The organism is Corynebacterium tuscaniense DNF00037, from assembly GCF_000759055.1.
GTDB lineage: Bacteria > Actinomycetota > Actinomycetes > Mycobacteriales > Mycobacteriaceae > Corynebacterium > Corynebacterium tuscaniense.
The window spans coordinates 1-45,888 of record NZ_JRNG01000010.1; the positions used below are offsets into that span (position 1 = coordinate 1).

A 45,888-nucleotide genomic window follows, 5' to 3' on the forward strand; every position below is an offset into this window, starting at 1 on the left:
GCACCCCACTACTAGGGGTGCCGCGTCCTTCTGTGGAATTAGACGAGTGAATCAATCATCTATGGGCGGAAAACCCACGGGAACCGAGGCCACGGGTTCAAGCCCTTCCAAGGATCCCAGTTATCCCAGTCATCCCAATCGTCCCAATTGTCCCAGTCGTCCCAGTCATCCCTAGGCGGCTTCGGCTTAGTCGGCGGGGGCGTCGGCGTTGGTGTCGGTGCCGGTTGCCACGGCCACGGAGACGGCGGTTGTGGTGTTGGTGGCTGCGGTGCCGGCGGTTGTGGTGTTGGTGGCTGCGGTGCCGGCGGGTTGTTGCCACCGCCTCGCTTCACCGCCGCAGCTGGGTCAACGATACCGGTGCCACAGCCATTGCAGCTACCGCGCAACGGACGCGTCGTCGAACGCAGTCTCTGTGCGACCTGGTCCGGAGACATCTGGCTCTCCGCCCGCATGAGTGCCACAACACCAGCGACGTACGGTGCCGCCATAGAGGTACCTTGAAGGTCACCGTAGGACGGCCTGCCTGGGCGCTGCCTTCCGGAGTTGTAGGTGGCCAGAATTCCACCGCCCTGGTTGGAATCGCCGCCAGGAGCGGTGACATCCACTGGTGCGCCGTAGTTAGAGTAGCTGGACTTCTGGTCGCGCGGACCAGATGCAGCAACAGTGATGACACCCCGGCAGCTGGCCGGCGTGACGTTAGCAGCGTTCTGGCTCTCATTACCTGCTGCGACCACCACGACGGTGCCCCGGCTGCGCGCGTTATCGATCGCCTGCTGATAAGCCCGAGAGCACTTGCCCTGGCCACCGAGCGACATATTGATCACGGTCGCCGGGTTCGGGTTGCGGGGCACACCGCGCACAGTGCCACCCGATGCCCACTCGATTGCATCAACAATATCGGAGCTGTAACCACCGCACGGCCCCATGACGCGAACCGGCTGAATAGTCGCGCGCGGAGCAACACTGGCTACGCCCTCACCGTTATCGGCCACCGCGGCAGAAATACCGGCCACGTGCGTTCCATGCCACGAGGAGTTATTAGCTCGTCCACATTGACCGGGCTCCGTCCAGTCTCCCTCATCTCGTGGATTCGGATCCCATCCGTCACCGTCTCGACCGGTTTGCGGTGAAGAGATGAAGTCATATCCACCCCGCACATTCTGGTTAAGGTCCGGATGGTTTGTAATGCCGGTGTCAAGAACTGCAATGGTTTGCCCAGCGCCACGCTTGGGGGCATTTGCCCACGCGGTCTCAATGCTGGGGCCTACCGAGCCATTCAGCGACCACTGTTGGCGGAAATGTGGATCATTCACCGCCATCGGGTACATGCGCACATCCTCTTCGATGTGATCAACCTTGCCGCTGGCAAGAGCTTCTCGCATGAACTTATCCACTTCGTCGTCGCTCATCTTCCTATCGGATGTGACAACAGTGGTGCCATCTTCGCGCTCACGGACTTCCGTCACATCTGGCAACGACTCTTCCGTAGCCGTGTTGAGAGTTCTTATGCGCTCCTCAGACTTGTCCACATCATCGGAAAAGTCCACGATGAATCGCGTCGGCGCTTTGTCCTCTTGACTCTGTATGCCAACATTTGGTGCGCTAGCAATCTTCCCATCTTGCGCAGACGTCACCGGCGCTTGCGCCGAAACCATGAGCATGAGGCTCATTGGTACGGCCACATAAGCAAAGGATTTTCTAGGTTGCAATGACCTACCCCTTCAGTCAATGTTTCGGTGTTCCCAGCGACCGATACCCCTGCCTCAAAAGACATGAGCACGCTCGCCGGCTTCCTACCGTCCCGTCAAGTAACGGCACGATAACGGAACAATAACAAAGATGACGCATAAACGTAAGAATTGACTAAGTTTGCGGGCATGCTTATGTACAGGTTCTTAGTTGTTTCTAAGGTTGATGTAGTGCGCATCCTGCAGAAACCTCTCCGAAGATGCTTGACGCGCTCCCACCCCTTTTGTTCACCCCCGACCGTACAAACTGTCACGCCAGCAGCACGAAGCCCCGTGGTCTGGATGGAAACCAGCGCCCACGGGGCATTCGACGATGGTGCACGGTGGCACCTAAAATCTAGGCGACTTTCGGAGCATTGACATCTTCCGGAAGAGCATTCTTAGCCACCTCGCACAGCGCGGAGAACGCCGCGAAGTCGTTGACGGCCAGCTCGGCCAGGATCTTGCGGTCCACATCAACCTCAGCGAGCTTCAGTCCGTGGATGAGGCGATTGTAGGTGATGTCGTTCATACGGGCAGCCGCGTTGATGCGCTGGATCCAGAGCTTACGAAACTCGGACTTGCGGGCGCGACGGTCGCGGTATGCGTAGGTATGGGAGTGCAGCCACTGCTCCTTGGCCTTGCGGTAGAGACGGGAACGCTGGCCGCGGTAACCCTTGGCAGACTTGAGAATGGCGCGACGCTTCTTCTTGGCGTTAACTGAGCGCTTAACACGTGCCACAGTGATACTTCCTTAACTTCTCGTAACGGATGGATTTTCTGGGGAAAGGCAGGCGCTCGATTAAGCCATGCCGAGGAGGCGCTTAGCGCGCTTGACGTCGCCTTTAGCAACGTCGGTGGTGCCGGAGAGCTTACGGCGACGCTTGGACGAAAGCTTCTCGTTCAGGTGGCGCTTACCAGCCTGCTCGCGGCGCAGCTTGCCAGAGCCGGTGACCTTGATGCGCTTTGCGGTGCCCTTGTGGGTCTTCTGCTTCATAGTGGTAAATCCTTAAAGGCGGTGAAACGATCTAATTCTTACCCTTGCGAACCGGTCCAAAGACCATGGTCATGTTGCGGCCGTCCTGCTTTGGACGGGACTCGACCTGGCCGACCTCCTGGATATCCTCAGCGAGGCGCTCCAGCAGGCGGTACCCCAGCTCCGGACGCGACTGCTCGCGACCACGGAACATGATGGTCACCTTGACCTTGTTGCCTTTTCCCAAGAAGCGTTCAACGTTGGACTTCTTGGTCTGGTAGTCGTGCTCATCAATCTTGGGACGGAACTTCTGTTCCTTGACCACGGTTTGCTGCTGGTTCTTACGGGCCTCACGGGCCTTCTGATCCTGCTCGTACTTGAACTTGCCGTAGTCCATGATCTTGCACACGGGTGGCTTAGCGTTCGGGGCTACCTCGACGAGGTCAAGGTCAGCTTCGTACGCAAGCTTGCGTGCATCATCGGTACGGACAATGCCAACCTGCTCGCCAGACGGGCCGACGAGACGAACTTCCGGAACGCGGATGCGTTCGTTGATGCGAGCTTCAGCGCTGATGAGAACTCCTAGTGTCTAGGGCGGTTATGTGGTTCGCTACCGATTCGCCCGTGAGAATTCCCCCTCAAACAAAATCCCACGCTGCCGGTGGCACGCGTGGGAGTTCATCCGAAAACGGCGCCAGCTGCTATGGCTGCCACCGTTGTTTTGACCCTTAGCCTTCCGGTGGCCGGCGGCATCAGGTGGGAGTAACTCCACTTGCAACCTATGTACCTGTGAAGGTTCGTAGGCGGTAGTGGGTAAAGGTTAGCACTCCCCTGCTGGAGCACCAAATCTAAGCACGCAAACCGCTCTTTAGGTTATCAATGTAACGACACAATAACTTTTCGCACGCGTTTGGAACCGTTCGGGCCTTTGCGTCGTCTAAGTAGTAACCAACCATTGTTAGGAGGACCAACATGAATCAACCGCCTGATCGGATTCTTGCGGATGTTCACCGTCAACTCGGCGAACTCCGAGAGAGCACTGCGCGTTCGCAGATGCTTGTCGCCGACATCCAGGCATCCCTAAATCGCCTCACTCCTGGCCCAGCTGTAGGAAGCCCGACACCCCAAAAACAGCAGGAAGCACAACCCGTGATGGCACAACCAGCGATACAGACGGCATCGCCAGGGACAATGCCCCACCATCCGGCGCAACCGGCACCGCTGCAACCGCAGCCAAAGGAACCGGTGGTTCCTCCCAAGTCGCCGAAGCCGAAACTGTCCACCGAGCAGTTGGTGCTGCGTTGGGCGGCGGTCATCGGCTCAATCATCACGTTTGCGGGCGCATGTTTCGGCATTGCGTTGGCTATTCAAACTGGCCTCCTAGGCCCCGTTGGCCGCGTGGTGGGTGCTGCGCTTCTCGCATTCATCTTGCTGGGAGTGGGCATTAGAGTGGACCGACGCAAGGGAAGCAACGCGGGCGTCATGGCACTTTATGTGACTTCATTCCTCATCCTCATCGCGGATCTGTGGTATGCCGCGTCGGTCCAAGGTTGGCTAGGTCCCATAGCGAAAGTCGCGGTATTCCTTGCCGTGTGGTTCAGCTACCTCGCACTTGCGAAATGGCGCAATAGCCTTCAGTTGGTTTTGGCCATGTGCATCATCCTCGTGTTCCACACTTTCTTCCTTTTCACCAACAACAATCTGATCAATGGCCTCGTAATGGTCGCACCTATCGCGGTGATCCTTTTGACCTGGTGGATGGCACGGGAAGCCTCCCCACGCCTCATTGCAATTGTTCGTGGTACAGCGGGCGCACTGCTAGCTTGGCAGACCTATTTACTTGCTTTCTCCACCCCTCTCTTTTTCGACGTTTCATCGTCGGACGAACCGATCAATTTCGCGGTCACTTTCCCCCTGATCGGCCTTGTGCTTCTCGTTATTGGGGAGATCTTCTTTGCTGCACCCGGCGCTCAGCGAGCCCATAACATCGTCTCGGCCGTCGTCGTTCCGGCGATCATTTTGGTGGCCTCCTACTCACTGCTCCGTGATACTGGCACGTGGCTACCTTTCCTCATCGCCGCTGCAATAACTGTCCTTGTCACCGTTATTCGCCCGAGGAACAAAGCGGAATTCTCATCGGATCTTCTTACCGGCTGGCTTATCGTTTTGCCGTTCACATTCTTCCAGCCATTCATTGAGTCTCAGGACTTCACTGGGAATACTCCTCAGGCAGAGGCTATTCCGGTGCTGATCTTCATTGCCGTTGCTATCACCGTGTTGATGTTTTTGCACCGCCTGCAAGTCAACACGCTGGCCGTTGTAGCTAGCTGGGCATTTATGCTCTTGGTCGGCGTTCTTCCCATGCTTGCGTACACCTTGAATCCTTCTACCCCCACCCGCTGGTCCTGGTTCACGCTGATCCAAGGCCTTCTGCTGGCAGCCTTGCTCGTTATCGCTGTGACACGAAAAGCCCTGTGGCACGGAGTAGCCACCCAGGCGCGCGCCGTTTTTGCTGGTTATGGCCTCATTCTGGAGATGTTAGCGGTAGTGACTATCGTCGACTTGCTTTGGCGGATCTCTACCGAAGTGGCTGGCGCCCCGAGCGAGGCGGTCGTGGAAAGCTCTCGAATGGGCTTCTACAACGGCCACATGATTGTATCCATCTCCTGGATGGCTGCTGCTTCCTGGCTTTTGCTCAAACGCCCCGGAGCTATGGACACCAAGACCCTGCGCACCACTGGTTTGGTCATGGCCATAGTGGCTACGGGCAAGCTGGTCTTCTTCGACATGGCGGCGCTTGGCGGAATCCCACGCGTGCTCACATTCATCGTCTGTGGTCTGCTCCTCATCGCCGTTGCGATCAAGGGCGCACAACGCAAGACCACAGCTGCCAACACCAGTCCCGCCGATGTAGATGTTGATGTGCTCGAGCGACGAAACTAAACCATTTTGCTCAGGAACTGGCCGGTGAAGGATCCCTTCACCTTGGCCACATCCTCGGGTGTGCCTTCGGCAACGACGGTTCCACCGCCGGAGCCACCTTCAGGGCCCATATCGATGATCCAGTCAGCACACTTGATCACATCGAGGTTGTGCTCAATAACTAGGACAGAGTTGCCCTTATCTACCAAACCATTGAGCACGAGCATGAGTTTGCGGATGTCCTCAAAGTGAAGGCCCGTCGTCGGCTCGTCGAGAATGTAGATTGTGCGCCCGTTAGAGCGCTTCTGCAGCTCGGCAGCCAGCTTCACGCGCTGGGCCTCACCACCAGACAACGTCGTGGCGGATTGGCCGAGGCGGACGTAGCCCAAGCCGACGTCGCAAAGCGTCTGCAGATACCGGTGAATTGACGTGATGGGTTCAAAGAACTCGGTGGCCTCACTGATGGGCATATCCAGCACTTCGGCGATGTTCTTGCCCTTGTAGCGGACCTCAAGCGTTTCGCGGTTGTAGCGCGCGCCGCCACACACCTCACACGGCACATACACGTCAGGCAGGAAGTTCATCTCAATCTTGATAGTGCCGTCGCCGCGGCACGCTTCGCAGCGACCACCCTTGACGTTGAAGGAGAAGCGACCCGCCTTGTAGCCACGAACCTTTGCTTCTTGAGTCTCAGCAAAGAGGTTGCGGATCTTGTCAAAGACTCCCGTGTACGTTGCCGGGTTTGAGCGAGGCGTACGTCCAATCGGCGACTGATCCACCTGTACCAGTTTGTCTAGGTGCTCTAGGCCCTCAACTTTTTTGACACGTCCTGGAACCTGGCGGGCACCGTTGAGTCGGTTCTGCAGAGTCTTGGCCAGAATCTGGTTGACCAGGGTGGACTTGCCGGAACCGGAAACGCCCGTGACAGCGACGAGAACACCGAGTGGAATGTCCACCGAAACGTTGTCCAGGTTGTTTTCCCGAGCACCAACTACTTTCAACTGGCGCTTCTTGTCGCGCGGGCGACGTGTTTCTGGAACGGCAATTTGCTTCTTGCCTGAAAGGTAATCACCAGTCAGCGAGTTCTTGGCTGTCAGGATTCCCTTCGGGGGTCCCTGGTAGACCACTTCCCCACCGTATTCACCGGCGAAGGGGCCGATGTCAATGAGCCAGTCCGCTTCCCGGATTGTGTCTTCATCGTGCTCGACCACAACGAGGGTGTTGCCAATATCGCGGAGCTTCTTCAAGGTGGAAATAAGTCGCTGGTTATCGCGCTGGTGCAGGCCAATGGAGGGCTCATCCAGAACGTACAAAACACCGGCGAGACCGGAACCGATCTGGGTGGCCAGTCGGATGCGCTGTGCTTCACCGCCGGACAGGGTCCCGGCAGAGCGGGACAGGGTGAGGTAGTTCAAGCCGACATCCAGTAGGAAGTGCAGGCGCGCCTGGATTTCCCGCAGCACTGCGCCTGCAATCATTTCTTCGCGATATCCCAGGACCAGGTTGTCCAGGTACTCAGAAGCATCTTCAACGGAAAGTTCGGTGAGTCCAGCGATGGACTTCTCACCATGCGTGGTGGAATCCAAACGCACGGCCAAGATTTCCGGCTTCAGACGCGCACCATGACACGTCGGGCAAGCCACATCACGTGTGTAGGCCATGAAGCGCTCTTTGGTGTGCTCTGAATCAGACTGCTCTATCTTTCGGTGCAGGTATCCCCGCACGCCCTCGAAGGCGGCGGTGAAGGAGCGCTGGCGCCCATAGCGGTTCTTGTATCGGACGGACACCTTCGTATCAGTGCCGTTGATCAGGGCATCTCGGTGGCTCTTCTTTAAGCTGGACAAGGGCGCTTCTGGGTCGAAGCCTTCCTCCTTCGCCAGGGCAATGATGAGTTTGGCAAAGTACCCCTTATTAGGGCTGGAGTTCCACGGCTGGAATGCGTCTACTGCTGGTGCATCTGGGTCTGGGATGACCAAGTCCGTGTCGATCTCAGCGCGGGTTCCCAAGCCATCACACGCTGGGCAGGCACCAAAGGGAGAGTTAAAGGAAAACGCGCGTGGCTCGTACTCCTCCACGCCGAGGGTGTGGCCATTCGGGCACGCCATCTTCTCGGAGAAGATCACCACTCGATCCGGATCATCAGCATCTTTTTCAACCCAGTCGAAGGCCACGAGCCCGTCGGCAAGCTTGAGCGCAGTTTCCACGGAATCAGTGAGACGCTGCTTCTGACTCTCTTTGACTGTGAGACGATCCACCACAACGTCAATATTGTGCTTGATTTGCTTCTGTAGCTTCGGCGGATCGCTTAACGTATACGTCTCACCATCCACGTTGACGCGGGCATAGCCTTGTGTGGCAAGGTCAGCGAAGAGGTCTACAAACTCACCCTTGCGTTTACGCACAATTGGCGCAAGCACCTGGAATTTGGTGCGCTCCGGGTTCTCCATCACCTGATCCACAATTTGCTGTGGTGTTTGTCTTTCAATCACCGCATCACACACTGGACAATGCGCCGTGCCCGCGCGGGAGTAAAGGAGGCGCAGGTAGTCGTAGATCTCCGTAATCGTGCCCACCGTGGAACGAGGGTTACGGTTAGTTGATTTCTGGTCTATAGACACAGCTGGGCTCAGCCCATCAATGTAATCAACCTCGGGTTTGTCCATCTGCCCCAGGAACATGCGCGCATAGGAGCTCAGTGATTCGACGTAACGGCGCTGGCCTTCAGCAAAGATCGTGTCAAAGGCAAGAGAGGACTTCCCAGAACCTGACAGCCCGGTAAACACCACCATTTTGTCGCGGGGTAGTTCAATGTCTATTCCCTTGAGGTTGTGTTCGCGTGCTCCGCGGACAATCAGCTTCTCAGCCACAGGCAGTGCATCCCCTTGTTTCAGTTGATGGTTGGATCCTCGAACAAAGATACCAACGCTAGCCGCTGACTAATCATTCCCGCAGCATCAACCCACGCAAGCGGCTGGCTTCTCATAGAGTAGGCGCCATGAACACTCTGACCCTTCACTCCGTTTCCGTATCCCCAATGGATAACAATTGTTACCTGTTGGCGTGTGGTGAGCAGGGTTTGCTTATCGACGCTGCCGCGGAACCACACACTCTCCTTTCCATGGCTGAATCCGCCGGAGTGCGCATCACCGATGTCCTGACAACGCATCGGCACGCAGACCACGTCGGAGCTTTGAAGGAGATCCTCGAAGCAACTGGAGCGAACCACTGGGGTTCCTTCCTTGACGCGCCGGCGCTGCCCGTTGCGCCGGATCATGAGCTGCATGAGGGGGACACACTCGACTTCGCTGGGCACGAATTCCCTGTCCATATCCTCCGCGGGCACACGCCCGGCGGTGCATCCATTGCCGCTGAGATTGATGGCACAGTAAATCTCTTCGTCGGCGATTCCCTCTTCCCCGGCGGAGTGGGCGGGACGAACGGCGAAGGCGATTTTGTCCGCTTGTTCACGGATGTGAAAGAAAAACTTTTTGATCAATATCAGGATGATGCGATCGTGCGCCCAGGACACGGAAAACCGACAACATTGGGTGCAGAGCGACCACATCTGGACGAATGGTGGAAGCGTCGCTGGTAGTTTTCCCTGCCAGCCTGCCGGGATCCGTCTACAGTAGGAAGAACGGACTATCCCCGAAGTAGAGAAGGATTGAGTATGATCCGCAAACTAGCTCGACCGATGCTCGCCTCTGTGTACATCGCAGATGGTGTCAACTCGGTCACCAAAGCTTCCGAGCATGCAAAAAGCGCTGAGAAGGTAGCTGGCGCTGTGAAGTCGGTGCTCCCGGCTCAGTACGCCAGCTTTATCCCTTCTGACCCGGAGACTCTGGCCAAGATTGGTGGCGGTGTAAAAATCGGCGCTGGTTCCACTTTCGCACTGGGCAAGGCTCCGCGCCTGTCCGCTGCTCTGCTGGCTGGCTCTTCCGTAGCCACCCTGCTTGGTCGCAATGCGTTCTGGGAGGCATCCAATGAGTCCGAGAAAACACGCCAGCGCAATGGTGCGTTGACCAACGTTGCTCTCCTCGGCGGTGTGCTGATCGCTGCTGCTGACACCCAGGGCAAGCCTGGTCTGGCGTGGCGTGCTCAGGACGCAGCAAAGCGTTCTAAGAAAAATATTCAGCAGGCTCTGCCGACCCAGTCTGAGTCTGAAAAGGCTCTAAAGAAGGCTGGCGAGTGGTTCCAGGACACCCGTGAGACGGTGACCGAGTCCGCTCAGCAAGCAGCTCACCAGGTGTCAGACTACGTGGATGACAACAAAGGTGACTGGAAGAAAGTCGCTGAGAAGTGGGCTGGCAAGGCTACTGATGTTGCTCATGATGCCGCTGACTGGGCTGAGGACACATACAAGGACCTCAAGCCGAGCAAGGTTCAGCAGTACAAGGCTAAGCGCCAGGTGAAGGGCCTGATCGGTGACGTGCAGGGCCGTATTGAGGACTTGCAGCCGTCCGCACTGGACAAGTTCAAGACAAAGCGCAAGGTGAACTCTGTCGTGGGCGACCTTCAGGACGCACTGGATGACTTTGGCCCGTCTGCTTTGGACAAGTTCAAGGCAAAGCGCCAGGTGAAGAAGGGCGCTGCGAAGGCTCAGAAAACCGCACAAAACGCGATTGACACCCTGCAAGATGCCTTTGACAATCTTGATGCTGCTCCGAGCCGCCGTCAGAAGCGCAAGCTCAAGAAAAAGGTGAACAAAGCAGAGAAGACGGCCAAGAAAGCCGTGAAGAAGGCAGAGAAGAAGTTCAAGTAATTTCTCTCGCTGCTGCCTTTTAGTGTGACAGCCTTATTGCCGGTTTTCCAGCAATAAGGCTGTTTCTCTTTTCGCGCTAGACTAGACCGTCACTGTTTACACGCGAACCGTTCAACAATTCTGAGTAAAGGAGAGTGTGCGTAGTGGCTGATCAGTCCGGCGCCTCTTCCCTGGGATCCCAGGAGGCAGTGAAGCATGAGCAGGCCTACGTGGATCTGCTCTTTGCCCACTTGGACCGAGAAGTGTCTGGCGCGCAAGAACGCTTGGAGGAAGTTCAGAGGGATGTGGACCCGGATAACCCGGATGCGGATGCATTAGTACGACGTGAAACGGAGTATCACGGGCTGAATGCGAAGCTGGATGCGTTGAGTATCGCCGAGACCGGTCTCGTCTTTGGACGTATCGATGTTGAGGATGACTCCCCAGAAAGCCCCGTCCCCGGATTGCCCAACCTGGATCGACGCTATATCGGCCGCATGGGCATGGTTGACCGAGAAGATAACTACCGCACGCTCTTGCTGGACTGGCGTGCCCCGATGGCCCGGCCGTACTACCTGGCTACCACTGCGCACCCGGAAGGAGTTGTCTCACGCCGCAATATCCGCATGCGCGGGCGGACAGTCACTGGCGTTGATGACGATGTATTGAGTGGGCCTGGTGCAGATGAACCCGGTAGGGATTCTGGTGTGGGCAGTGAGGCAGCACTGCTGCGCGCCTTGAACGCACCCCGCACCGGCCACATGCAGTCCATCGTTGAAACAATCCAGCGCGAACAGGACCAGATTATCCGCGATAGAACCCGCGGTGTGCTGGTTGTCACGGGTGGTCCTGGCACCGGAAAAACTGCTGTTGCTCTCCACCGTATTGCCTATTTGTTGTACACCTGGCGTGACCAGTTGGCCCGCACCGGTGTTCTTATCGTTGGGCCCAATCGGACCTTTTTGGACTACATCTCGCGCGTACTCCCAGAACTTGGTGAGACCGGCGTGGTACTGAGCACCGTTGAGGATCTGGTCCCCGGTTTCACTCCGACCCTGCTGGATGATCTGCTCACCCGCGAGGTCAAGGGTTCGGGGGAAATGGTCACGATTCTTTCCCGCGCGGTGCGGAATTATCAGCTGGTGCCCGGCGCGTCGATTCCGCTCAAGATCGATGGTATTGAGATCGCGGTGACACCTGAGATGATCGCCGCAGCGCGCACTCGTGCTCGTCGCAGCCGCAAACCGCACAATGATGCGCAAGCGGTCTTCGCCGAAATTCTCACGCAGCTCCTCGCGGAGGCGATGGCTGAGCGCATCGGTGCGGACCCACTGGGTGGGGCTAACTTGCTCTCGCACGCCGATGTGGACCAGCTGCATGATGATCTTGCGGAGGAGCCCCAGGTCACGGCGCTCATTTCGGAGCACTTCCCTATTCTCGATCCCGTTGATGTGCTCACCGAATTTCTGAGCAGCCGTGATGCGATCAGTGCGGCCGCGCATGATTATGATGAGGAAACGCAGGACGCGCTCTACCGCGACGACGGTGACGCATTCACTGCGTCAGACACCGCGCTTATCGACGAGTTGTACACCCTCATCGGCATCCCCACCCCCACCGACGAAGTGGAGAAAGCCGAACGCCAATGGCGTGAACTCGTGGCAGATGCGGAAGATGCGCTGGACATCTTGGCGTCTTCGGCGAACACGGATACGGACGATGAGTTCGAGGCAGAGGTTTTGTCTGCCCACGACATCATCGATGCTGAGACCCTGGCTAGTCGCCAGCGTGAAACAGACGTACGGTCCACCGCCGAACGAGCCAGCGCTGATATGACCTGGGCCTACGGCCACGTCATCGTGGATGAGGCACAAGAGCTCACGCCTATGGAATGGCGGATGGTGTTCCGTCGCTGCCCGTCGAAGTGGATGACCCTTGTTGGGGATACGGCTCAGACTTCCTCCCCTGCCGGGGTAGACGATTGGTCCAGTGCCCTTGAGCCCTTCGTGGGGCAGCGTTTCGTCTCCCATAAACTCACGGTCAACTACCGCACACCAGAAGAAGTGATGGAGGTAGCCAACGATGTGTTGAAGGCTATCGATCCGGATGCGGAACCCGCCGTGACTGTCCGTTCATCGGGCCACCCCGTGCGTTTCCTCCCCGAAGACACAGACGCCACCACGGTTCATACTGAATTGGACAAGCTCGGAGGACTCGTCGCCGTGATCAACAAAGACAATGTGGGGACGGTGAAAGGGTTGGAGTTCGACCACGTCATCGTGGATAAACCCCATGAGATCATCGCAGGTTCCCCTCAGGGGCGACAAGACCTGTACGTGGCACTGACACGTGCCACTCAAACTCTTACCGTGATCGGCGAGTTCTAAGCCACGGTGTGAACGATCATCACATCACAATCGGACTGACGCGCAACGTCGGCCGGAACGGAACCGAGCAAGCGGCCCGTCAAAGAATTAATGCCGCGGTTACCCACGACGAGAAGATCCGCATCATACTCAGTCACGATGGCCATGAGCGCCTCAACCGGGGTGCCTGAACGCACAGTGGTGACCACATCTGTTGCACCATGCTGTTGAGCGTGCTCAGCGGCGGCGACAAGATTCGACTTCGCCGTCTCATCCCCAAGAATCGTATTGGAGTCCTGGCGCAGCGTCCCCGCAACATCCTCCTCAGACTCATAGTACGCACACCCGATAACAAGCTTCGAATTAAAAGCTGAGGCAATCTCAGCGGCGCGCTCAACTGCCAGCAGCGAAGAGTGTGAACCGTCCGTGCCAACAACAACAGTGTTGTACTTGCTCATGTTGCGCCTTTCGCTTCTACTTTCCACGAGGCCCTTTCACGGGCCGTGTCTTCTTTGGCCACTATATACACTCGCAGAACACCTGCGTTCGGCAGGCCAGATTACCTGCTCAGATATGAATTAGATCCCAGCCTCTTTCACACCGCGAAGTTCTTTCTTCAGATCCGCAATCTCATCACGCAAGCGTCCTGCCAACTCAAACTTGAGTTCACGGGCGGCGGCGGTCATCTGAACCGTAAGATCGTCGATAAGCTTTTGTATCTCGTCCGAAGCCATCGTTGAGGTATCGCGCCCTTCGACCATCGCTGTGTCCCCAGCGAGACTCTCCTCCGGCGCACCGCGTTCCTCGCCGTTACGCTCATAGACCTCGTCGAGAATATCCGCAATCTTCTTCCGCAACGGCTGCGGATCAATCCCATGCTCCTTGTTGTACGCGATCTGCTTCTCGCGGCGCCGCTCTGTCTCATCAATCGCCTCACGCATGGAATCTGTGATGTTGTCTGCATACATGATGACCTCACCCGACACGTTTCGAGCGGCACGACCGATCGTCTGAATGAGGGACTTGGTGGAACGCAGGAAGCCTTCCTTATCCGCATCGAGGATGGCCACGAGGGAGACCTCTGGGAGGTCCAGACCCTCGCGCAGCAGGTTGATGCCCACCAGGACGTCATACTCACCCAAACGCAGTTGGCGGAGTAGCTCGACGCGCTGCAACGTATCAATATCCGAGTGCAAATACCGCACGTTGATACCATTGTCCAGCAAAAAATCCGTGAGATCTTCCGCCATCCGCTTGGTCAAAGTGGTGACCAGGACGCGCTCATCCTTCTTCGTGCGCTCACGGATTTCATGAATGAGATCATCAATCTGCCCCTTCGTTGGGCGCACGTGTACCTTCGGGTCCACCAGGCCCGTGGGGCGAATAACCTGCTCAACAAACTCTCCGCCAGAGGCCTCCAGTTCATAGTCCCCCGGCGTAGCGGACATGTACACGGTCTGGCCCACGCGCTCCTCAAACTCATCAAAAGTGAGTGGGCGGTTATCCACGGCTGAAGGAAGACGGAAACCGAACTCGACGAGGTTGCGCTTGCGCGACATATCACCCTCGTACATGCCACCGATCTGCGGAACGGTGACGTGGGACTCATCGATGATGGTGAGGAAGTCTTCCGGGAAGTAGTCAATGAGGGTGGCTGGCGCAGAGCCTGCCTCACGTCCGTCAATATGCCGCGAATAGTTCTCAATGCCGGAACAAAAACCCACTTGTTGGATCATTTCCAGGTCATACTCCGTACGCATACGCAGGCGCTGCGCCTCAAGGAGCTTGCCCCGGTTTTCCAAAACCTCCAAGCGGTCAGCGAGCTCCTCCTTGATGGCTTCAATGGCTTTTTCCATGCGATCTTCCGTGGCCACATAGTGCGTAGCCGGGAAGATACGCAGTTCATCGCGCTGCTGGAGAACATCACCAGTGAGTGGGTGGATGTAGTAAAGCGCATCTACTTCATCCCCGAAGAACTCCACGCGCACAGCCACTTCCTCATAGGCCGGAATAATGTCAACGGTGTCGCCCTTCACGCGGAAGGTCCCACGCTTGAAGTCCACGTCATTGCGCTCATACTGCACATCCACCAGCAGGCGCAGGAAGCGGTCACGCTCAATCTCTTCACCAACGCGCAGCAGAAGCGAACGATCCAGATAGGACTGCGGTGTGCCCAGACCGTAGATGCAGGACACGGATGACACGACGACGACATCTCGTCGACTAAGTAGCGCAGATGTAGCCGAGTGGCGCAAACGCTCCACATCATCATTGATCGACGAATCCTTCTCAATGTAGGTATCCGTCTGCGCGATATAGGCCTCTGGTTGGTAGTAGTCGTAGTACGATACGAAATACTCAACCGCGTTGTTAGGCAATAGCTCACGCAACTCCGTGGCCAACTGTGCAGCCAATGTCTTGTTGGGCGCCATCACGAGCGTGGGGCGCTGTTGCTGTTCAATCAGCCACGCTGCGGTTGCTGACTTACCAGTACCGGTAGCACCCATGAGAACCACGTCCGGCTCCCCTGCTCGCAGCCTTCTATCCAGCTCCTTAATCGCTGCAGGCTGATCGCCGGAGGGCTCGAATTCAGAGACAACTTCAAACTGTTTCTCCGAGCGTTCCACCTCACCTACTGGGCGAAACTCTGAATGAGACAAAACGGGGTGTTCAGCAGCAAAAGCCATGGAGGCCAGTCTATAGAGATGCACGGGTGAAGGTGGGGCCGGTGGTCTCCTTCCGCGAGCCCAACACCTCTTTCCCAATTCTTCAGCAACTACTTCACGCTTTTGTCTGCATCGCTTACCGGAGTTCACAAAATTGCGAAACACTCCCTGAGTGGCATTCAAACAGTTGCGATGGTTTCACGGCATTACCTAAGCTTGCATGCATGGTCTCGCATTCACCCCTGTCAGTCGCGCGCGACGCAATCGCTGCGTCGGGCTATCGGCATAACGAGGTGGCTGCATATCTAGGCATCGATGCATCGAAGCTCTCCAAGTCCCTCTCCGGTGTCCGGCGTTTTAGCCAGACAGAACTGGAACGCTTGGCAGAACTGACTGGCGTTGATGTGGAAGCCTTAAGACCATCGCCGAAAGAAGGCCACGCGACACCGAATCCCCGCCATTCCGGTGAGGAGTTCGCGCGCCGTCAGCAAAAGATTGTGGACGGCGCCTGGCCGCTGTTCACTTCCCGCGGATACCAGGCGGTCACCATCGCCGAGATCGCCCGCAACGCTGGGATTTCCACCTCAGCAGTCCACTATTACTTCCACTCAAAGAATGACATCTTCATTGCCACGTTGGACCGGTGTTCAGAACAAGCAGCCGCTCGCCGGGCATTCGTTGCAGAAATCGCGGATCCCGCCGAGCGTCTACTCGCCTTTGCAGAAGTAACGCTTGACGGCTCACCGGAGTCATTCTGCGAATGGACCACATGGGCACAGTTTTGGGCATCTTCCGCCGCTTTTGAAGACGCGAAGCGCGCCACAGCCGTGGCCTACGCACGGTGGCAGAAGCAGATGCGCAGCATTGTTGAGGATGGAATTGCCACTGGCTGTTTCATTGCTCACGACCCGGAATCCATGATCAACGCCGTTACAGCGATGATCGATGGGCTCGGCGTGCGCATGCTCGCAGGGGTGCTCTCCCCTGCTGCCGCGAAGGAAGCTGTGACTGCCTACCTGAATACGTGGATTGTGCAGCCCGATGCGACAGAACTCGTATCGGCTACACCCACACTTAAGGAGAATTACGCACCATGATTGACCTCACACGCCGGCAACTGTTCGGCGCCACGGCAGTCGCTGGAACAGCAGGCGCACTAGCCTCATGCTCCACGCAGATGCCGGCCGAACAGATTGATACGTCCGGCCCGCCACGCAAGGGTGGCAAACTCCGCGTCGGACTCGTTGGTGGTTCTACGGCCGACACGGTGGACGCCCATATCCCAGCTAGTGCCAGCGATGCGGCGCGCGTCATAAACCTCTACGAGCTTCTTGTTCGACGAGGGTACGACTACGAGTTGGAATACCGCTTGGCTGAATCGATTGAATCGAATGAGGCAGCTACCGAATGGACTGTGGTTTTACGTGAGGGTGTGAAGTTCTCTGATGGTCGCCCAGTTCGGCCCCAGGATGTTGTGGCAACGCTTGAACGCGTGGCCGATCCAGAGGACCCCAAAAATGGCGCTGGTTCCATCGCTCACGTAGAAGCGATGGAGGTTATTGATAATCGCTCCCTGGTGATCAAGCTCTCCCAGCCGGATGCGGCGTTCGTAGACACTTTGGCCGAGTACCAGATGGGCATCGTGCCGGAGGATTATGACCCGAAGAATCCCATCGGTGCTGGCCCGTTCAAACTGATGAACTTCAGCCCAGGGCGCTCCACATCGCTGGCACGGAATGAGCACTACTTCGAAGGTCCTGCGAACTTAGATGAAGTGCACATCATTGACTTCTACCAAGAAGACGCGATGCTCAATGCTCTATTGTCATCCCAGGTCGATGGCATTGGTGCGTTAAACCACGCGCTCGTTCGTGTCATCGAAGCAGATCCGCGTTTGAATGTGGTCAGCTCTGAAACAGGTATGTGGTTGCCGTTCACAATGCGTGTCGACGTTGAGCCTTTTGACGACGAGCGCGTGCGCCAAGCAATGCGCCTAGCGGCAGACCGCCCTGGTATGGTCAATCAAGTTTTCTCTGGTGAGGGCCAGGTGGGCAACGATATGTTCGCCCTGTACGACTCGGCCTACCCGCATGAGTTCCTGCAGCGCGAGCAGAATATTGAAGAAGCCAAGCGTCTCCTCGCCGAAGCTGGTTACTCCGATGGCATCGACGTTGAGCTAAATACCTCTGAGATTGCTTCCGGCGCTATCCGTGCGGCACAGGTTTACGCGGAGCAGGTGCGCGAGGCCGGCATTCGGGTGAAGATCAACCAAGTGGATTCCACCACCTTCTGGGCAGAAGGCAATTACTTGTCCTACCCGTTCTCCCAGAGCTTTTACTACACTCGTAACTTCCTGGAGCAGGTGAACCGCTGCGCCACTGCTGATGCGCCATTCAATGAGACTCATTGGGTAGATGATGAGTTCACCGCGAAGACCATCAAGGCGCGTTCCTTGTCCGATGATCGTGAGCGCACCAAGCTGATCAAGGAACTGCAGCAAGACCTGTATGACCGCGGTGGCTATATCATTTGGGGCTTCCCCAACAACATTGATGCGTATCACAACTATGTGGCTGGTGCCCGCCCTCATCCGAGTGGTGTGGCGTTGTCCCAGGCACTCTTCTACGACATGTGGATTGCGGAGGCATAAACCATGGGCAAAATGATTCTTCGCAGACTCGGTCTGAGTCTCTTCATCCTTCTCGCCGTGTCCATCATCGTTTTCTGCGCGACGCTGCTTCTGCCAGGTGATCCGGCACGTGCAATCCTCGGCCAGCAGGCAACCCCGGAGCGTATCGCTGCACTGGAAGCTCAAATGAACTTGGACAAGAGTCCTTTTGAGCGGTACTTCCTGTGGCTCGGCGGTGTGGTCACCGGGGACTTTGGTATGTCCACCACAACAGGTGGTCCCGTATCAGAGCTGCTGGGTGAACCCCTGGTCAACTCCCTGATCCTCATGGTGTTGGCCGCGCTCGTTGCCATTCCGGTGGGCATCCTGCTGGGTGTCTACGCCGCATGGTGGCGTGGCTACAAGCGTGATAGCGCTATCACCTGGGTGACGTTGATCCTCGCAGCCATGCCGGAGTTCGTCATCGGTATTCTCCTCATCACGCTTTTTGCTACATCGGTATTCCAAGTCCTTCCGGCAGTGACCATGTCGCCACCAGGCACAGCTGTGTGGGAGTACCCATCCCAGCTGATCTTGCCCACGTTGACACTGGCTCTCGTGGTCAGTCCTTACATAGCCCGAATGACGCGCGCAACGATGATTGAGACCTTGGACTCTGGCTACGTGGAAATGGCACGCCTCAAGGGTGTTCCTGAGCGCCGTGTGATCTTCCGCCACGCACTCCCCCACGCTGTCGGTCCGATTGCTCAGGTTGTAGCAATTCAGCTGGCCTGGCTGGCGGGTGGCATCGTCGTGGTCGAGTACCTGTTCCGTTACCCCGGTCTCGGTGTCGCCATGATCGACGCCGTGAATTACCGCGACGTCCAAGTGGTGCAAGCAGTCACATTGCTGATCGCCGCCGTATACGTCGTAGTCAACCTGCTCGCTGACGTGGTGAGCATCATGGCCAACCCGAAGCTAAGGAGCAACTAATGTCTCAGCCACAGCTGAATCCACACTCCCCCACCCCGGTGCCTGTCTCAGCCGAGACGCAGGATGAGCACGCCACTGAGCTGAAGACTTCCCTGTCCAAACCAGCACCAATTTACAAGCGCATTTGGGCCCAGCCGGAGGGCAAGGTTGGTGCGATCCTAACTGGACTTGTGCTCCTTGTCGCACTGATCGGCTACTTCTTCGCCGAGCAAATCACCGGTTACTCGACCACTGAGTTCCTCGGCCTACCGTTCACCAGCGATGGCACGTTTGGTACGGACAACCTCGGTCGCTCTGTTGCCTCCCGCTTCATTGCCGGTGGGTTGCTGCTGTTGGTCACCGCTTTCCTCGCCACCGTGCTTGGCATGCTCGTGGGCACCCTCCTGGGCATGATTGCTGGATACGCGGGCGGGAAGACTGATGCAGTAATCATGCGCATCAATGACATTTTCCTGGCCTTCCCGCAGCTCATCTTTGCCATGTTGGCGATTGTGATCTTCGGACCTTCCGCAACGGTCCTGGTGTTGGTCATCGGTCTCACCCACGCCCCGCGTATCGCGCGTGTGGCGCGCGCCTCCACGCTATCTGTGACCAATGAGGACTACATCCGTGCCGCACAGATGTACTCCGTCCCGCATTGGAAGATTCTCACCCAGGAAATCCTTCCCAATATCACTGGGCCGCTGTCCGTGGAAGCCGGTTTGCGTCTCACCTATTCCATCGGTTCAATCGCTTCCCTGTCCTTCTTGGGCTTGGGTATCCAGCCACCCGCTGCGGACTGGGGTTTGATGATCAATGAAAACCGCATCGCTTTGTCCATCCAGCCATGGGGTGTTGTGCTTCCGGTGTTTGCCATCGCACTGCTCACCATTGGCACTAACATGCTCGCGGATGCGACAGCCCGGGCAACTGCAACGACCGCTATGCCGATTAAGCGCACCGGCCCGAAGGCTGAAAGTGTGCGTCAGGAAAAGGTAGAGCCGATCCACAACGAGGAGGTATAACCGTGACCACCGCAACTAACTCAGGTGGCCCGGACCCGGCCAATCAGCCTGAACAGGACGCATCGAGTGGCATCAACCTATGGGAGGCCGCCGGCCTCCAGGGTGAGTACACGCCACCACCGCGCACCGAAGAAACACTGGTGATGCGTTGCCGCGATCTTCGCCTGGCAACGTTTGAGGGCACCGAAATCCTTCATGGTGTCGACTTTGATCTCTACCGCGGTGAGATCGTCGGTCTCGTCGGCGAGTCCGGCTCTGGTAAAACCACCGCTGGTCTTGCCACGATGGGACACTTCCGTACCGGTCTGATCAAGACTGATGGCACTATCACACTGCACACGCGTGATGGTGAATCGATCGACATCTTCAGTCTGAATGAGGACCAACTACGTGATCTGCGTGGTGGCCGTGTTGCCTACATCCCGCAGGATCCAGCACTGAGCCTGAATCCTGCGATGCGCGTCGGCGACCAGATCCGTGAAGTCCTGGACATCCACGGCTACGGTTCTGATGCTCAGGAGCGCGAAGACCGCGTGCGCGAAGTTATGCGTGGCGTGGACTTGCCAGACACCGATGAATACTTGAGTCGCTGGCCCCACCAACTTTCCGGTGGCCAACAGCAGCGCGTCGGTATCGCTATGGCTTTTGCCATGTACCCTGACGTGCTCATCTGTGATGAGCCGACAACCGGCCTTGACGTGACCACCCAGAACCACGTTTTGAAGACGATTCGCACGATGACGGTGAAGAACGATGTTGCATCGCTCTACATCACCCACGATCTTGCTGTTGTTGCGGAACTAGTGGACCGCGTCGTGGTGATGCTGCGCGGTGACATCGTCGAAGAAGGGCCGTACAACACCGTTTTGTACACTCCGAAGCACCCGTACACCAATAAGCTGCTCGCAGCCATTCCGGACCTGGCGGGCCGCAAAGATATCGCTGGCTTTGCCCGCTGGAGTGTTGCGGAAGGTGCTCAGGGCACCTCTGTTACTGCAGAAACGCCCACAGATAAACAGGAGCAACAACGCAAGCACAATGCGCTGCTAGAGATCCGTGACCTCAAGATGGCGTATGGCTCCAACCAGGTGCTCCACGGAATCAACCTGACGGTGGAGCCCGGCGAATCCATCTTGATTCTGGGTGAGTCCGGTTCCGGTAAAACGACATTGTCGCGTTCTGTAGTGGGCTTGAACGATGGCTACACCGGCGATGTTCTCCTCCGTGGCGAGAAACTTGCTCCGAGTAGTCGTGCCCGCACCCTCCCACAGCGCAAGGATGTCCAGTACATCTTCCAGTCCCCCTTCTCGTCTTTGAACCCACGTCGCACAATCGGTGAATCAATGAGTGTCCCATTGGTCATTGCGGATGAGCTTTCTAAGGACGAGCAGCGTGCCATCGTTGAGGAAACTCTAGAAGCTGTACAGCTGGACCGGAGCTTCTACGATCGCCGTCCGGGTGACCTCTCCGGTGGTGAGCGCCAGCGCGCCGCTATCGGTCGCGCATTGGTGAGCACGCCCTCCGTGCTTGTGTGTGATGAGGTGACATCGGCCCTGGACGTGTCCGTTCAGGCCAGCATCCTCAAACTGCTCGCCGAACTGCGCCATGAGCGCGATTTGGCCATGTTGTTTGTCACCCACAACATCGCACTCGCCCGCCACATTGCCACTCGCGTGGCCGTGTTGAACAAGGGCGTCATTGTCGACGAAGGTCCTGTGGACGAGGTTCTGGAAAACCCGCAGCATGAGTACACGAAGGAGCTTCTGGCCAACATTCCTTCGCTCTAATGGTTCCTCGAGCGGTGGGTAAAACACCGTTCGACGCCTTCGCCGTCTCCACCGCCACCGACAGGAGGTTGTGGGAGACGGCGCTCAAATTTCTGCAGGTCTTAAGGGAAGCATTTCGTCGGTACAGTGGGTTGTGTATGCACTTTATTGAAGACCTACCTACAAGGAGGCCTGCACACGTGGCTGAGAAAACCACTATTACCCCGCACCCCTCAACATTGGATCTGAAGGTTCTTGAGGTCCCGCCGCTGTTTGGCACGCTCGATGCGTATAAGCACGCACTCTCAGCAGTGCTTGATGAGGGTACGTTGAGCCACGCCAACGAAATCGTCGAAAAGTTCCGCACAGGCGCTGGGCCCAAGCTTGATGCTGCGCTGCGTGAGCGCGCCGAAGCACGCGCGGCCGTGGGCACGAACTGGCTTAACGACGAGTGGTATTCCAGCTATCTCACCGTCCGTGATCCACTGCCGTTGAGCACAAATGTGGGCTTCCAGCTTGCTCTCCCGGTGGAGCAAACACCCGTCGGCCTGGACCGCGCTGTCGAATTTATCCGACGCGCCGCAGTCGTGCACCTGCAAGTGGCCTCCAAGGATCTGCCTGAGGATGTGGATGCCCGCGGTAACCGCATCACCCTGAACCAATGGTTCGTTTACGGAGGGGGCCTGCGTCATCCGCTGCCGAATGAAGACGCCATTTGGCAAAGCGACCTCGATGAAACGAACCGTGAGATCGGCGTTTTTGTTAACGGTCGCCTCTTTGCCATCCGCATCACTGACAGTTCCGGCAAACTCGTCTCTGCCGAGACCTTGCGGTCTGCTTTGGAGAGCATTCAAGCAGCGGCAACTGAACCATCTGACATTGACTTCAACGCTCCTTCCCTCCTGGGATCCGGCGTGCTTGGGGAGCTTCTTCCGGAGATACTGAACCAGAGCGACAACGAATCGACGTACAAGCGCTTGAGTGACATGCTCTTCACGGTCGAGCTGCTTAACGACGAAGACAAGACGAATAACCAGCGCATCCGTGAAGCAACATTCACCCCACGCGGTGCGTGGACGTACAAAGCGTTGAGCTACCAGGTGAGCCTCAAGGACGAATGGATTGCCGTTCACGTTGAACACTCCTGTATCGACGGTGCCACCTTGGTCACCGCCATGAACCACCTGCAAGCGGTTGAGCTGCCGAGTGAATCATCCGAGGAACTGACGGAACTCACCCCCGAAGAACTAGTGTGGACGCTGGATGAGGCAACCACGGCAAAGCTCCGCCAGCAGGCCACATCCTATGCGGAGCTGGCATCGAAATATGCGGTGGAAATCATCGATGCACCGCTGCGGCAGCCAGCTGATCTGCCCTTCAAGTTCAGCCGCGATGCTTCCGCCCAGTTGATCATGCACATCGCACAGCAGTTGACCTACGGCCGAGTCCGCGCCGTCTACGAAGCAGTGGATATGCGCGAATTCCGTGCCGGCCGAACCGAGTGCTTGCGCGCTGCTACCCCCGAAGCCGTCGCGTTTGCCCAAAAGCTGGTTGCTGGCACCGCAACTCAGGACGATCTCCTCGCCGCAGTTAACGCCCACCGCGGCTGGGTTAAACGCTGCAAGTCCGGCAATGGTTTTGACCGCCACATTCAAATGATGGCCACCATCGATGACAGTGATCCTTTCTTCAACGATGAGGCTGTTCTTGCCGCGCGTCAGGACTTCCTGTCCACCACCTCCATTGGTGGCGCGAAGCAAATCGTTCGTTACAGCTTTGCGCCAACCCTGCAGGAAGGCTACGGCATTTCCTACACTCCCCTCCCGGACGCCACGGAGTACTGCGTCTCCTGGAACGTGGACACAGCGGAGAAGCCGGAGGAGTTCAAGGTGAACCTGCTCAAGGCCTCCGATTTACTCTGGGATTTCCTGCAGTAAGTCAGCGTGGGTTTAGCTCACAAACTTCCCAGAGTATTTGCGCGTTTCGGCGAGCCAGTTTTCCAGCTCGCCGGCATCCTGCCACAGGTCGTACAACTCGGAGATCGCCGGGTTGACGGCCTGTTCCGCGCGGCGCCGAATCCACTGACGGTCATCGCGGGTAAACGGGAAAGACAGTGCAGCTGTGTATTCCTCCGATGGCACGAAGCCATTGAGCACCGCTGCCAAAGCCAAAACAGTTTCAGCCTCGTCGGTGCCGAGCGCCCCGCGCCCGCAATCAAAACGAAATTGCGCCATACGGAAAGACCCGTCGGCCAATGCGGCGACGGTATCCAATGCCTGATCATTATCAAAAGGCCCGATGTCCCACGTTCCCATAGGTGGGGACAGTAGGGATAGCAGGTTAATCAAACGTGTCTACGCATTAGCCAGACACTTAACATTGCCGGTCGAGTGAGCAACCTCTTGTGTTTTTGTCATCATTCCATTACTGGAAAGCTTCGCCTGTTTTCACTGCGTCAATGAGTCGTTTCACCTGTGGCGCGAGTTCTTCCAACGGGCCGTTATTATCAATAGTCCAATCGGCTGCCGCTTTGCGCGCGTCATCGCCAATCTGCTGTTTAATCCGTGCGCGGGCATCAGCCTCATCTAAGCCGCGCGAAGACACAAGGCGCTTCACACGTTCTTCAGCAGCAACATCCACGACGACGGTGAGATCCATGTCTTTGTTCAACCCGAGCTCGATAAGCAAAGGCATGTCATAGACTGACACAGCAACACCATCGGCTTCTGCTTGGATGAACTGCCGGTGGGATTCCGAGCGAATCGCCGGATGCGTGATCGCGTTCAGTTGTTGAGTGGCCCCCTTGTCCGCGAATGCTCGACGCGCAAGCTCTGCCCGGTCCAGTGAACCATCCACTTTGAGTACATCGTGGCCAAACTCCTCCGCTACTTTGGCGAGGACTGGTGAGCCAGGTTCCATGATCTCCCGACCGATCTTATCTGCATCTACAACGCGAAAACCCGCTTCGGCCAGCATCGCTGCCACCGTGGTTTTACCGCTGCCAATGCCACCTGTCAGTCCAATCTTTTTCATGCCCGCCACCGTAGTCGAGTTCAGAGTAGAGAAAAAGGCCCGCACCTTTCGGTACGGACCTGGCTCGCTGGAGGCCTTTCGGCTGCTCCCTAGTGATGAGTCGCTTCCGTCAACCCCCTAGTGATGAGTCGCTTCCGTCAACTCCGTAGTGATGAGTCGCTTCCGTCAACCCCCTAGTGATGAGTCGCTTCAGCGACTCATCACTAGTTGCCAGCGAGCTTCTCGCGTAGAGCAGCGAGCTGCTCATCGGAAGCGAGGGAACCACCCTGCTCAGCCTCGCCAGCGGACGGAGCTGCCGGAGCTGCAGCATCGCCGGAGGTGGAGCTGTAGTTGGTCGGGGTAGCGCCCTCACCGTTGGCCTCAGCCTCTGCTGCGGCAGCACGGTTGCGTTCGATCTGAGCGGTGTGAGCCTCGTGCAGGCGTGCAGCCTCGGCGTAGCGAGCCTCCCACTCCTGACGTGCCTCGTCGTAGCCTTCCATCCACTCGTTGGTCTCCGGGTCGAAGCCCTCCGGGAAGATGTAGTTGCCCTGCTCGTCGTAGGAGTCGGCCATGCCGTAGCGGGACGGATCGAACTCCTCCGAGTAGTCCTCGTCTGCCTGCTTGAGAGACAGGGAGATGCGGCGACGGTCCAGGTCGATGTCGATGACCTTGACCATGACTTCCTGGCCAACACCAACAACTTGGTCCGGCACATCCACGTGGCGCTGAGCCAACTCGGAGATGTGGACGAGGCCCTCGATGCCCTCCTCGACGCGAACGAATGCGCCGAACGGGACGAGTTTGGTGACCTTGCCTGGGACGATCTGGCCCACAGCGTGGGTGCGGGCGAAGACGCGCCACGGATCTTCCTGGGTTGCCTTCAGGGACAGGGACACGCGCTCGCGGTCGAGATCGACGTCGAGGACCTCGACGGTGACCTCGTCGCCAACAGTGACAACCTCGGATGGGTGGTCGATGTGCTTCCAGGACAGCTCGGACACGTGGACCAGGCCGTCAACGCCACCGAGGTCGACGAATGCACCGAAGTTGACGATGGAGGAGACAACACCCTTGCGGACCTGCCCCTTCTCCAGCTGGTGCAGGAAGTCGGAGCGGACTGCAGACTGGGTCTCCTCAAGGTATGCACGACGGGACAGAACAACGTTGTTGCGGTGCTTGTCCAGCTCGATGATCTTGGCTTCGAGCTCCTGGCCGATGTACGGATCCAGGTCACGCACGCGACGCATCTCAACGAGTGAGGCCGGCAGGAAGCCACGAAGGCCAATGTCGAGAATGAGACCACCCTTGACAACCTCGATGACGGTACCGGTAACCGGCTGGTCGTTGGCCTGGAGCTCCTCGATGGTGCCCCATGCGCGCTCGTACTGTGCTCGCTTCTTGGACAGAAGCAGACGACCTTCCTTGTCCTCCTTGGTCAGGACAAGCGCGTCAATCTCATCGCCGATCTGAACGACCTCATCCGGGTCGACGTCATGTTTGATGGAGAGTTCGCGGGTCGGGATGACGCCTTCGGTCTTGTATCCAATGTCGAGAAGAACCTCATCATGATCGACCTTGACGACGGTGCCGGTGACAATATCGCCATCATTGAAGTACTTGATGGTCGCGTCAACTGCGGCAAGAAAATCCTCAGCGCTGCCGATGTCGTTGATGGCAACCTGCGGGGTAGTAGAAGTGGGCATAAGTTATGTTGCTCCGAAACGGATAGGAGATAGCAAATGGACATGAGCGCATCTCTCGATACTCCGACTCGTGGATATCAAATCCGTGTATGAGCTGGTGTTTCGATCTCGCCCCCAGCGCGGACGGCCCTCCTATAATGACCGGCTCCTCGACAAAAGCGTAGATACGCTCGTTCGAGATTAGTCCATTTTCCCAGCTTGAGCAAACTTTAGGCGCATGCGTCGCCAAGCCATTACCGACGGCGATTTGAGCATTCCGCAACGAACCCCACTAGGCTTGTACAGCCAAACAAATTTTTGATAGCGCCCGAAGCTTTAGCCCGGCGCATAGGTGGTGTTTTTATGTTAAAACGCGGTATCGGTATCGGTTTCGCGTTCATTGGCGTCGTTGTTGGCGCCGGTTTCGCTTCCGGCATGGAGGCTTTCCAATACTTCGTGTCCTATGGCCACATGGGTCTGTGGGGCATCGCTCTAGCAGGAATTGTCATGGCTCTGGCTGCCGTGGCTTTCCTCGCCTTCGGGTCCTACTTCCGCGCGACGGAGCACACACGCGTCTTCGGCGCAGTATCCGATGGATTGTCCTCGAAGATCATGGACTGGTCCGCTATCGCCTGCATGTTCAGCGTTGGCTTTGTCATGTTCGCGGGCGCCGGTTCCAACCTGGAACAGGCCTACGGCTGGCCGATCTATGTCGGCGGTGTGTCCATGCTCATCATCATGCTGCTGGTGGGCCGCTTAGATGTGGACAAGATCTCGGTTATCTTGGGTCTCGTTACTCCCCTGTTGATCATCTTCGTGCTCATTGCCTCAATCTGGACGTTTACCCACGCGAGCGTGGATATCGCCGCACAAAGCGCATGGACCAAAGAACATGTCGCCGGCGCGACAGGCGCACCAACTTGGTGGCTCGGGGCACTCAACCACACCGGACTGAACGCGCTATGCACGGTGTCCATGGCCATTGTCATCGGTGGCGATAATTTTGATAACAAGTCCGTACGCATTGGCGGCCTCATCGCGGGCGCATTGTATGCACTGATGCTTGCACTGCTCGTGGTCACCTTGTTCATCGAAGCGCAAGCCGTCAACGGCGATGACATGCCGCTGCTCACCGTACTGTTCAACATCAACCCGGTCCTGGGCCAGGTAATGACATGGGTGATTTTCCTCATGGTCTTCAACACCTGCTTGGGCATGATCTACGCCATGGCAAAGCGGCTTACCCGCGATAAACCGGAGAACTTCTACAAGGTGTACGTGGTCGCCTGCATCATCGGCTTCATCCTGTCCTTCATTGGGTTCAAGACATTGGTGGCTAACCTCTACCCGATCTTGGGTTACCTGGGGCTCTTCGTCATCGCGATCATGGTGTACCAGTACTTCCACTACCGCGATCATCTAGCCAAGGAGAGCGAGGTGCGCACGGCCGCAGTGGACATCGTTACCGATGAGGAAAATTTGGACCCGGACAGCGAGTTCGCGGATATGACCCTGGCGGAGCTCGCCGAGGAGTCCAGCCTTGACCTTGAGGAGTTCAAAGAAGGCCTCGAATCAGAGATGGAAGCCTTTGACTCCGACACGGAGTCAAAGAAGGACTAAGCTCGCCTACTGGCGTCGCCTAGTGCGCCGCCTCATCCCAGTTCTTGCCGGTTCCGGCGGAGACTTCCAGCGGCACACGCAAGGTGATTGCGCGGTCCATCTCCTCTTCGACGATCGCGCGCACCTCCTCCAGCTCGTCCGGGGCCACCTCCACCACGAGTTCGTCGTGCACTTGGAGCAGAACACGCGACGCCAGCGGTTTACCTGCACGCTTCGTCGTTGACAGTGCATGGTCAACGCGGATCATGGCTACCTTGATGATATCCGCTGCAGTACCCTGTATCGGCGCATTCAGCGCTGCACGCTCCGCGTTTTCACGCGCCACGCGGTTATCGGAGTTCAGCTCCGGAAGGTAGCGGCGGCGACCAAAGATCGTGGAGGTGTACCCGTCACGGCGGGCCTGCTCCACTACCTGGTCCAGGTAGCGCTTGACGCCGCCGAAACGCTGGAAGTAGCTCTCCATGATCTGTTTCGCTTCACCGGCGGGAATGCCCAGCTGGTTGGACAGGCCATAGGCGGACAAACCGTAGACCAACCCGTAGCTCATGGCTTTGACCCGGCGGCGCAATTCCGGTGTGACCTCGCTGATAGGCACGTCGAAAACCCGCGAGCCGACGAAGTTGTGCAGGTCCTCCCCTTCCTTGTAGGCCTCAATGAGGCCCGGGTCTTCGGAGAGGTGCGCCATCACGCGCATTTCAATCTGCGAGTAGTCAGCCGTGAGTAGGCACTCGCACCCCTCGCCTACAGTGAATGCGGATCGAATGCGACGGCCCGCTTCTGTGCGCACAGGAATGTTCTGCAGGTTCGGGTCAGTGGAGCTCAAACGCCCCGTGGACGTGACGGTCTGGTTGAACGTAGTGTGAATCCGGCCATCCTCACCCACAGACTTGATCAAGCCCTCTAGCGTGGACTTCATCTTCTGGTACTCACGGTGCGCGAGCAGCTGATCGAGGAACGGGTGCGGGTTCTTCGCCGCAAGCGCCTCAATCTCCTTTGCCGCCGTGGAGTAGCCCGTCTTCGTCTTCTTCGTCTTGGGCAGCTCCAGCTTGTCAAAGAGCACAACGGACAGCTGCTTAGGCGACGACAGGTTCAGCGAAGGTTCATCCACGAGCTGGCGCGCTGTTTCTTCAGCAGCAGCAACCTTTTGCGCGAATTCTTTCTGCTGGTTCTGCAGCACATCCACATCAACAGCGATGCCGTTTTCTTCCATCTCCGCAAGAATGGTCACCAGCGGCAATTCCAAGTCCGCGTAGAGCTCATAGGAATCAATCTCGCGCAGTTCACCCGTCAACTTCTCAGCCAACTCAAGAATCGCCGCGGCGGAATCCACCACCGAAGTGTCCTCATCCAGCAGACTCATCTGCTCACTCGCAGGCGCGAGTTGTCGCTGTAAGTGGCGCTGATACACATCCGCCAGGTCATACGTGCGCTGGCCCGGACGCAACAAGTACGCCGCAATCGCCGTGTCATGCGCAATGCCGCGCAGAGTCATCCCGCGCCCACGCAACATGTGCCATGTGGCCTTCGCCGAATGCACGTACTTCGGCGCATCCGATTCAATCCATGCCTTCAGTGCAGCGTCCTCAGCAGGGCTCAGATCCCCCAGTTCGCGCGTCACAGCATGCCGTTGCTTATCGACGACCCCCACTGCCTGCACATCCCCACTCGCCGGCACCCCAGTGCCCACGACGTACAGGGCCATGCCTTGGCCTTCGCGCTTATTGAGCCACTCATCCAATGGTGCCTCATCGATTGTGAGTTCAACAGCCTCATCGGCAACGTCACCGTCGTCAAGCAGTACACCATCATGCGGCACAGCGGCGAGCACTCGTTCGCGCAGATTGACTCCAAATTCCAGGTCATCAAACGCAGTAGCTACCGCATTGACATCAGCGGGTTTGAGTTCCAGCTCATCGGGACCGACGGGCAATTCCAGGTCACGCACCATCTGGGTGAGCTCGCGGTTGAGCTGAACCTGCTCGATGCGCTCGCGGAAGGAGTCGCCCACCTTGCCCTTGATCTCATCTGCATGATCAATGAGGCCTTGGAGGTCTCCGTACTGCACGATCCACTTCGTCGCCGTCTTCTCCCCCACACCCGGGATATTCGGCAGGTTATCCGACGGGTCGCCGCGCAGCGCCGCGAAATCCGGGTACTGCGCCGGGGTGAGACCGTACTTCTTCTCCACTTCCTCCGGTGTAAACCGCGTCAAGGTGGACACACCACGGGTGGGATAGAGCACCGTCACCGAGTCATTGACCAACTGCAAGTAATCGCGGTCACCGGTGACAATGACAACCTCGTAATCATCCTGGGCTTGGGTGGTCAGTGTGGCCAGAATGTCATCAGCCTCATAGTTCTCCTTGGTCAAAGTGACAATAGCCAAGTCCCCCAGCACATCCTGGATGATGGGCACCTGGCCCTTGAACTCCTCGGGTGCTGATTCTCGCTGTGCTTTGTACTCCGGGAAACGCTCCGTACGGAACGTCTTGCGCCCGATATCGAAGGCCACTGCCACGTGCGTCGGCTTTTCATCCGCGAGGATGTTCGCAAACATTGACAAAAAGCCGTACACCGCATTCGTATGCTGCCCACCCGACGTGGAGAAATTCTCCACCGGCAAAGCATAAAAAGCCCTGAACGCCATCGAGTGGCCGTCAATGAGCAGAAGACGTTTCTTAGCAGAGGAATCAGAAGAAATCACAGCGTCCCACCTTACCTGCGACTGTTGAACGCCGATTTAGGGTTTGCGCAAAAGCCCAAAACCGCCCTAAGAGGACATATGAAAACCGGTTCCCCACGTAATTTTCCGCCACAGTTTCTCCAACGGTCCCTGGCCGAATCTCTTGAGCCAAAGTGCGCTAAAAATCATCTGTGCAGTCAGCATGACTAAAACCACTCCCCATGCCGTGAGGAAAGAAGCATTCGTAGCCGATCCTTGTTCGGCGGGGATGCCCAACAGCGGTCTGGATGCCAGCAGAATCACGGTGGCTCCAATGTAGTTAGTCAAAGCCATTCGCCCCAATGGAGCAAAGACCACTTCGAATCCTTGCCGCAGAGGCGTGCGCACAAGAACGACCACCGCAGCAACCCACGTTGCGGCGAAAAGGAAACCCGCAATAGATGAATGGGGTGAAAAACCTGCTTGATCACGGTAGAGGTATTGGACATAGCTGGCGATAGCGGTGAACAAAATGAGTACTGGCAGCGCTAACGCTGCTGGCTTCGGATTCTCATCCAGCTTTTCCGGAACGCGCCACTCCGATACCGCAAAACCAAGTAGGAGCAGACCCGGAATGAGCAAAACACCGCCAAAATACGCGCCGACGAGGGTAAGAATCGCACCAAGGGCCAATGCGATTCCTCGTCTCTTTTCCAGCGGTAAGAAAGTTAAAGGAAACAGGAAGACGAGCCCGCCAATTGCGTAGGGTCCGAGCGCTTCACCTGGCTGGAAGATCCCATGAACCAGCCCAAGGAGAAGCAAAGGAATGAGTCGCCGCAGCATGATCTGCCATTCCACTCGGCCACGTCTCCGCGCCGAACGAGTAATCATGGCAAACCCAATTCCAAATAGAAAAGTGAATACGGGAAAGAACCTTTCGTTTGCAAGGAAGTTCATCCATGTCCAAGCCTGGGTGTCTCTTGCGGACTCGGGAAACATATTCCACATCTGCGTCACGTTGACGAATGCGATTCCACATACCGCGATTCCACGTACGACGTCCAGAGAAAGGAGGCGGGGGCCTGTGCTTGTGGAGTTTGCCGAAGAAGCGTTGAGGGTCATTAAGTTCCTTAATCTTGAGTACTTCCTCTATACCGAATTTCTCCCCTGCTAGTTCATGAACAGGCCTTTACATTCCTTCTTTTGCGTGTTTCGACGTTGCCTAGGGCACAAAATATTAAAGAGGTTCTAGACATTCTGTTCCAGAATGAATAGTATGAAAGTCATGGGCAGGCCAAGAGAGTTTGATGAAGACCAAGTTATCCGCAAGGCAATTGCACTATTTGGCGAACGCGGATTTAATGCTCCACCCGTAGATGCAATCCTTTCTTCCCTTGGGATTAACCGCTCGAGCTTCTACAAGCTCTTTGGATCGAAGCACGGCCTGCTCCATGCAGCACTGGAGGCAGTGTGTCAAGAAGCTAATGCCGGAGAAGTGACCGAGGACGCAAAAAACCTCGTTGTGGTCACCCTCGTTGAAGTTGCACCTACCAGCCACGAGATGCGAGGCCTCATTCTTGACGCAAGCGTTCTGTGCTTTGGAAAAGACAACGCTGCCCTGGGCGAACACCTACTCAACCGCGCCAGCGGAAAACTCAAAGGAGAAACCAATGCTCAATAAACTCACTTTTACTGACGACGCACTCATAGTTGAACCCGTTGGGATGAACAAAGTCTGGTCCTTTAAAGGCTCCATCAAGGTGCCGTGGAGCCATGTTCGAGGCGCCACCCACGACCCAGGGATTAAGGATGAGCCGAAAGGCTTCCGCGGCCCCGGGCTGGCCCAGGGGAAGAAATTCGCTGGAACATTCCGCACTGGAGGAGAGAAGCACTTTTGGAACATCAGCGGGTATGAGAACGCTGTAGTGATCGAGCTGACCAACGAAGACTTCAGCCGGCTAATTCTCTCGATCGATGACCCAGCGCCGAACGTAGCAAGGATTAATGAATTGGCTATGGCCAATAAAAGTAGTTAAGCAGTGAACTGCAGGGGTTCCTCGTACGCCGCAATCGCATCACCAAAACGCACAACAGGCTGGTTGGTATCCAGCTCCGGGCCGCGCAAAAGTTGGTTCATGCCCGGTATTGTGCACAGTCATGGCCACCAAAATGAAGGACTACTTCAACGCTGAAACCGCACAAAGGCTCGGCGCGCAGCTCGGCATTGACGGTGCGGAGTACGCCGCGTGGGTTGCTCCACTAGTCGAGAATTTAGAGATATTGGACCGCGTGACCGTGTTTGCGCAGGGGCTGCGGGAGCGCCTTGGCAGGGAGTATGCGGGGGTGATGGGCGGGATCGTCGAGAAGCTTGGGCCTGAACTAGCTGAGGGGGAAGGCTACTTCAACCACGCATTCCATTTGTGGCCGGTGAGCCGTTTCATTGAACTGTACGGGTTGGATAAGCCAGAGGTTTCTTTAGACGCGATCGAGGAACTCACGAGGGCTTTTACCGGCGAGTGGGCCGTGCGCCCCTACCTGGAGCGCTACCCGGAGCTGACCATGTCCCGGGTACACGAGTGGGCTGACTCCAACAGCCACAACGTGCGCCGTCTCGCTTCGGAGGGCATCCGACCACGCCTGCCATGGGCGAAAGTGCACACGCCGTTTGTAGCGGACCCCTCCCCGATCATCCCCATCCTCGACCGGTTGTATGACGATGAATCGCTCTTCGTCCGCAAATCCGTGGCCAACAATCTCAACGACATCGGCCGCACGCACCCCGAGTTAGCTCTCGCCACCGCTACACGCTGGGCAGATAGCGGCGCCCCGCACGCGGAATGGGTGGTGGAACGCGGGTTGCGCGGGTTGATCAAGCAAGGTCACGGTGAGGCCTTGGAGCTGGCCGGGTTCTCTTCACCTACCGCCATCACCATGACTCGCCCCGAGTTCCCCCACGCTGTGGGTGTTGGGGAGAAAGCGACCCTTTCAGCGACGCTCATTAACACGGGCGATGCGCCCGCGAATGTGCTGGCGGAGTACCGCGTTCACTTCTTAAAAAAGAACGGCACCCGCAAACCAAGCGTATTCCGCCTTGGCAAATACACGCTTGAGCCCGGCGAAACCCGTGTGGTGACCAAGACCCACCCGTTTCGGGTGACCAGCACTCGCATCTACTACCCCGGCACGCAGGCATTGAGTCTGGTAATCAATGGGCGCGAGGGTGAGCTAGTGGAATTCGAGCTCACTCAGTAACAAACCCAGATGGACTAGCCGCCATTAGATCGTGAGGTCTCACTGCGCTCCGGCGTGGCTCCCCGCTGCACCATTTTCGAATATCGTGCAGAACCCCCATTAAAAACACCAGGACTGCACTGAACTTCGGAAAGTTGAGGGCATGCTGTAGGCACCCAGGCCTCGGGTTAAATGAAAGTAGCCCCAAGACATAACCGGAACTATGTCTCGAGACTTCGGGGGTTTCGGAAAACTCCACCACCAGCAGCAATATGGCCTAGTTCCCGGTCTAGTTCCACGCATTTCTTGATTTGGTTCCAACGCGTGCCCGCTACCAGGAGATTCGCCACTCCCCAGATGCCAGTTACGCGGCTTTACTGCTCCTGCTCGTGAAAGAGCAATTCGTCCTCCAGTGCGTCGCCGAACTCGGTGAAAATCTCGGCGTAGGCCGTGACGATGCCGAGGGAGATGATCTGCTCTTCAAAAAGGTCATCGAGGGCGTTCTCGTCGCCGTCTTTCCAACCAGAAGCAAGTGCTTCAAGTTGCCCCTTGTCCAAGAGCTTGCGCTTTTTCACGCGACTGTCGCCTAGCGCACGACCAACGAGAGCTCGCCGTGCCTTCTCTTCCTCGCTGGCAATGTCATCGCCGGGCTCCCAGCTCCCATGCACGAAGGTGTTCCTCATGTCGATTGGCTCTTCCAGGTCTTCCGCTATGCCGCGGCAGGTTGCGCAAGGCGCTTCATTTGTGAGAGCATTCCGTAACCCCCTGGCCATCTTCTGAGCTCGGTGCGTGGCTCCCCGCAGCTCTCCTTCACCGAAGTGGTGCTGGCACAGGTCGGCCATCAGGTTTTCTACACGGGCCGCAGCGAGTACGAGACAAGCGTAGACGGCGAGGAACTCGTCGTTGAAGCTCTGGAGATACGGCAGGGGTTCCCTCCGGGCAAAGGGAAGCAATCCTGCGTACTGCTCCGAAAGCTCTCTCGCGCTTTGAAGTACGGCTTCCACGCCTGGCAAGACGGCGACGCTTTCGGAGATGCCCTTGTATGCCTGGTCGAGGGTCTTTTGCAGTTCGTCCGAAATGGGCGGCAGCTCGATCTTCGGAGCGTAGGCCGAGAGGTCAATCTTAGGCACCATGTCCCTGAACGCGCTGGTGTAGTCGATCCTCGGAATGTTGGCTCGGCTTATGGATTTGAGGAACTCGGCGTCTATTGGGGCGTAGGCCTTCCGCGCTGTTTCTGCGATTTCAGCCATCAGGTTTGGGTAGTGCGCGTGAAGAAGGCTGTTGAGCTCGTCATCAGTGAAGTCCGAAATTGGCCGGTCGAGAGGGTCGGTGTTGTCCTGGTCGTCGTTTTCGTGGGCGTCGAAGTCAGGCTGAGAGTCATTGGTCATGGTCCCAGTGTGCCTTGGGTTGCGGGCGAGCAATCGTGTCTGGGGGTGAAGGGTTCGCTCTTGGCTGGGACAGAATCACCGCGCTGAGTTCTATTCACCAGCCGGCACAAACCACCGTCGCGTCTGGCACACCACGGCCGGCAGGCCTTCCTTCCGACAGTTCTCCGCGATCTTCCGGGCAAGCGGGAGTTTGTTCGTGCGGCCGAGGAACTCGGTGCCACACTGCGTCCAAACCTCGTAGGTCTGCTTTCCGAAGCGAGGGTCGATCAACTCACGCGGTGCGTCCTCGTAGACACCGGTGTCAGCCACGAGAGTGTCTTTTTCCATGTGCGTCTCGGCGACTAGCCGCGAGCGCTCCCACATCGACAAGTTCCGCGGGTCCGCGTCGGCTTCCAAGGTAACGAGCCCGGTGGCGCGGTCGCAGTTCCTCACCAACGCGGTCAAGAACTTCTTCGCTTCTGCCACGTCGAACTCGACGTGTTCGCCATCAGCGCCCAGCAGTCGCACGGTCTCGGCGTTGCGGCCAAGGAACACATTCATGTGAGCGAGCTCGTCGCGGTCGAGAAACAGGTCGAGATGGAGAAGCACTGACTCGGGGCGCCGCCGTTTCGGAACCGGTACGGAAAGGAACTCGATGTCTGATTCGTCAAAGTGCTGGTGGCTCATACGCCAGCAGCCTGCCTAGAGCCCAGGGCTGCAAACAACCGCAGGGGTGCGAGGTTCGGTTAAGGCTAGGACGTCTCTTTGAGTAGCGAGTCTGTGTCAGTTTCGATCCTGTCCCACCGCGCGAGGTATACAGCAGCCTTCTCTCCGCGAGCCAACCGCTCGCCGGTCTCGCCGAGCGCTGCGGCCGCAGACCAGTGGACGGACAGGAGGGTGAAGTTCTCGTCTCGGACTTCAATCCGAGACCCCGTCGCGGGGTACGGGGCGGTTCCACTTGGTGTCAGTGCGTAAAAGCTGGCGGGCGCGGCTTCGTCGGACCAAGAGTTGTCGTGGTGTGAGGTCATGCTTTGAGCATGTCGTCGTAGCCACGTTGTCGCTAGGTCGGGGGTACTTGCTTAGTAGGGAGCGTTGCCTGATGTTCGCGGGACATTGAATTGCCGCTGAGGTTCCTCATCTTCACTGCTGGCTTGAGCGTCGTGCGTGAACTGGAAGGACATGGCGAGGAGCTGTTGAGTGAAATCCAGCGCGTTCGTTGCAGTTCTATCGGTTATCGCTTCGATTTCGTGAGTGGCATCGTTGCCCCACTCCCGGATGCTGTCTGCCCAATCGTTTTTCATGCGACGCGTGAGGTAATCGTTCTCAACCAGGTAATCCACGCAGGCGAGGAAACTCGGAGCTCGGTTGTTGTCAGCCTTGGGGGCCAATCCGAACTCTACGGCGGTAGCGAACACGATCTTCCTACACATCAGAACCGAGCTGGTATAGGCGCCCACGGAGTGCGTGAGCACGGCCTCGCGCCACATCTCGTCTATGTGGTTCGGCAAATTTCGTATCGGCCGGTCGCCAGCAGCAGGAGGGAAAACAGTCCATTCAGACCGGCCGTCGGACAACGCGATAGACGCCCCGAGACACTCAGTGCAAACCATCCACCGGAAATGCTTCCTCTCGGTGCTGCCTGTTGGATAGGACTTAGCGATATTCACCGTTCGGCCGCGGCCGCAGTTCGGGCATTCAATCGAACCTTTGTTGGCGGTCGAGTCTTCGAAACGAAACACGGTATGTCCGTCATTGGGGTGCAGAACAAGTAGGCTGAACTCTTTTCTCCCGAGCATGTAACTCCTTTGATCGTGGTGGCGGTCAGGTCAATCGTAACTACCGGCAACGACACCCCTCGTTTTCTTTCGAACACGCCGACGACTAGGGCAGGCTGGTCATCAAACGCTGTTCGCTGCTCGCTTCGAGTCCCAGACCGAAATCTCGTTTCGGTTCGTTAACCTTGAGACAGCACTAGAGAGGACACCCATGTCACGACTTACTGACCTGCTTGCGCAGGCAAAAGGCTTCGACCCGAAGTTCGCGGCCGAGCTGGAGAAGGAGATTCGTCACTCCCAAAACCGGCGCTCCTTCGGCCTCGTCTTTGAGCGCCACCTGCCCGACGCTGTCGAGCTTCCGACCCGGCCGGTGCGCCGTGGCGATACGGTTCACATTCTCCCTCCCCGCGGCACGGCAGCACCCACCGACCCGACACTGTGGACAGTGGCGAAGATTGACCGCACAGCCATGGGAGGGGCCACCGCGGTGGTTGTCGAAACGAAACCCGCTGAGGGTGTCGAGCCGGAGGTTCGAGACGGAATTGCAGTAGACGACCTCGTCGTAGTCGCCCAACACGACGACACGATCTACCCGGGGCTCGTCCAGACCGGTGAGGTCGTGAACTCGTTTGACCCGGAGGCGCCTTTCCACACGGTCATCAACGCCGAGAATCTGCACGCTTTGAACCTGCTGACCTACACCCACCGCCACAAGGTGGACTGCATTTACATCGACCCTCCTTACAACACGAGGGACAAGGACTGGAAGTACAACAACGACTACGTCGACGGCGACGACCACTACAAGCATTCGAAGTGGTTGTCGATGATGGAGAAGCGTCTGGAACTCGCAAAGGAGCTTCTCAACCCCGAGGACTCGGTGCTCATCGTCACGATTGACGAGAAGGAGGTCCACAGACTCGGACTGCTACTTTCCCAGACCTTCCCAGGGTCAAAATCGCAGATGGTTTCCATTGTTATCCAGAACGCGGGGAGTACACGCGCTCAAGAATTGGGCCGAGTCGAAGAGTACGCGTTCTTCGTATTCAACGGGTCTGCCAAACCTGCGCTTGTCAAAGATGATCTACTCAACGAAGCGCCCTCCACCAAAGTCGATAAGGTGCGTTGGGAGTCACTGCTTCGCAGCGGAACCGACAGCCTAAGAACCGACACCCCTAACCTCTTCTACCCAATCTTCATTGATGATAAATCGGGAAGAATTGTGGGGTGTGGAGAGTCTAAGGGCGTTGACAGTCCTCGCAGTGAATGGGTGGTCCCCGACGGAACTCACGCAATATGGCCAGCTAAAAAGAACGGGGTTGAAGGGAGGTGGCAATGCCTCCCCTCGACGCTCATGGGATTGGTTGAACAAGGAATGGCCAGAGCGGGAAGGACTAACCCCGAAACAGGTAAAGGAACAGCCTGGTACTTGGGGCGCATCGCCCGGAACAAGATTGACTCCGGCGAGTACACAGTAACTGGGAGGGACGAGCAGGGCGCATTGGTTGTCGAAGTCACGGACCCGACGATTAATCAATATCCCGCCAAGACGATCTGGAATCGCCAACGTCACCACGCAGGATGGCACGGCACGAATCTGCTGAACCAAATGCTTTCCGGAAGGAAATTCCCGTTTCCGAAATCGCTGTTTGCGGTTGAAGACGCTATCAGACTGGCTACCAAGAATCAGCCCAACGCAACGGTCCTCGACTTCTTCTCCGGTTCGGGAACGACTGCACACGCCGTCATGCGACTCAATAAGCAGGACGGCGGCCGCAGGCGCTCCATCTCGGTTACGAACAACGAGGTGAGCTTCGAAGAGGCGAAACAGCTCACGATGGCCGGCCATCGTCCAGGCGACCCGGAGTGGGAGAAGCTGGGCATTTGCGACTACGTGACAAAGCCGCGCATCGAGGCGGCCATTACCGGCAGGACCCCGGCCGGCGATCCGATCAAGGGCGACTACAAGTTCACCGACGAGTTCCCGATGGCCGACGGATTCGAAGCCAACGCGAGATTTTTCACCCTCACCTACGAGCCTCCGACGCGAGTGCGACACGGACTGGCCTACAAGCAGATCGCTCCGCTTTTGTGGATGCGTGCTGGACAGTTTGGACGAGTCATTGAGGCAATTCCTGACCGCGGCTGGGACGTCGCCGAAAGCCACGGTGTCATCAAGAGGTTGGCGGCGGTCGACGCATTTGCTACAGCGATCCGCGAAGCGGGAACCGTCACGACTGCGTACATCGTCACCGACGACGACTTGGCGTTCCAGTCGGCAGTGGGCCGGCTTGACAGCCTTGGTGTTGAGTGCGTGCAGCTCTACAGCACTTACCTCACAAACTTCGCCTTTACCCAGTCCGGAGGAGCGATCTAGCCATGAAGTACACGCTTAAGCCCTACCAAGAAACTGCCTCCGCGGAGATTCTCTCCCGCCTTGACGAGGCGAACGAGGCCAGGTCGATTAAGAAGCCGGCTTCGTTCGCACTCTCTGCGCCAACCGGCGCTGGTAAGACGGTCATTGCCTCGGACGTGTTCGAGCGGTTGCTGCTGCCGAGTGACGACCGGGTACCGGACGAAAACGCGGTGATCCTCTGGTTCTCGGACAACCCCGATCTGAACCGTCAGTCCCGCCACCGCATTGAGGGCGCGTCTAGCCATCTTGCGTCTCGAACGGTTGAGATTGACTCCTCGTTCATCCGGTCTGAGCTGGAACAGGGCAAAATCTACTTCCTCAACACCCAGAAGCTCTCCAAGGGCAGTTTGCTTACGGGAGGGCGGAAGAAGTCGAGCAACTTCGAGCTCTTCGAGGCTGCTCCCAACACCGGTCAGGTGACGATCTGGGACACGCTGCGCAACACCTTGGAGTCGCCAGACCACAACGTGTATTTCGTCGTGGACGAGGCTCACCGCGGCTCTGGTAAGCAGTCTGACCGCGAGACGATCCTTCACCGTCTCATCGCCGGCCACACCCCGGACGGTGCTACCGCTCCGGTGCCGCCGATGCCGGTGGTCATGGGAATCTCCGCTACACCTGGCAAGTTCAAGACGATGATGCACAACATGCCAGGCGCCCGTCTTGTCCTTGATGACGTTGACGTTCCCGTTGATGAGGTGCAGGAGTCCGGTCTGCTGAAAGACATTGTCGAGCTCCAGATTCCGGGCGAAGAAGGTGAGGCGTTCGAGAACGTCTTTGTCACCCAGGCAGCAGGTTTGCTCGCCGAGTCCACCCGTCGCTGGGCGGCGTACCACGCTGAGCAGGGTGGCGACGGCAAGCGGGTTGTGCCGCTCATGGTCGTGCAGATGAAAGACCTGGCCACCCCGGAGGACATGTACCGGGTGATCCAGTCACTGCGTGAGGGCTGGCCGGAACTGCCCTATGACTGCTTCGCCCACGTCTTTGGTGAACACACACCTATCCAGGCCGGCGATGTGCTCGTACCGTATGTCGAGCCGCAATCCGTGGAGGATCGCGAATGGATTCGCGTTTTGTTCGCCAAGACGGCTATCTCCACTGGCTGGGACTGTCCGCGTGCAGAGGTGATGGTCTCCTACAGGCCGGCTAACGATAAGGATTTCATCACGCAGGTCATTGGCCGCATGGTGCGCTCTCCGCTCGCGCGTCGAATCCCCGGAGACGATTTGCTCAACTCGGTTCTGTGTCTGCTGCCGCGCTTCAACCGCAATGCTGCCGAAGAAGTAGTGCAAGGCATCAACGCCCCGGACGACGACGGCACCATCAAGCCACCCATCGACCCCGTGGTGGAGCCCGAGCTCCTTACGCCGGTGAACAACGACGACCTGTGGGAACTGTTCACGCAGTTGCCAAGAGAAATCGCGCCCAAGCGCTCCGACAAACCCATTTCCCGTTTGCTCAACGTGGGTGTGGAGCTGGAGACTGACGGGTTGCTCGACAGCGGGCAGGTCAAGGCGGAGCGCGAGCTGATCGCTGCCGTTAACGGTCTGCTCGTCCGCTACGCCGACGAGGTTGAGAAAGCCAAGGAAGACATTTTGAAGGTGGAGACCGCCCGCCTTGTCTACCGTTACTCCGACCGCAAATTGGACAACGAGAACGTGCTGGAACTCGTGGCCGACGACCGGGTCATCACCGAGGCCTTTGAGCGAGCAACACCGGCCTACACCCGGGCTCTCGCGAACCTGTGGGTCAACGACTACCTCGTCGCCGGCATCGAGCGCGGTGACGAGGACGAGAACCTCATCATCGAGGCGCACCTGACACTTGCCGCACTTGCGAAGGTCGAAGGTGCCCGCGACGCATTGTGGCGTGAGGCTGATCTGATCGCGAAGAAATGGCTCGACGCCAACCGCGCTGAGATTGCTGCACTCCCGGACAGCCGGGAAACGACCTACACCACACTTCGCGAGATGGCCGAAGAACCCAGCTTCGTTTACCTCTCGAAGCCGAAGAATCGGTTGCAGTCCCCAGGTGTCTGGAACGCACAGACGAAGGAAATCGACCCGTTCCCGCGCTACGAAAGCCACGCTTTGGCCGCCGAGGACGGTACTGCTCCGGCCAAGCTCAACGAGTGGGAGCAGAAGGTCGTGAGCACCGAAATGGACCGCAACGGAGCTGTTGCCTGGTACCGCAACCCGTCTCGCCCGAGCCCGGACGCGGTGACCGCGGTCTACTACGACGAGGCCACCGGCCGCTGGCGTAGTGTGCAGCCGGACTTCATCTTCTTCCTCCGCGACCGCGAAGGCGCCATGCGAGCGTCCATCGTTGACCCGCACGGTGCCTACCTCGGCGACGCGCTCGGAAAGCTGCGCGGGCTCGCTCGTTACGCGGAGCAGTACGGAGAACACTTCGTTCGCATCGAGTCTGTCTCCGGTACGGACGCTGAGTCGCTTCGAGTGCTCGACTTGAAGTCCGAAGCGGTTCGCGCAGCGGTGGCCGAGGCGGCGAGCGCCGAGGCTGTGTACGAGAAGTACGGGTACGACTACAAGTAGCGGCCCGTCCTTGGACCGCTAAGGTCGCGCAGCTTTCGGATTTCTAGTCGATTGGCGCGACCCGAATCCGATTCCCGTCCGGGTCAGCGACTACGAAAGTTGTGCCAAAAACGTCTTCGTGTGGCTCCTCGATAACACGAATGCCTTTGTCCACCCAGGCGTCGTAAGTCTCCTGCACCTGTTCTGCTCTGATGTTCAGGCAAACTTCTGATGTCCTCACCGGTTCGCTTTCCAGAGCTGATGACTCCCCAGTCCACAGTGCCAGAGCAACGTCTTCCGCTAACCCGAAAGTGACGTAGCGCGGTGTTTCAAACGTCGTTTCAATGTCAAGTAAATCCCTATAGAAGTCAACCGACTTCTGTATGTCGCTGACGTAGACGATGAAAACTAATTCACGGTTCATTTTCTTCCTCCAGATTCAAGATTGCTCTGGCCACGTTACCTGGGCCGCCTGTCGCCCCGGAGGAATCCAAGTATCGGAACCAGATTAGGGAGTCTACGGTCAATCAGTTTCTTCGAAGCCGGGCTGAGCTGTACGAGTTCACAAGAACCCAGTGAAAGCTCCGCAACGGTAGACCGAATTATTCCGTCGCATCGCTCTATGACGACTTGTCGTCTACGTACGTTCTAGCAAAATCTCCCCGAAGGTTTTTGAATGGTTTCGCCTCCGCCCGCGACACCGTAGGGGTATGCAAGTTGAATTAGGTATCCGACGGGGCGGGTTTCGCCCCCGGCCACAGGCGCACTTCGAGTCCGATTTCGAGCCGGGCCATGGTCTCCAGGGACGGCCAGGAATTGCCGTTGAGGATGTCCGAGATAGTCGAGGCGGCGACGCCGGACTTCTCCGCGACCCTTTTGATGCTCCGGTAGCGGTTCCGCTCGCGCCGCAGATTGATGACCATGGCCTGGATCATTCGATGCTCAGGCACCGTCACGTCGAGACTGTCGGGCCATCCCGGGTAAAGGCTGGCGGGGCTACCCGGCTTCGGTCGTACCATGCCCCCACCGTAGCGTCAGGGACAAAAAGTTTGCTGCTAGGGGTAGTCGTAGCCACCCTTGGACCGCAGGTGCGGCTTGCGGGCGACCTGGTGCGGCCAGAGACTCGTTTCGAGAATCGCCTCGGCCGCCGCGACGGTGTGGACGGCGGGCCACCGCTCGCCGGAGAGCCAACGACGGAGCACGGTCTCGCCGATGCCGGCGCGTTTAGCAAAGTCCTGCTGGGAACTTGCCCACCCGCGCTCGATATACCGCTCAATCTCACGCACGAGTGCCTGCCGCATGCCGAGTGCCTTGGCGTAGACGGGCGGAAGCCCTGCGGGGTCAACGTGTGGCCACTCCGGGTAGGCCTCGCGCGGTGGCGGGAAAGCGGACATGGTGCTTACCGTACCGGGGTTCGAAGCGGTCTCCGCAGCGGTGGCCGTTGCGGGGGTATGACTTTTGCTCGTAAAAGGGGCACGTCATGTCGCTAACCCCGCAAGAACGCGAGTACGTCGAGCGGCGAGTAGCTGGGTACAAACCGCAGCTTGTTAGCGACTCGACATGGGACACCGTGGCGCCGGTGGTTCAGGAGGTGGCGTTGGAGGCTTTCGAAAAGGGTGGAGCCGAAAAGTTGCGGCTGTCGCAAGCACACCACGGGGAGGTCTCGAAGTATCTCAGGGCGCTCACCCATATCGCCGCGTACTGCCACCGCGTCGGCCGGCCAGTAGCCCGCGAGACGGTGCTCGACGTGGATGTCTGCCACGCGGCACTGAACGATCTCGCACAAACGCACCGGAACACGGTCACGGTCCGCACGTACCTCAACAAAATCAGCATGACGCTCACCGGCACGTCGATAAGTCTTCTACCGCGCGAGCCAAAGGAACAGGCGAAGCCGTACACAAGGTGCGACTTCGACGCGCTCCGTCATTGGGTGCAGTCGCAGTCCACCCCACTCACACGAGAGCAGGCGTTCACAGTGCTGGCGCTTGGACTCGGAGCTGGTATCTGCGACGGTATCGAGACCGTCCTCGCGAGTGACGTGACCGTCCGTGACGGGGTGACCTGGGTAAATGTCAAGCGACTTCGCGGAGCAGGGTACGCCCCGGAAGTGCCCGTCGCAGCGGTTTTCGGGCCGGGGCTCGCGGCGGTGACCGAGACGAGAGACCCAGGCGTACCGCTTTTGCCCTACGGGGACATCAATGACCTGGTCAAGAAAGAGCTGAACAAGGGACGCTCGTTCAAGGTCTCGCTGCGTCGGCTGCGGGCGACGTGGGCGGTGGAGGTGCTCCGCGCGGTGCCGCGAGAGGTGGCGGTGGCAGCTATTGGAACGACGCACATCGGCGAGTTCGAGAGGCTGGCGCGAGTTGACCCGTCACGCCCGGACACGGTGGAAGACCACGTCGAGGCTTTGATCGACCCGTACGCCACCTGGCCTGGTCTGACGTCGAGTGCTGGGGCGGCGAGTCATTGGGCTGGACTCGGCTCAAGAGCCGATTCCGGATGCCTGAGAGCGGACCAAGACCTTGGCGATTACCCCCAGACGGGTGAACCTAGAAGTACGCATAGTGCATCTCTGCGCGTCGTTAAAGGAGGCTTGAAGTGACTGAACAGTGCAGTACAAAGCGTAGTTCGACGTTAGGTTGCTGCGATTGCCGTAATCACTTCGACCGGCCCGTGAGCCGTTTCTGAACCTTGACGACCTTTAGGTGTCGACCCAGGCTGGTGCTATCTCACTCCACCACAGAGATAGCCCACGCACCCACCACCTACGGCGTGGGCGGACAAGGACAATTCGACATGCCCACCACACCGCATGAAGTCATCGCGGGATACGCCCCGACCGTGATTCCAGCGAAGCGTTGGGACGCGGTTCGAGATTTCGTTACGGAGTCCGTTTCGACTGCCGCGACGGAGGACTGGAGCGCGGACAAGACCCGCGCTGCGCTTCGTACCGTCGCCCGACTCGCGGACTACGTTTCGATGACCGGACGGGAAGTCTCGGTCGAGACCGTGTTTACCGAAGCCACAGTCAACGCTTATGTAGACCAGTCTGGGTACAGCACTCACGTCCAAGGCACGACCAGGTCATTGCTCCGCGTTGTCGGCCAGGCCGCTCACCGGCACTACGACACGCCGAGGCAGCGCCCTCAGTACGGAACCGACAAGAAAAGCGCCCCGTACACACCGGACGAAGTAACGCGTCTGCGCCATTGGGCCGACGGCGAGGCGACTGTTCAGCGCCGTCAGCAGGCCAACCTGCTCCTGGCGTTGACCCTCGGCGCGGGCCTTCGCTCCGGAGAGGTCGCGGCGCTTACCGCTGCGGACGCCGAAACGGATGAGACCGGGACGGTGGTGTACCCGTCGGGTTACCGCGGGGCTGGGCGGCGCTTTGTACCTGTAGACCACGACTGGGCTCAGCCGATTCGAGATGCCGTCGAGCGAGCCAAAAGCCCGGACTCATGGTTGTTCCGCCCGGAGCGGACGACCTCGTCGGCGGGCACTGTCGCCTTGTTCCTCAAAAGGTCGCACCGCCCGTCGCTGGCCGTGGACATGAGCCGCGCTCGCACAACCTGGATTGTCACCCAAGTCCGACGCGGAGTGCCGGAGTCCGCAGTGATTGAAGCCGCGGGCCTTAGCGACTTGCAGCATTACCGGAAGTTCCTGGTCAACGAGGACCAAACCACGGCGCGAGAAGCAAGGTCGTTGTTGCACGGAGGTCCGAAACGAGAGGCGGGACGGACTTCCCTCACCGTGATTCGAGGCGGGGCGTAGGCGCCCCAGAACCAACTAACCACTAGCCCACAAAACCCCTGGTGAACAC

At 57.9% G+C, this 45,888-nt stretch carries 37 protein-coding genes; 18 read left to right on the forward strand and 19 right to left on the reverse strand.

Features of this window, described 5'->3' with window-relative positions; all coding sequences use genetic code 11:
• Positions 1-59: 59 nt before the first annotated feature.
• The 4 genes from HMPREF2129_RS02960 to infC all read right to left on the reverse strand — a co-directional run bounded on the left by HMPREF2129_RS02960 (position 60) and on the right by infC (position 3,277).
• Positions 60-1,709: a S8 family peptidase gene (locus HMPREF2129_RS02960; RefSeq protein WP_156959224.1), complete on the reverse strand. Its 1,650-nt coding sequence runs from the start codon at positions 1,707-1,709 to the stop codon at positions 60-62.
• 376 nt (positions 1,710-2,085) lie between these two features.
• Entirely contained in the window at positions 2,086-2,469 is a 384-nt protein-coding gene (gene rplT / locus HMPREF2129_RS02965; RefSeq protein ID WP_034662970.1) for a 50S ribosomal protein L20, read from the reverse strand.
• Between the two features lie 60 nt (positions 2,470-2,529).
• Positions 2,530-2,724, reverse strand: coding sequence for a 50S ribosomal protein L35 (rpmI, locus tag HMPREF2129_RS02970; RefSeq protein WP_034662973.1), 195 nt, complete (start codon positions 2,722-2,724; stop codon positions 2,530-2,532).
• A gap of 31 nt (positions 2,725-2,755) precedes the next feature.
• On the reverse strand, positions 2,756-3,277 hold the full coding sequence (gene infC / locus HMPREF2129_RS02975; RefSeq protein ID WP_084576479.1) for a translation initiation factor IF-3: 522 nt from the start codon (positions 3,275-3,277) through the stop codon (positions 2,756-2,758).
• Positions 3,278-3,675: 398 nt separating this feature from the next.
• On the opposite strand from infC, the gene HMPREF2129_RS02980 reads away from it, so the two are divergent.
• The gene (locus HMPREF2129_RS02980; protein WP_156959225.1) at positions 3,676-5,646 is read left to right on the forward strand and encodes a DUF2339 domain-containing protein; all 1,971 of its coding nucleotides are present in this window, start codon (positions 3,676-3,678) and stop codon (positions 5,644-5,646) included.
• On the opposite strand, the gene uvrA is transcribed toward HMPREF2129_RS02980, so the two are convergent.
• On the reverse strand, positions 5,643-8,492 hold the full coding sequence (gene uvrA, locus HMPREF2129_RS02985; RefSeq protein WP_034662981.1) for an excinuclease ABC subunit UvrA: 2,850 nt from the start codon (positions 8,490-8,492) through the stop codon (positions 5,643-5,645). The genes HMPREF2129_RS02980 and uvrA overlap by 4 nt on opposite strands.
• A 128-nt stretch (positions 8,493-8,620) precedes the next feature.
• Between uvrA and HMPREF2129_RS02990 the strand changes: the two genes are divergently transcribed.
• From HMPREF2129_RS02990 to HMPREF2129_RS03000, 3 genes are all read left to right on the forward strand, one after another.
• Positions 8,621-9,220 carry an MBL fold metallo-hydrolase gene (locus HMPREF2129_RS02990; protein WP_034662984.1) on the forward strand — a complete coding sequence of 200 codons (600 nt, stop codon included), beginning with the start codon at positions 8,621-8,623 and terminating at the stop codon, positions 9,218-9,220.
• Between the two features lie 75 nt (positions 9,221-9,295).
• Complete coding sequence (locus HMPREF2129_RS02995) at positions 9,296-10,387, forward strand: DoxX family protein (RefSeq protein WP_034662986.1); 1,092 nt, start codon at positions 9,296-9,298, stop codon at positions 10,385-10,387.
• A 143-nt stretch (positions 10,388-10,530) separates the two neighbouring features.
• A complete protein-coding gene (locus HMPREF2129_RS03000) occupies positions 10,531-12,753 on the forward strand; it encodes a HelD family protein (protein ID WP_034662989.1) in 2,223 nt (740 codons plus the stop codon).
• Here the strand turns inward: HMPREF2129_RS03000 and HMPREF2129_RS03005 are convergent.
• Complete coding sequence (locus tag HMPREF2129_RS03005; protein WP_034662991.1) at positions 12,750-13,190, reverse strand: universal stress protein; 441 nt, start codon at positions 13,188-13,190, stop codon at positions 12,750-12,752. The two genes, HMPREF2129_RS03000 and HMPREF2129_RS03005, sit on opposite strands and share 4 nt — an antisense overlap.
• 120 nt (positions 13,191-13,310) lie before the next feature.
• Entirely contained in the window at positions 13,311-15,419 is a 2,109-nt protein-coding gene (gene uvrB, locus HMPREF2129_RS03010) for an excinuclease ABC subunit UvrB (protein ID WP_034662993.1), read from the reverse strand.
• A 203-nt stretch (positions 15,420-15,622) separates the two neighbouring features.
• Here uvrB and HMPREF2129_RS03015 point away from each other — a divergent pair, with 203 nt between their 5' ends.
• From HMPREF2129_RS03015 to HMPREF2129_RS03040, 6 genes are all read left to right on the forward strand, one after another.
• A complete protein-coding gene (locus tag HMPREF2129_RS03015; RefSeq protein WP_034662995.1) occupies positions 15,623-16,495 on the forward strand; it encodes a TetR family transcriptional regulator C-terminal domain-containing protein in 873 nt (290 codons plus the stop codon).
• The gene (locus HMPREF2129_RS03020; protein WP_034662998.1) at positions 16,492-18,048 is read left to right on the forward strand and encodes an ABC transporter substrate-binding protein; all 1,557 of its coding nucleotides are present in this window, start codon (positions 16,492-16,494) and stop codon (positions 18,046-18,048) included. The genes HMPREF2129_RS03015 and HMPREF2129_RS03020 overlap by 4 nt, the downstream gene beginning before the upstream one ends.
• A 12-nt stretch (positions 18,049-18,060) precedes the next feature.
• Entirely contained in the window at positions 18,061-18,999 is a 939-nt protein-coding gene (locus HMPREF2129_RS03025; RefSeq protein WP_232218079.1) for an ABC transporter permease, read from the forward strand.
• Entirely contained in the window at positions 18,999-20,003 is a 1,005-nt protein-coding gene (locus HMPREF2129_RS03030) for an ABC transporter permease (protein WP_084576481.1), read from the forward strand. The genes HMPREF2129_RS03025 and HMPREF2129_RS03030 overlap by 1 nt, the downstream gene beginning before the upstream one ends.
• A gap of 2 nt (positions 20,004-20,005) precedes the next feature.
• Positions 20,006-21,790, forward strand: a complete 1,785-nt coding sequence (locus tag HMPREF2129_RS03035) for an ABC transporter ATP-binding protein (protein ID WP_232218080.1) — start codon at positions 20,006-20,008, stop codon at positions 21,788-21,790.
• Between the two features lie 179 nt (positions 21,791-21,969).
• Positions 21,970-23,706, forward strand: a complete 1,737-nt coding sequence (locus HMPREF2129_RS03040) for a choline/carnitine O-acyltransferase (RefSeq protein WP_198021515.1) — start codon at positions 21,970-21,972, stop codon at positions 23,704-23,706.
• 12 nt (positions 23,707-23,718) lie between these two features.
• Here the strand turns inward: HMPREF2129_RS03040 and HMPREF2129_RS03045 are convergent, their stop codons facing one another.
• The 3 genes from HMPREF2129_RS03045 to rpsA form a co-directional block, all read right to left on the reverse strand.
• The gene (locus HMPREF2129_RS03045) at positions 23,719-24,084 is read right to left on the reverse strand and encodes a DUF4259 domain-containing protein (protein WP_034663002.1); all 366 of its coding nucleotides are present in this window, start codon (positions 24,082-24,084) and stop codon (positions 23,719-23,721) included.
• Positions 24,085-24,193: 109 nt separating this feature from the next.
• Positions 24,194-24,802 carry a dephospho-CoA kinase gene (gene coaE, locus HMPREF2129_RS03050; RefSeq protein ID WP_034663043.1) on the reverse strand — a complete coding sequence of 203 codons (609 nt, stop codon included), beginning with the start codon at positions 24,800-24,802 and terminating at the stop codon, positions 24,194-24,196.
• A 203-nt stretch (positions 24,803-25,005) separates the two neighbouring features.
• Positions 25,006-26,484, reverse strand: coding sequence for a 30S ribosomal protein S1 (rpsA, locus tag HMPREF2129_RS03055; RefSeq protein WP_034663005.1), 1,479 nt, complete (start codon positions 26,482-26,484; stop codon positions 25,006-25,008).
• Positions 26,485-26,826: 342 nt separating this feature from the next.
• On the opposite strand from rpsA, the gene HMPREF2129_RS03060 reads away from it, so the two are divergent.
• Positions 26,827-28,083, forward strand: a complete 1,257-nt coding sequence (locus HMPREF2129_RS03060) for a YkvI family membrane protein (protein ID WP_052092601.1) — start codon at positions 26,827-26,829, stop codon at positions 28,081-28,083.
• 19 nt (positions 28,084-28,102) lie between these two features.
• Here the strand turns inward: HMPREF2129_RS03060 and polA are convergent, their stop codons facing one another.
• Complete coding sequence (gene polA / locus HMPREF2129_RS03065; protein WP_269544846.1) at positions 28,103-30,787, reverse strand: DNA polymerase I; 2,685 nt, start codon at positions 30,785-30,787, stop codon at positions 28,103-28,105.
• A gap of 66 nt (positions 30,788-30,853) precedes the next feature.
• On the reverse strand, positions 30,854-31,867 hold the full coding sequence (locus HMPREF2129_RS03070) for a DUF418 domain-containing protein (RefSeq protein WP_084576485.1): 1,014 nt from the start codon (positions 31,865-31,867) through the stop codon (positions 30,854-30,856).
• 154 nt (positions 31,868-32,021) lie between these two features.
• Here HMPREF2129_RS03070 and HMPREF2129_RS10555 point away from each other — a divergent pair, with 154 nt between their 5' ends.
• The 3 genes from HMPREF2129_RS10555 (at position 32,022) to HMPREF2129_RS03085 (ending at position 33,997) form a co-directional block, all read left to right on the forward strand.
• Positions 32,022-32,426, forward strand: a complete 405-nt coding sequence (locus HMPREF2129_RS10555; protein ID WP_232218081.1) for a TetR/AcrR family transcriptional regulator — start codon at positions 32,022-32,024, stop codon at positions 32,424-32,426.
• A complete protein-coding gene (locus tag HMPREF2129_RS03080; RefSeq protein ID WP_034663010.1) occupies positions 32,416-32,781 on the forward strand; it encodes a hypothetical protein in 366 nt (121 codons plus the stop codon). The genes HMPREF2129_RS10555 and HMPREF2129_RS03080 overlap by 11 nt, the downstream gene beginning before the upstream one ends.
• A gap of 121 nt (positions 32,782-32,902) precedes the next feature.
• Entirely contained in the window at positions 32,903-33,997 is a 1,095-nt protein-coding gene (locus HMPREF2129_RS03085; RefSeq protein WP_034663012.1) for a DNA alkylation repair protein, read from the forward strand.
• 353 nt (positions 33,998-34,350) lie between these two features.
• Here HMPREF2129_RS03085 and HMPREF2129_RS03090 read toward each other — a convergent pair whose 3' ends face one another.
• From HMPREF2129_RS03090 to HMPREF2129_RS03105, 4 genes are all read right to left on the reverse strand, one after another.
• Positions 34,351-35,364 (reverse strand): hypothetical protein, encoded by a 1,014-nt coding sequence (locus HMPREF2129_RS03090; protein ID WP_034663014.1) that lies wholly within the window; start codon positions 35,362-35,364, stop codon positions 34,351-34,353.
• 90 nt (positions 35,365-35,454) lie between these two features.
• Complete coding sequence (locus HMPREF2129_RS03095; RefSeq protein ID WP_034663017.1) at positions 35,455-36,030, reverse strand: hypothetical protein; 576 nt, start codon at positions 36,028-36,030, stop codon at positions 35,455-35,457.
• A 65-nt stretch (positions 36,031-36,095) separates the two neighbouring features.
• Positions 36,096-36,371: a hypothetical protein gene (locus HMPREF2129_RS03100; RefSeq protein WP_034663019.1), complete on the reverse strand. Its 276-nt coding sequence runs from the start codon at positions 36,369-36,371 to the stop codon at positions 36,096-36,098.
• 51 nt (positions 36,372-36,422) lie between these two features.
• The gene (locus HMPREF2129_RS03105; RefSeq protein ID WP_034663020.1) at positions 36,423-37,139 is read right to left on the reverse strand and encodes a DUF4145 domain-containing protein; all 717 of its coding nucleotides are present in this window, start codon (positions 37,137-37,139) and stop codon (positions 36,423-36,425) included.
• Between the two features lie 190 nt (positions 37,140-37,329).
• Between HMPREF2129_RS03105 and HMPREF2129_RS03110 the strand changes: the two genes are divergently transcribed.
• Complete coding sequence (locus HMPREF2129_RS03110; protein ID WP_034663023.1) at positions 37,330-39,495, forward strand: site-specific DNA-methyltransferase; 2,166 nt, start codon at positions 37,330-37,332, stop codon at positions 39,493-39,495.
• Between the two features lie 2 nt (positions 39,496-39,497).
• On the forward strand, positions 39,498-42,086 hold the full coding sequence (locus HMPREF2129_RS03115) for a DEAD/DEAH box helicase (RefSeq protein ID WP_034663024.1): 2,589 nt from the start codon (positions 39,498-39,500) through the stop codon (positions 42,084-42,086).
• A gap of 43 nt (positions 42,087-42,129) precedes the next feature.
• Here the strand turns inward: HMPREF2129_RS03115 and HMPREF2129_RS03120 are convergent, their stop codons facing one another.
• The 3 genes from HMPREF2129_RS03120 to HMPREF2129_RS03130 all read right to left on the reverse strand — a co-directional run bounded on the left by HMPREF2129_RS03120 (position 42,130) and on the right by HMPREF2129_RS03130 (position 43,459).
• Positions 42,130-42,489 (reverse strand): VOC family protein, encoded by a 360-nt coding sequence (locus HMPREF2129_RS03120; protein WP_034663026.1) that lies wholly within the window; start codon positions 42,487-42,489, stop codon positions 42,130-42,132.
• 298 nt (positions 42,490-42,787) lie between these two features.
• The gene (locus HMPREF2129_RS03125) at positions 42,788-43,084 is read right to left on the reverse strand and encodes a helix-turn-helix domain-containing protein (protein ID WP_084576487.1); all 297 of its coding nucleotides are present in this window, start codon (positions 43,082-43,084) and stop codon (positions 42,788-42,790) included.
• A gap of 36 nt (positions 43,085-43,120) precedes the next feature.
• On the reverse strand, positions 43,121-43,459 hold the full coding sequence (locus HMPREF2129_RS03130; RefSeq protein WP_034663029.1) for a helix-turn-helix domain-containing protein: 339 nt from the start codon (positions 43,457-43,459) through the stop codon (positions 43,121-43,123).
• Between the two features lie 86 nt (positions 43,460-43,545).
• Here HMPREF2129_RS03130 and HMPREF2129_RS10560 point away from each other — a divergent pair, with 86 nt between their 5' ends.
• Positions 43,546-44,670 carry a hypothetical protein gene (locus tag HMPREF2129_RS10560; RefSeq protein ID WP_052092607.1) on the forward strand — a complete coding sequence of 375 codons (1,125 nt, stop codon included), beginning with the start codon at positions 43,546-43,548 and terminating at the stop codon, positions 44,668-44,670.
• 194 nt (positions 44,671-44,864) lie between these two features.
• The gene (locus tag HMPREF2129_RS03140; protein WP_034663033.1) at positions 44,865-45,839 is read left to right on the forward strand and encodes a tyrosine-type recombinase/integrase; all 975 of its coding nucleotides are present in this window, start codon (positions 44,865-44,867) and stop codon (positions 45,837-45,839) included.
• The last annotated feature ends 49 nt before the right edge of the window (positions 45,840-45,888 follow it).

Bases quoted from the DNA above. Each gene is read 5' to 3' on its own strand.
- HMPREF2129_RS03015 (WP_034662995.1), top strand. From the start codon at position 15,623: ATGGTCTCGCATTCACCCCTGTCAGTCGCGCGCGACGCAATCGCTGCG.
- HMPREF2129_RS10555 (WP_232218081.1), top strand. From the start codon at position 32,022: ATGAAAGTCATGGGCAGGCCAAGAGAGTTTGATGAAGACCAAGTTATC.
- HMPREF2129_RS03120 (WP_034663026.1), bottom strand. From the start codon at position 42,489: ATGAACCGTGAATTAGTTTTCATCGTCTACGTCAGCGACATACAGAAG.
- HMPREF2129_RS03020 (WP_034662998.1), top strand. From the start codon at position 16,492: ATGATTGACCTCACACGCCGGCAACTGTTCGGCGCCACGGCAGTCGCT.
- HMPREF2129_RS03095 (WP_034663017.1), bottom strand. From the start codon at position 36,030: ATGAGCCACCAGCACTTTGACGAATCAGACATCGAGTTCCTTTCCGTA.
- HMPREF2129_RS03140 (WP_034663033.1), top strand. From the start codon at position 44,865: ATGCCCACCACACCGCATGAAGTCATCGCGGGATACGCCCCGACCGTG.
- HMPREF2129_RS03080 (WP_034663010.1), top strand. From the start codon at position 32,416: ATGCTCAATAAACTCACTTTTACTGACGACGCACTCATAGTTGAACCC.
- HMPREF2129_RS02995 (WP_034662986.1), top strand. From the start codon at position 9,296: ATGATCCGCAAACTAGCTCGACCGATGCTCGCCTCTGTGTACATCGCA.
- HMPREF2129_RS03070 (WP_084576485.1), bottom strand. From the start codon at position 31,867: ATGACCCTCAACGCTTCTTCGGCAAACTCCACAAGCACAGGCCCCCGC.
- HMPREF2129_RS03105 (WP_034663020.1), bottom strand. From the start codon at position 37,139: ATGCTCGGGAGAAAAGAGTTCAGCCTACTTGTTCTGCACCCCAATGAC.
- coaE (WP_034663043.1), bottom strand. From the start codon at position 24,802: ATGAAAAAGATTGGACTGACAGGTGGCATTGGCAGCGGTAAAACCACG.
- HMPREF2129_RS03085 (WP_034663012.1), top strand. From the start codon at position 32,903: ATGGCCACCAAAATGAAGGACTACTTCAACGCTGAAACCGCACAAAGG.
- HMPREF2129_RS03030 (WP_084576481.1), top strand. From the start codon at position 18,999: ATGTCTCAGCCACAGCTGAATCCACACTCCCCCACCCCGGTGCCTGTC.
- HMPREF2129_RS03045 (WP_034663002.1), bottom strand. From the start codon at position 24,084: ATGGGAACGTGGGACATCGGGCCTTTTGATAATGATCAGGCATTGGAT.
- rpmI (WP_034662973.1), bottom strand. From the start codon at position 2,724: ATGAAGCAGAAGACCCACAAGGGCACCGCAAAGCGCATCAAGGTCACC.
- HMPREF2129_RS03100 (WP_034663019.1), bottom strand. From the start codon at position 36,371: ATGACCTCACACCACGACAACTCTTGGTCCGACGAAGCCGCGCCCGCC.
- HMPREF2129_RS02980 (WP_156959225.1), top strand. From the start codon at position 3,676: ATGAATCAACCGCCTGATCGGATTCTTGCGGATGTTCACCGTCAACTC.
- HMPREF2129_RS03125 (WP_084576487.1), bottom strand. From the start codon at position 43,084: ATGGTACGACCGAAGCCGGGTAGCCCCGCCAGCCTTTACCCGGGATGG.
- HMPREF2129_RS03090 (WP_034663014.1), bottom strand. From the start codon at position 35,364: ATGACCAATGACTCTCAGCCTGACTTCGACGCCCACGAAAACGACGAC.
- uvrB (WP_034662993.1), bottom strand. From the start codon at position 15,419: ATGGCTTTTGCTGCTGAACACCCCGTTTTGTCTCATTCAGAGTTTCGC.
- HMPREF2129_RS03060 (WP_052092601.1), top strand. From the start codon at position 26,827: ATGTTAAAACGCGGTATCGGTATCGGTTTCGCGTTCATTGGCGTCGTT.
- HMPREF2129_RS03110 (WP_034663023.1), top strand. From the start codon at position 37,330: ATGTCACGACTTACTGACCTGCTTGCGCAGGCAAAAGGCTTCGACCCG.
- HMPREF2129_RS10560 (WP_052092607.1), top strand. From the start codon at position 43,546: ATGTCGCTAACCCCGCAAGAACGCGAGTACGTCGAGCGGCGAGTAGCT.
- HMPREF2129_RS03130 (WP_034663029.1), bottom strand. From the start codon at position 43,459: ATGTCCGCTTTCCCGCCACCGCGCGAGGCCTACCCGGAGTGGCCACAC.
- HMPREF2129_RS02990 (WP_034662984.1), top strand. From the start codon at position 8,621: ATGAACACTCTGACCCTTCACTCCGTTTCCGTATCCCCAATGGATAAC.
- HMPREF2129_RS03115 (WP_034663024.1), top strand. From the start codon at position 39,498: ATGAAGTACACGCTTAAGCCCTACCAAGAAACTGCCTCCGCGGAGATT.
- HMPREF2129_RS03025 (WP_232218079.1), top strand. From the start codon at position 18,061: ATGATTCTTCGCAGACTCGGTCTGAGTCTCTTCATCCTTCTCGCCGTG.
- HMPREF2129_RS03005 (WP_034662991.1), bottom strand. From the start codon at position 13,190: ATGAGCAAGTACAACACTGTTGTTGTTGGCACGGACGGTTCACACTCT.
- rpsA (WP_034663005.1), bottom strand. From the start codon at position 26,484: ATGCCCACTTCTACTACCCCGCAGGTTGCCATCAACGACATCGGCAGC.